The 57,671-nt window shown below is 69.4% G+C and carries 52 protein-coding genes and 2 tRNA genes (1 of these 54 running past the window's edge); 32 read left to right on the top strand and 22 right to left on the bottom strand.

Annotation, left to right across the window (positions count from 1 at the left end):
- From J2X55_RS13805 to J2X55_RS13725, 17 genes are all read left to right on the top strand, one after another.
- On the top strand, positions 1-310 hold the final stretch of the coding sequence (locus J2X55_RS13805; protein ID WP_309824251.1) for a transcription antitermination factor NusB. Its footprint begins 1,055 nt before the window's first position; only the last 310 of its 1,365 coding nucleotides appear in the window; its start codon lies off the left edge, out of view; the stop codon is at positions 308-310.
- Positions 311-435: 125 nt separating this feature from the next.
- Entirely contained in the window at positions 436-1,107 is a 672-nt protein-coding gene (gene rpe / locus J2X55_RS13800) for a ribulose-phosphate 3-epimerase (protein WP_309824088.1), read from the top strand.
- Between the two features lie 541 nt (positions 1,108-1,648).
- Positions 1,649-1,912 carry a phosphoribosyl-ATP diphosphatase gene (locus tag J2X55_RS13795; RefSeq protein WP_055837422.1) on the top strand — a complete coding sequence of 88 codons (264 nt, stop codon included), beginning with the start codon at positions 1,649-1,651 and terminating at the stop codon, positions 1,910-1,912.
- A gap of 46 nt (positions 1,913-1,958) precedes the next feature.
- A complete protein-coding gene (hisG, locus tag J2X55_RS13790) occupies positions 1,959-2,801 on the top strand; it encodes an ATP phosphoribosyltransferase (protein ID WP_115918597.1) in 843 nt (280 codons plus the stop codon).
- On the top strand, positions 2,801-3,565 hold the full coding sequence (gene hisF, locus J2X55_RS13785; protein ID WP_309824086.1) for an imidazole glycerol phosphate synthase subunit HisF: 765 nt from the start codon (positions 2,801-2,803) through the stop codon (positions 3,563-3,565). The genes hisG and hisF overlap by 1 nt, the downstream gene beginning before the upstream one ends.
- Positions 3,562-3,900 (top strand): phosphoribosyl-AMP cyclohydrolase, encoded by a 339-nt coding sequence (gene hisI, locus J2X55_RS13780; RefSeq protein ID WP_115918601.1) that lies wholly within the window; start codon positions 3,562-3,564, stop codon positions 3,898-3,900. The genes hisF and hisI overlap by 4 nt, the downstream gene beginning before the upstream one ends.
- Positions 3,900-4,487 (top strand): Trp biosynthesis-associated membrane protein, encoded by a 588-nt coding sequence (locus J2X55_RS13775; protein WP_309824085.1) that lies wholly within the window; start codon positions 3,900-3,902, stop codon positions 4,485-4,487. The genes hisI and J2X55_RS13775 overlap by 1 nt, the downstream gene beginning before the upstream one ends.
- Positions 4,488-4,592: 105 nt before the next feature.
- On the top strand, positions 4,593-4,823 hold the full coding sequence (locus J2X55_RS13770) for a DUF6704 family protein (RefSeq protein WP_115918605.1): 231 nt from the start codon (positions 4,593-4,595) through the stop codon (positions 4,821-4,823).
- Entirely contained in the window at positions 4,823-5,602 is a 780-nt protein-coding gene (gene trpC, locus J2X55_RS13765) for an indole-3-glycerol phosphate synthase TrpC (RefSeq protein WP_115918607.1), read from the top strand. Before J2X55_RS13770 ends, trpC begins: the two co-directional genes overlap by 1 nt.
- Complete coding sequence (gene trpB / locus J2X55_RS13760; RefSeq protein WP_309824084.1) at positions 5,599-6,942, top strand: tryptophan synthase subunit beta; 1,344 nt, start codon at positions 5,599-5,601, stop codon at positions 6,940-6,942. Before trpC ends, trpB begins: the two co-directional genes overlap by 4 nt.
- Complete coding sequence (gene trpA, locus J2X55_RS13755; protein ID WP_309824082.1) at positions 6,939-7,730, top strand: tryptophan synthase subunit alpha; 792 nt, start codon at positions 6,939-6,941, stop codon at positions 7,728-7,730. Before trpB ends, trpA begins: the two co-directional genes overlap by 4 nt.
- A gap of 10 nt (positions 7,731-7,740) precedes the next feature.
- Positions 7,741-8,745 carry a prolipoprotein diacylglyceryl transferase gene (gene lgt, locus J2X55_RS13750; RefSeq protein WP_115918613.1) on the top strand — a complete coding sequence of 335 codons (1,005 nt, stop codon included), beginning with the start codon at positions 7,741-7,743 and terminating at the stop codon, positions 8,743-8,745.
- Positions 8,746-8,797: 52 nt separating this feature from the next.
- Complete coding sequence (gltB, locus tag J2X55_RS13745; protein ID WP_309824079.1) at positions 8,798-13,375, top strand: glutamate synthase large subunit; 4,578 nt, start codon at positions 8,798-8,800, stop codon at positions 13,373-13,375.
- On the top strand, positions 13,368-14,834 hold the full coding sequence (locus tag J2X55_RS13740; protein WP_115918617.1) for a glutamate synthase subunit beta: 1,467 nt from the start codon (positions 13,368-13,370) through the stop codon (positions 14,832-14,834). The genes gltB and J2X55_RS13740 overlap by 8 nt, the downstream gene beginning before the upstream one ends.
- A 52-nt stretch (positions 14,835-14,886) precedes the next feature.
- Positions 14,887-16,332, top strand: a complete 1,446-nt coding sequence (gene pyk, locus J2X55_RS13735) for a pyruvate kinase (protein ID WP_115918619.1) — start codon at positions 14,887-14,889, stop codon at positions 16,330-16,332.
- Positions 16,333-16,421: 89 nt separating this feature from the next.
- Positions 16,422-16,502: transfer RNA gene (locus tag J2X55_RS13730), tRNA-Leu, on the top strand.
- Between the two features lie 70 nt (positions 16,503-16,572).
- Complete coding sequence (locus J2X55_RS13725) at positions 16,573-17,193, top strand: ANTAR domain-containing response regulator (protein ID WP_115918621.1); 621 nt, start codon at positions 16,573-16,575, stop codon at positions 17,191-17,193.
- Positions 17,194-17,326: 133 nt separating this feature from the next.
- Here the strand turns inward: J2X55_RS13725 and J2X55_RS13720 are convergent, their stop codons facing one another.
- A complete protein-coding gene (locus J2X55_RS13720) occupies positions 17,327-17,758 on the bottom strand; it encodes a hotdog fold thioesterase (RefSeq protein WP_115918961.1) in 432 nt (143 codons plus the stop codon).
- Between the two features lie 60 nt (positions 17,759-17,818).
- Between J2X55_RS13720 and polA the strand changes: the two genes are divergently transcribed.
- The 6 genes from polA to J2X55_RS13690 all read left to right on the top strand — a co-directional run bounded on the left by polA (position 17,819) and on the right by J2X55_RS13690 (position 26,401).
- Positions 17,819-20,455, top strand: a complete 2,637-nt coding sequence (gene polA / locus J2X55_RS13715; protein WP_309824073.1) for a DNA polymerase I — start codon at positions 17,819-17,821, stop codon at positions 20,453-20,455.
- 185 nt (positions 20,456-20,640) lie between these two features.
- A complete protein-coding gene (locus J2X55_RS13710) occupies positions 20,641-22,317 on the top strand; it encodes a DUF885 domain-containing protein (RefSeq protein WP_309824071.1) in 1,677 nt (558 codons plus the stop codon).
- A 98-nt stretch (positions 22,318-22,415) separates the two neighbouring features.
- Entirely contained in the window at positions 22,416-23,486 is a 1,071-nt protein-coding gene (locus J2X55_RS13705; protein ID WP_115918627.1) for an LLM class flavin-dependent oxidoreductase, read from the top strand.
- Positions 23,483-24,817 carry an MFS transporter gene (locus tag J2X55_RS13700; RefSeq protein ID WP_309824069.1) on the top strand — a complete coding sequence of 445 codons (1,335 nt, stop codon included), beginning with the start codon at positions 23,483-23,485 and terminating at the stop codon, positions 24,815-24,817. The genes J2X55_RS13705 and J2X55_RS13700 overlap by 4 nt, the downstream gene beginning before the upstream one ends.
- Before the next feature lie 209 nt (positions 24,818-25,026).
- Entirely contained in the window at positions 25,027-25,791 is a 765-nt protein-coding gene (locus J2X55_RS13695; RefSeq protein WP_309824068.1) for an SGNH/GDSL hydrolase family protein, read from the top strand.
- 103 nt (positions 25,792-25,894) lie between these two features.
- Complete coding sequence (locus tag J2X55_RS13690) at positions 25,895-26,401, top strand: hypothetical protein (protein WP_309824067.1); 507 nt, start codon at positions 25,895-25,897, stop codon at positions 26,399-26,401.
- Here the strand turns inward: J2X55_RS13690 and J2X55_RS13685 are convergent.
- A complete protein-coding gene (locus J2X55_RS13685) occupies positions 26,365-27,144 on the bottom strand; it encodes a hypothetical protein (protein WP_115918635.1) in 780 nt (259 codons plus the stop codon). The two genes, J2X55_RS13690 and J2X55_RS13685, sit on opposite strands and share 37 nt — an antisense overlap.
- A 76-nt stretch (positions 27,145-27,220) precedes the next feature.
- On the opposite strand from J2X55_RS13685, the gene J2X55_RS13680 reads away from it, so the two are divergent.
- A complete protein-coding gene (locus J2X55_RS13680; RefSeq protein WP_309824064.1) occupies positions 27,221-28,030 on the top strand; it encodes an SDR family NAD(P)-dependent oxidoreductase in 810 nt (269 codons plus the stop codon).
- 36 nt (positions 28,031-28,066) lie between these two features.
- On the opposite strand, the gene J2X55_RS13675 is transcribed toward J2X55_RS13680, so the two are convergent.
- Positions 28,067-30,349: a transglutaminase domain-containing protein gene (locus J2X55_RS13675; protein ID WP_309824062.1), complete on the bottom strand. Its 2,283-nt coding sequence runs from the start codon at positions 30,347-30,349 to the stop codon at positions 28,067-28,069.
- A 215-nt stretch (positions 30,350-30,564) separates the two neighbouring features.
- Positions 30,565-31,110, bottom strand: coding sequence for a hypothetical protein (locus tag J2X55_RS13670; RefSeq protein WP_309824060.1), 546 nt, complete (start codon positions 31,108-31,110; stop codon positions 30,565-30,567).
- A gap of 212 nt (positions 31,111-31,322) precedes the next feature.
- Between J2X55_RS13670 and J2X55_RS13665 the strand changes: the two genes are divergently transcribed.
- Positions 31,323-31,961, top strand: a complete 639-nt coding sequence (locus tag J2X55_RS13665; RefSeq protein ID WP_115918643.1) for a hypothetical protein — start codon at positions 31,323-31,325, stop codon at positions 31,959-31,961.
- A 108-nt stretch (positions 31,962-32,069) separates the two neighbouring features.
- On the opposite strand, the gene J2X55_RS13660 is transcribed toward J2X55_RS13665, so the two are convergent.
- The 5 genes from J2X55_RS13660 to J2X55_RS13640 form a co-directional block, all read right to left on the bottom strand.
- On the bottom strand, positions 32,070-33,647 hold the full coding sequence (locus tag J2X55_RS13660; RefSeq protein ID WP_115918645.1) for a hypothetical protein: 1,578 nt from the start codon (positions 33,645-33,647) through the stop codon (positions 32,070-32,072).
- Between the two features lie 476 nt (positions 33,648-34,123).
- Positions 34,124-34,660, bottom strand: coding sequence for a hypothetical protein (locus tag J2X55_RS13655; protein WP_147302419.1), 537 nt, complete (start codon positions 34,658-34,660; stop codon positions 34,124-34,126).
- Positions 34,661-34,772: 112 nt separating this feature from the next.
- On the bottom strand, positions 34,773-35,138 hold the full coding sequence (locus tag J2X55_RS13650) for an SdpI family protein (RefSeq protein ID WP_309824058.1): 366 nt from the start codon (positions 35,136-35,138) through the stop codon (positions 34,773-34,775).
- A gap of 53 nt (positions 35,139-35,191) precedes the next feature.
- The gene (locus J2X55_RS13645; protein WP_309824055.1) at positions 35,192-35,965 is read right to left on the bottom strand and encodes a dienelactone hydrolase family protein; all 774 of its coding nucleotides are present in this window, start codon (positions 35,963-35,965) and stop codon (positions 35,192-35,194) included.
- Between the two features lie 74 nt (positions 35,966-36,039).
- Positions 36,040-36,732, bottom strand: a complete 693-nt coding sequence (locus tag J2X55_RS13640; protein WP_309824053.1) for a class I SAM-dependent methyltransferase — start codon at positions 36,730-36,732, stop codon at positions 36,040-36,042.
- Between the two features lie 97 nt (positions 36,733-36,829).
- Here J2X55_RS13640 and J2X55_RS13635 point away from each other — a divergent pair, with 97 nt between their 5' ends.
- Together J2X55_RS13635 and J2X55_RS13630 are read left to right on the top strand one after the other, a co-directional pair.
- Positions 36,830-37,759: an AEC family transporter gene (locus J2X55_RS13635; protein WP_309824051.1), complete on the top strand. Its 930-nt coding sequence runs from the start codon at positions 36,830-36,832 to the stop codon at positions 37,757-37,759.
- Positions 37,760-37,831: 72 nt separating this feature from the next.
- On the top strand, positions 37,832-38,380 hold the full coding sequence (locus J2X55_RS13630) for an HdeD family acid-resistance protein (protein ID WP_115918658.1): 549 nt from the start codon (positions 37,832-37,834) through the stop codon (positions 38,378-38,380).
- 48 nt (positions 38,381-38,428) lie between these two features.
- On the opposite strand, the gene J2X55_RS13625 is transcribed toward J2X55_RS13630, so the two are convergent.
- Both J2X55_RS13625 and J2X55_RS13620 read right to left on the bottom strand, forming a co-directional pair.
- Positions 38,429-40,399, bottom strand: coding sequence for a S9 family peptidase (locus J2X55_RS13625; RefSeq protein WP_309824048.1), 1,971 nt, complete (start codon positions 40,397-40,399; stop codon positions 38,429-38,431).
- Between the two features lie 2 nt (positions 40,400-40,401).
- On the bottom strand, positions 40,402-41,166 hold the full coding sequence (locus J2X55_RS13620; RefSeq protein ID WP_115918660.1) for an SDR family oxidoreductase: 765 nt from the start codon (positions 41,164-41,166) through the stop codon (positions 40,402-40,404).
- Positions 41,167-41,355: 189 nt separating this feature from the next.
- Here J2X55_RS13620 and J2X55_RS13615 point away from each other — a divergent pair, with 189 nt between their 5' ends.
- Both J2X55_RS13615 and J2X55_RS13610 read left to right on the top strand, forming a co-directional pair.
- Positions 41,356-42,153 carry a glycerophosphodiester phosphodiesterase family protein gene (locus tag J2X55_RS13615; RefSeq protein ID WP_115918965.1) on the top strand — a complete coding sequence of 266 codons (798 nt, stop codon included), beginning with the start codon at positions 41,356-41,358 and terminating at the stop codon, positions 42,151-42,153.
- A 93-nt stretch (positions 42,154-42,246) separates the two neighbouring features.
- Complete coding sequence (locus J2X55_RS13610; RefSeq protein ID WP_115918662.1) at positions 42,247-42,618, top strand: RNA polymerase-binding protein RbpA; 372 nt, start codon at positions 42,247-42,249, stop codon at positions 42,616-42,618.
- Between the two features lie 15 nt (positions 42,619-42,633).
- Here J2X55_RS13610 and lnt read toward each other — a convergent pair whose 3' ends face one another.
- The 9 genes from lnt to J2X55_RS13565 all read right to left on the bottom strand — a co-directional run bounded on the left by lnt (position 42,634) and on the right by J2X55_RS13565 (position 52,590).
- Complete coding sequence (lnt, locus tag J2X55_RS13605; RefSeq protein WP_309824045.1) at positions 42,634-44,226, bottom strand: apolipoprotein N-acyltransferase; 1,593 nt, start codon at positions 44,224-44,226, stop codon at positions 42,634-42,636.
- Complete coding sequence (locus J2X55_RS13600) at positions 44,223-46,706, bottom strand: DEAD/DEAH box helicase (RefSeq protein ID WP_309824043.1); 2,484 nt, start codon at positions 46,704-46,706, stop codon at positions 44,223-44,225. Before J2X55_RS13600 ends, lnt begins: the two co-directional genes overlap by 4 nt.
- The gene (tatC, locus tag J2X55_RS13595; RefSeq protein WP_115918668.1) at positions 46,703-47,464 is read right to left on the bottom strand and encodes a twin-arginine translocase subunit TatC; all 762 of its coding nucleotides are present in this window, start codon (positions 47,462-47,464) and stop codon (positions 46,703-46,705) included. Before tatC ends, J2X55_RS13600 begins: the two co-directional genes overlap by 4 nt.
- Positions 47,465-47,527: 63 nt before the next feature.
- Positions 47,528-47,779: a Sec-independent protein translocase subunit TatA gene (tatA, locus tag J2X55_RS13590; RefSeq protein WP_115918670.1), complete on the bottom strand. Its 252-nt coding sequence runs from the start codon at positions 47,777-47,779 to the stop codon at positions 47,528-47,530.
- Positions 47,780-47,867: 88 nt separating this feature from the next.
- Positions 47,868-48,842, bottom strand: a complete 975-nt coding sequence (locus tag J2X55_RS13585) for a WYL domain-containing protein (RefSeq protein ID WP_309824041.1) — start codon at positions 48,840-48,842, stop codon at positions 47,868-47,870.
- Positions 48,839-49,831 (bottom strand): WYL domain-containing protein, encoded by a 993-nt coding sequence (locus J2X55_RS13580; RefSeq protein ID WP_309824039.1) that lies wholly within the window; start codon positions 49,829-49,831, stop codon positions 48,839-48,841. Before J2X55_RS13580 ends, J2X55_RS13585 begins: the two co-directional genes overlap by 4 nt.
- 87 nt (positions 49,832-49,918) lie before the next feature.
- Entirely contained in the window at positions 49,919-50,866 is a 948-nt protein-coding gene (locus J2X55_RS13575; RefSeq protein ID WP_309824036.1) for an FKBP-type peptidyl-prolyl cis-trans isomerase, read from the bottom strand.
- Between the two features lie 9 nt (positions 50,867-50,875).
- Positions 50,876-51,895 (bottom strand): tRNA (adenine-N1)-methyltransferase, encoded by a 1,020-nt coding sequence (locus J2X55_RS13570; protein WP_115918678.1) that lies wholly within the window; start codon positions 51,893-51,895, stop codon positions 50,876-50,878.
- Positions 51,892-52,590, bottom strand: a complete 699-nt coding sequence (locus J2X55_RS13565) for an HAD family phosphatase (protein ID WP_309824035.1) — start codon at positions 52,588-52,590, stop codon at positions 51,892-51,894. Before J2X55_RS13565 ends, J2X55_RS13570 begins: the two co-directional genes overlap by 4 nt.
- A gap of 128 nt (positions 52,591-52,718) precedes the next feature.
- Between J2X55_RS13565 and J2X55_RS13560 the strand changes: the two genes are divergently transcribed.
- Entirely contained in the window at positions 52,719-53,585 is an 867-nt protein-coding gene (locus J2X55_RS13560; RefSeq protein ID WP_115918682.1) for a PAC2 family protein, read from the top strand.
- Between the two features lie 131 nt (positions 53,586-53,716).
- Here J2X55_RS13560 and J2X55_RS13555 read toward each other — a convergent pair whose 3' ends face one another.
- A complete protein-coding gene (locus J2X55_RS13555; protein ID WP_115918684.1) occupies positions 53,717-54,562 on the bottom strand; it encodes an undecaprenyl-diphosphate phosphatase in 846 nt (281 codons plus the stop codon).
- A gap of 8 nt (positions 54,563-54,570) precedes the next feature.
- Positions 54,571-55,872 (bottom strand): M20/M25/M40 family metallo-hydrolase, encoded by a 1,302-nt coding sequence (locus J2X55_RS13550; protein WP_115918686.1) that lies wholly within the window; start codon positions 55,870-55,872, stop codon positions 54,571-54,573.
- A gap of 141 nt (positions 55,873-56,013) precedes the next feature.
- Here J2X55_RS13550 and J2X55_RS13545 point away from each other — a divergent pair.
- Together J2X55_RS13545 and J2X55_RS13540 are read left to right on the top strand one after the other, a co-directional pair.
- Positions 56,014-56,099 (top strand) — tRNA-Leu (locus J2X55_RS13545).
- A gap of 215 nt (positions 56,100-56,314) precedes the next feature.
- Positions 56,315-57,361, top strand: coding sequence for a 2-oxoglutarate and iron-dependent oxygenase domain-containing protein (locus tag J2X55_RS13540; protein WP_309824034.1), 1,047 nt, complete (start codon positions 56,315-56,317; stop codon positions 57,359-57,361).
- The last annotated feature ends 310 nt before the right edge of the window (positions 57,362-57,671 follow it).

The raw sequence follows: 57,671 nt of genomic DNA, 5'->3' as shown, positions 1-57,671 counted from the left end.
CGACGTCCCCGAGCTCACCGCCCTGCAGCAGGAGCTGGTTCTCGCGGCCTTCGAGGCGCTCAAGCCCGGCGGGGTCGTGGCCTACGTCACGTGCTCGCCGCACCTGGCCGAGACCTCGGGTGTCCTCGCCGAGGTCAAGCGCGCGCTGGGCGACGCCGCGGAAGAGCTCGACGCTCGCGCCGTCGTGCGCGGGATCGCGCAGGACGAGATCGATCTGCCGGATCAGGCCGACGGGTCGCTCCGCGCGCAACTGTGGCCCCACCGCCACGGCACGGACGCGATGTCGATCGCCCTGCTTCGCAAGCGCTGAGCCCGCGCACGCGCGTCCCCGCCGCTGTTCTGGCGTGAGGGGCCACATTCTGTCGCCGAGGCACGCTCTGGGCGACACCTTTCGGCCCCTCACGCGCGCGCTCGTTCCGCACGGATAATGGTCGGGTGCCTAACGACGCCCCGCGCATCAACCCGAGCATCCTCGCCGCCGACTTCGTGAACATGGAGGCCGAGCTCGCACGCATCGCGGGCGCCGATTTCGTCCACGTCGACGTGATGGACAACCACTTCGTGCCGAACCTGACGTTCGGTCCGCAGATGGTGGGCCGCATCCAGGAGACGAGCCCCGTTCCGCTCGACGTGCACCTCATGATCGAAGACCCCGACCGCTGGGCTCCCGCGTACGCCGAGCTCGGGGCGGCCTCGGTCACCTTCCACCTCGAGGCCGCGGCATCCCCGGTCTCCCTCGCCCGCCGGCTGCGGTCGATCGGGGCGCGAGCCGGTGTCGCGGTCAAGCCCGGGACGCCCGTCGAGAACCTCTTCGAGTCGCTGAACGAGTTCGATCAGATCCTCGTCATGACGGTCGAGCCGGGCTTCGGCGGTCAGTCGTTCATGCCCGAGACCATGCCCAAGCTCCGCGCCCTCGCCGACGAGGCGAAACGCCGGGGCTCGAGCGTGTGGCTGCAGGTCGACGGGGGCATCGGGGAGTCCACGATCGCGCAGGCCGCCGAGGCCGGGGCCGACACGTTCGTCGCCGGTTCCGCGGTCTTCGGTGCCGACGAGCCCGACCGTGCGATCCAATCCCTTCGCGCGTCCGCAGCCCGCCACCGCCACTGACGCCCGCGCGGCGAGCCGCGCCCGACCCGGTTCACACCGTGCCGGCCCCGGTGAATGACGCCGCGCCCGCGCCGACCATGCCGCGCCCGCGCCGACCATGCCGCGCCCCGGCCGTTGCGCCCGTCCCGCGTCGGCGGAGTCACGCATAAACGCGATCCGCACGCATAAACGCGCTCTCCTCGTGTTTCCACGCGCGAGAAGCGTTTATGCATGGCCCACCCCGCGGCATCCGGATGCCGGCAACCCGGCCGCCCCGGACACGCCCCCGCCCGCACCGAGCACGGCGCGCACCGCACCGCTCCTCACCGCACCGCGCGCATAAACGCGATCCGCGCACATAAACGCGCTCTCCCCGTGTTTCCACGCGCGAGAAGCGTTTATGCGTGAAGCGGCCCGCTCGCGGTCCCGGCTCCACGCCCACACCCCGGCCCCACACTCCAGGCCCGCACCCCGCCACCCGCGACCCTTCTCGCGTCCCCCCGCCACCCGCGACCGTACCCCGCGGACAGCCCCACCCCCGCCGACCCGATACCCTGGACGAGTGAAGACCTTCGACGACCTGTTCGCGGAACTCAGCGCCAAGGCCGTCGAGCGACCCGAGGGGTCCGGCACCGTCGCTCAGCTCGACGCCGGCGTGCACGCCATCGGCAAGAAGATCGTCGAAGAGGCCGCCGAGGTGTGGATGGCCGCCGAGTACGAGTCCGACGCGGCCGCGGCCGAAGAGATCTCGCAGTTGCTCTACCACCTGCAGACGCTCATGCTCGCGAAGGGCCTGTCGCTCGAAGACGTCTACCGACATCTCTGAGCCGCGCTCTCGACCCCCCGCTCCCTTCAACACGAAAGCCCCCGACATGCTGCGCATCGCCGTGCCGAACAAGGGGTCGCTCGCCGAGACCGCCGCCGAGATGCTCTCGGAGGCCGGGTACACCGGACGACGCGACTCGAAAGACCTCTACACCGTCGACCCCGCCAACGAGGTCGAGTTCTTCTACCTGCGCCCGCGTGACATCGCGACCTACGTCGGTTCGGGCGCGCTCGACGTCGGCATCACGGGCCGCGACCTGCTGCTCGACGCCCGCATGCCCGGAGCCCGGGAGGTCGAGTCGCTCGGCTTCGCCGGCTCCACCTTCCGCTTCGCCGGTCGCCCCGGGCGTTTCACCGACGTCCAGGACCTCGAGGGTCTCCGTGTCGCCACCGCCTACCCGGGCCTGGTGGATGCGTTCCTCGACGAGCGCGGCATCGCCGTCGACATCGTCCCGCTCGATGGAGCCGTCGAATCCGCCGTCCAGCTCGGAGTGGCGGATGCCGTGGCCGACGTCGTCTCGACCGGTACGACGCTGCGCCAGGCGGGCCTGGAGATCTTCGGGCCCGTGCTCCTCGAGAGCGACGCCGTGCTGATCTCGGGTCCGAACGAGGTCGACGGCACCGAGACGCTGCTGCGGCGCCTGCGCGGCGTCCTCGCCGCGCGCAAGTACGTGCTCGTCGACTACGACCTGCCCGCGAACCTCGTCGACCAGGCGATCGCCGTGGCCCCCGGCCTCGAATCGCCGACGATCTCGCCGCTGCGCGACCCCGAGTGGGTGGCCGTGCGCGTGATGAGCCCGCGTCGCGACGTGAACCGCGTCATGGACGAGCTCTACGCGATCGGCGCACGGGCGATCCTGGTCACCGAGATCCTCGCCGCGAGGCTCTGATGACTCTCGCGCGTCGCGTCATCCCGTGCCTCGACGTCGCGGCGGGCCGCGTCGTGAAGGGCGTGAACTTCCTCGACCTGCGCGACATGGGCGACCCGGTCGAGCTCGCGAAGCTCTACTTCGACCAGGGCGCCGACGAGGTCACCTTCCTCGATGTCACCGCCACCGTCGACGAGCGCTCGACGACGTACGACGTCGTCCGCCGCACCGCCGAGCAGGTCTTCATCCCGCTCACCGTCGGCGGGGGAGTGCGCTCGGCCGAGGACGTGGCGCGTCTTCTGGCCGTCGGCGCCGACAAGATCGGCGTGAACTCCGCCGCGATCGCCCGGCCCGACCTGATCGGCGAGATCGCCGATCGCTTCGGCGCGCAGGTGGTCGTGCTCTCGCTCGACGTGAAGCGCTCGGCATCCACCCCCTCCGGTTTCGTCGTGACCACGCACGGTGGGCGCACCGAGACGACCCTCGACGCGCTCGAGTGGGCGCGCGAGGCGGTCGAGCGCGGAGCGGGCGAGCTCTTGGTCAACTCGATCGACGCCGATGGCACGAAGCAGGGCTTCGACCTCGAACTGGTGCGCCTCATGCGTCAGGCCGCCGCGGTCCCGGTCATCGCGTCGGGAGGCGCGGGACAGCTCGAGCACTTCGCCCCCGCGATCCAGGCCGGCGCCGACGCCGTCCTCGCCGCCTCCGTGTTCCACTCCGGTCAGCTGACCGTGGGACAGGTGAAAGACGCCATGGCCGCCGAGGGAATCGAGGTGCGCCGATGAGCGTCGACCGGGTGAAGTACGACGCCGACGGCCTGGTGGCCGCGGTGATCCAGCAGTTCGACTCGCGCGAGGTGCTCATGGTCGGATGGATGGATGCCGAGGCCCTGCGCCGCACCCTCACCACCGGCCGCGTGACGTTCTGGTCGCGCTCGCGTCAGGAGTACTGGCGCAAGGGCGACACCTCGGGCCACATCCAGCTCGTGAAGGGCGCGCGCCTCGACTGCGACGGCGACACCCTGCTCATCGAGGTCGACCAGGTCGGCGCCGCGTGCCACACGGGCGATCACACGTGTTTCGACGCCGACGACCTGCAGCCGGTCGTGGGGGAGCGCTGATGCGTCGCGCCCGCTCCTCGGCGGTGCTCGCGATGCTGCTGGCCGGAGCGATCGGCGTGATCGCCTCGACCCAGACTTGGATCGACGTCACCCTCGACGACGGGGCCCAGCAGACGCTTGCCGTCCCGGGAGCCGAGGCCCTCCCGGTGCTCACTCCGCTGAGTCTGGCCGCCCTGGCGCTGGGGGCCGCCCTCTCGATCGTCGGGCCCGTCCTGCGCTACGTCTTCGGTGCGCTCGGCGTGCTGATCGCGGCTTTCGTCGGCTTCGGCACCGTGCAGATCCTCGTCGCCACCCCGGTCTCGGCGACCGCGGCGACCGTCACCGATGCCACGGGCATCTCGGGCACGGATGCCGTGGCCTCGCTCGTCTCGGACATGTCGCTGACCCCGTGGCCCTCGGTGACGCTGGTCGCGCAGATCGTCCTGCTCGCGGCATCCCTCTTCACCCTCGTCACCGCACGTCGCTGGGTCTCGGGCGCGAGCCGCAAGTACCGCACCACGACCGAGGCGGGTGCCGAGACCGGGCGTCCGCACGACGCGATCGATTCGTGGGACGACCTCTCGCGCGGCGACGACCCGACCGCCTGAGCGGATCCCTCCGACATCGAGACGTCGTCGCCGGGAGCGCACCCGTGCTTCGGTAGACTGATCCGACGCTTTCCCCCGCGCTCGCGCGCGACTGTAAGGAGCCCCATGAGCAACCCCATCGGCGATCCCGGCCACGGACACTCGCCCGCCGCCTGGACGACCGTGATCATCATGCTCGTCGCGTTCACGCTCGGCACGCTGTTCTTCTGGCTCGACATGCCCGTCCTGGTGTGGGCCTCAGTGGGTCTGCTCCTCGTCGGCGCGATCGTCGGCTGGGCCATGACCAAGGCCGGCTACGGCGCGAACGGCGCGAAGTCCAACCCGAAGGCGCACTGATGGCACTGGCCGATCTCACGGCCGGGGCGGTAGAAGACGCCGAGGAGCGCGCCCAGTCGCGGCCCCTCGCCGAGGTGGAGCGCGACGCCCTCGCGCAGGTGCCCGCGCGTGACGCGCTGGCGATGCTCGCTCCCGCCGACCGCGTGAAGATCATCGCCGAGGTCAAGCGGGCGAGCCCGTCCCGTGGCGACCTCGCGGCGATCCCCGACCCAGCACGTCAGGCGCGTCTGTACGAAGAGGGCGGCGCGTCGGCGATCTCGGTGCTCACCGAACGCCGCAAGTTCAAAGGCAGCCTGGCCGACCTCGAGGCCGTTCGGTCGGCCGTGAGCGTACCGGTGCTGCGCAAGGACTTCATCGCCACGCCGTATCAGGTGCTCGAGGCTCGTGCGTCCGGCGCCGACCTCGTGCTGTTGATCGTCGCGGCTCTCGACCAGAAGACCCTCACCGAGCTCTACGGTCTCGTCACCGACCTCGGCATGACGGCGCTCGTCGAGACGCACTCCGCCGAAGAGCTCGAGCGCGCATCCGAGCTCGGCGCGAAGCTCATCGGCGTCAACGCCCGCAACCTTTCCACCTTCGAGCTCGACCGCGATCTGTTCGGCTCTCTCGCCGACCGGTTCCCGGCCGACGCGATCAAGATCGCCGAGTCCGCGGTCCTCGCGCCCACCGACGTCGCGCACTACCGTGCTGCGGGCGCCGACATCGTGCTCGTGGGCGAAGCCCTCGTCACCGGCGACCCCGTCGCCACGCTCCGCGCGTTCCTCCAGGAGACGACATGACCACCGCTCCCACCCCGAGCCTGCGCGACCAGAAGGGGCCGTTCTTCGGCGACTTCGGCGGTCGCTACATGCCCGAGTCGCTGATCGCGGCGATCGACGAGCTCACCGAGGTCTACGAGTCGGCGATGGCCGACCCCGAATTCCACGCCGAGTTGCGCGCCCTGCTGCACGACTACGCGGGTCGCCCCTCGGTGCTCACCGAGGTGCCGCGCTTCGCGGAGCACGCGGGCGGGGCTCGCGTCTTCCTCAAGCGCGAAGACCTCAATCACACCGGCTCGCACAAGATCAACAACGTCCTCGGCCAGGCCCTGCTCACCAAGCGCCTCGGCAAGACGCGCGTGATCGCCGAGACCGGTGCGGGCCAGCACGGTGTCGCCACCGCCACGGCCGCCGCCCTGTTCGGCCTCGAGTGCGTCGTCTACATGGGCGAGGTCGACACCGAGCGACAGGCTCTGAACGTCGCGCGCATGCGCCTGCTCGGCGCCGAGGTCGTTCCCGTCACGACCGGTTCGCGCACCCTGAAGGACGCCATCAACGAGGCGTACCGCGATTGGGTGGCCTCGGTCGAGACGACCAACTACATCTTCGGCACGGCCGCGGGGCCCCATCCGTTCCCCGCGATGGTCCGTGACTTCCAGAAGATCATCGGCGAAGAGACGCGCGAGGAGTTCCTCCAGCGCCTCGGGCGCCTCCCCGACGCCGTCTTCGCGTGCGTCGGCGGCGGATCCAACGCGATCGGCATGTTCGACGCCTTCCTCGACGACGAGGGCGTCGCCCTCTACGGCGTCGAAGCGGCCGGCGACGGTGTCGACACGCCCCAGCACGCGGCATCCATCGAACGCGGCCGTCCGGGCGTCCTGCACGGTGCCCGCACGTACGTACTGCAGGACGAAGACGGCCAGACGGTCGAGTCGCACTCGATCTCGGCGGGCCTCGACTATCCCGGCGTCGGACCCGAGCACGCGTGGCTCGCCGACATCGGCCGCGCGCAGTACATCCCCGCGACCGACGACGAGGCCATGCAGGCGCTGCGCCTGTTGTCGCGCACCGAGGGCATCATCCCCGCGATCGAATCCGCTCATGCCCTCGCGGGGGCCCTGCGCGTCGGTCGTGAACTGGGACCGGATGCCGTCATCGCGATCAACCTGTCCGGTCGCGGCGACAAAGACATGGACACCGCCGCGCGGTACTTCGACCTGTACGACGCAGAGCACGCTCCCGAGACGCCCGAGGGGGCGACGCAGACCCGCGCCGCCGAGACGGTGGCATCCGCTCCCGGCTCGCCCGTCGACGTGACGCCCGCGCCCGACGCCGCCAGCGGCGCCGGAGTGGAACTGTGACCTCGCGCGTCTCCGCGGCCATCGACGCCGCCCACGCCGAGGGCCGCGGCGCGTTCGTCGGTTACCTGCCCGCAGGCTTCCCCGACGTGGCGACCAGCATCGAGGCCGCCGTCGCCCTCGCCGAGGCCGGTGCCGATGTCATCGAGCTCGGACCGCCCTACAGCGACCCGGTGATGGATGGCCTGGTCATCCAGGAGGCGACGCAGACGGCTCTCGCGAACGGGTTCCGCATGGCGGATCTGTTCACGATCATCCGCGAGGTCACCGCCCGCACCGACGTACCGATCCTCGTCATGACCTACTGGAACCTCGTCGAGCAGTACGGCGTGGACCGCTACGCCGATCAGCTCGTCGCGGCCGGCGGAGCGGGGCTCATCACGCCCGACATCACCCCCGACGCCGGCGCCGCGTGGATCGCCGCGAGCGAGCGTACCGGCCTCGACCGCGTGTTCCTGGCCGCACCCACCTCGTCGGACGAGCGGCTGCGCATGATCGTCGAAGCCTCGACGGGCTTCGTCTACACCGTGTCGACGATGGGCATCACGGGGGAGCGGGCGTCTCTCGACGCCGCCGCCCGCGGCCTCGTGGAGCGCCTGCGCTCCTTCGGAGCCCAGCACGCCTGCGTGGGTATCGGCATCTCGAACGCCGAGCAGGTCGCCGGTGTCGTCGAGTACGCCAACGGGGCGATCGTGGGCACCGCGCTGGTCAAGGCCCTCCGGGACGGCGGCGTCGAGGGCCTGTCGACCCTGGCGCGGGAGCTGTCTGCGGGCACCGCGCGGCGCGCCTAGACTCGAACCCATGACGTTCGCCCTCTCGAGCGCCGCCTCCGGCGTGCTCGCCAGCATCCCGAGCCCGACCATCTCGTACGTCGACCTCGGTCCGCTCCGCATCCACTTCTATGCCCTGTGCATCGTCGCGGGCATCATCGTCGCGGTCTTCCTGACGAACGCGCGCCTGACGCGTCGGGGCGCCGAGAAGTGGGTCGTCATCGACATCTGCCTGCTGGCGGTTCCGCTCGCGATCGTCGCAGCGCGCATCTACCACGTGGCCACGCACGCCGGGTTCTACTTCGGGCCGGGCTCGAACCCCTGGAACATCACCCAGCCGGGCTCCGTGTGGGCGATCTGGGAGGGTGGCATCGCAATCTACGGCGCCCTCATCGGTGGCGCGATCGGCGCCATCCTCGGCTGCCGTTGGACTGGCATCCGCTTCTGGACCTTCGCCGACGCACTGGCTCCGGGCCTCATCATCGCCCAGGCGATGGGCCGCTTCGGCAACTGGTTCAACCAGGAGCTCTTCGGCCAGCCCACCGATCTCCCGTGGGGTCTCGAGATCGCCGCGGGCAACCCCGCGATCCCCGTCGGACTGCCAGCGGGCACGCTTTTCCAGCCGACTTTCCTCTACGAGGTCATCTGGAACCTGCTCGGCGCCGCGGTCATCCTGTACGTCGGAAAGCGCTTCACCCTGCAGTGGGGCAAGCAGTTCGCCATCTACCTCGTCTGGTACTCCGCGGGCCGAATCGTCTGGGAATCCATTCGAATCGACCCCAGCGACATCATCCTGGGCCTGCGCACCAACGTCTGGGCGGCGATCTTCGGCGTCATCCTGGGCGTGGTCATCTTCGTCGTGCAGTCGCGCCGTCACCACGGTCTGGAGCCGTCGCCGTACGTGCCCGGACGCGAGTCGAAGGCTGCGGGGGCTGTAGACTCAGGCGACCCCTCTGACTTCGTCGACGTGAGCGAGCCGCCCGCGACGAGCGACACCGTCGGCACCAGCGCCACAAGCAGCCCCGCCACGAACTAACTCCCTGGGCCGACGTCGTCCCATTCGAAGCATCAACGTGAGGACGGTTGATATGGCTTCCAGCCTGCGTTCCGACACCGTCGGAGGCGCATTCCCCGCCCGTCAGGGAATGTACGACCCGTCGTTCGAGAAAGACGCCTGTGGCCTCGCCATGGTCGCCACTCTCCGCGGCGAAGCCGGACACGACATCATCGATCTGGCGCTGACGGCGCTGCGCAACCTCGAGCACCGCGGTGCCATCGGTTCCGACGCGGGTACCGGTGACGGCGCCGGCATCCTGACCCAGATGCCGGACGCGTTCCTGCGCGCGGTGGTCGACTTCGACCTGCCGCCGGTGGGGGAGTACGCCGCCGGAATGGTGTTCCTGCCGCTCGGCCACGACGAACGCGCCGCCATGAAGGCCGGTATCGAAGAGATCGCCCGCCACGAGAACCTCGAGGTCCTCGGCTGGCGCGAGGTGCCCGTCGAGACCGAGAACCTCGGAAAGCTCGCGTACGAGGCGCGCCCCGCGTTCGAGCAGCTCTTCGTCTCGCGCCCCGCCACGGGCGACCAGCCGGCGCTCTCGGGCATCGCGCTCGACCGCCGCGTCTACCGTCTGCGCAAGCGCGCGCGCCACGAGCTCGAGGCCTACTTCGTGTCGCTGTCGAGCCGCACGCTCGGCTACAAAGGCATGGTCACGACGCTCCAGCTCGAGCCGTTCTACCCCGACCTGCAGGACGAACGTTTCGCCTCCGAGCTCGCGGTCGTGCACTCGCGGTACTCGACCAACACCTTCCCGTCCTGGCCGCTCGCGCAGCCGCTGCGCATGCTCGCCCACAACGGCGAGATCAACACGGTCAAGGGGAACCGCAACTGGATGCGCGCGCGCCAGTCGCAGCTCGAGTCCGAGCTGATCGGCGACGTGCGCCCGCTGCTGCCCATCTGCACCGAGGGCGCCAGCGACTCGGCATCGTTCGACGAGGTCCTCGAACTGCTGACCCTGACCGGTCGCAGCCTGCCCCACGCCATCATGATGATGGTCCCCGAGGCGTACGAGAAGCAGGCGACGATCGACCCCGCCCTGCGCGCCTTCTACGACTTCCACTCCATGCAGATGGAGCCCTGGGACGGTCCCGCCGCGCTGATCTTCACCGACGGCACGCTGGTCGGAGCCACCCTCGACCGCAACGGTCTGCGTCCGGGGCGCTGGACCGAGACCACGGACGGCCTCGTCGTCATCGGCTCCGAGACCGGTGTGCTCGACTTCGCTCCCGAGCGCATCAAGCGCCGCGGTCGGCTGCAGCCGGGTCGCATGTTCCTGGTCGACACGGCCCAGCGTCGCATCGTCGAGGACGAAGAGATCAAGTCCGACCTCGCCGCCCTCCACCCGTGGGGTGAGTGGGTCGACAAGGGGCGGGTCAAGCTCAGCGAGCTGCCCGAGCGCGAGCACATCGTGCACCCCATCGCCTCGATCACGCGTCGCCAGCGCACCTTCGGCTACACCGAAGAAGAGGTGCGCATCCTGTTGACCCCGATGGGCCAGGGCGGCGCCGAGCCCCTGGGCGCGATGGGCAGCGACGCACCGGTCGCGGTGCTCAGCGACCGGCCGCGCCTGCTGTTCGACTACTTCTCTCAGCAGTTCGCGCAGGTCACCAACCCGCCGCTGGACTCGATCCGCGAAGAGGTCGTCACCTCGCTCTCCCTGGGACTCGGCCCCGAGCGCAACCTCCTGGCCTGGGGCCCCCAGCACACCCGCACGGTCACGCTCGACTTCCCCGTGATCGACAACGACGAGCTGGCCAAGATCCAGCACATCGACACGGCCCTGCCGGGTCGTTCGTCGGTGACCATCCGCGGTCTCTACCGTGTCGAGGCCGGGCACAAGGGTCTGCAGAAGCGTCTCACGCAGATGTGCACCGAGGTCGACCAGGCCATCGAGGACGGCGCCGAGTTCATCGTGCTCAGCGACCGCGACTCGAACAAGGACCTGGCGCCGATCCCGTCGCTGCTCATGCTCGCGGCCGTCCACCACCACCTCATCCACAAAGAGACGCGGATGAAGGTGGGTCTCGTGGTCGAGGCCGGCGACGTGCGCGAGGTTCACCACGTGGCGACCCTCATCGGCTACGGCGCGTCGGCGGTCAACCCGTACCTCGCGATGGAGACCGTCGAGTACCTCGTGCGCGCCGGCTTCATCACCGACGTCACGCCCGAGAAGGCCGTCAAGAACCTGATCTATGCGCTCGGCAAGGGCGTGCTGAAGATCATGTCGAAGATGGGCATCTCGACCGTGTCCTCGTACGCGGGTGCGCAGGTGTTCGAGGCGGTCGGCCTGTCGCACGACTTCATCGACGCCTACTTCACGGGCACCGAGACCAAGCTCGGCGGCGTGGGCCTCGACGTCATCGCGGCCGAGAACGCCGCGCGCCACGAGTACGCCTACCCGCAGGACGCGGCGGCCCGTGCGCACGAGCGCCTGTGGACCGGCGGCGAGTACCAGTGGCGCCGCGACGGCGCCCCGCACCTGTTCAATCCCGACACGGTGTTCCGCCTGCAGCACGCGACGCGCGAGCGCCGGTACGACATCTTCCGCGAGTACACCCAGCTGATCGACGACCAGGCCCACGAGCTCAAGACGCTGCGCGGCCTGTTCGGTCTGCGCACCGGCACGCGCCCCGCGGTGCCGATCGACGAGGTCGAGCCCGTCTCGGCGATCGTCAAGCGCTTCTCGACCGGCGCGATGAGCTACGGCTCGATCTCGAAAGAGGCGCACGAGGTGCTCGCCGTCGCGATGAACCGCATCGGCGGCAAGTCGAACACCGGCGAGGGCGGAGAAGACGTCGACCGCCTGCTCGACCCCGAGCGTCGCAGTGCGATCAAGCAGGTGGCATCCGGTCGTTTCGGTGTGACGAGCCTGTACCTGACGCAGGCCGACGACATCCAGATCAAGCTCGCGCAGGGCGCCAAGCCCGGCGAGGGTGGTCAGCTTCCGCCGACCAAGGTCTACCCGTGGGTGGCGCGCACGCGTCACGCGACAGCCGGCGTCGGGCTCATCTCGCCGCCGCCGCACCACGACATCTACTCGATCGAAGACCTCAAGCAGCTCATCTTCGACCTCAAGCGCGCCAACCCCTCGGCCCGCATCCACACCAAGCTGGTCAGCCAGTCGGGTATCGGTGCGGTCGCGGCGGGTGTCGCCAAGGCCCTGAGCGACGTCATCCTGGTCTCGGGTCAGGACGGCGGCACGGGCGCGAGCCCGATGAACTCGCTCAAGCACGCGGGGACGCCGTGGGAGCTGGGCCTGGCCGAGACGCAGCAGACGCTCATGCTCAACGGCATGCGCGACCGCGTGGTCGTGCAGGTCGACGGGCAGATGAAGACCGGCCGCGACGTCATCATCGGCGCGCTCCTGGGCGCCGAGGAGTTCGGTTTCGCCACCGCACCGCTCGTCGTCTCGGGCTGCATCATGATGCGCGTCTGCCACCTCGACACCTGCCCCGTGGGCGTCGCGACGCAGAACCCCGTCCTGCGCGAGCGCTTCACCGGCAAGGCCGAGTACATCGTCAACTTCATGGAGTTCATCGCTCAGGAAGTGCGCGAGTACCTCGCCGCCATGGGTTACCGCTCGATCGACGAGATCGTGGGTCGTTCGGAGCTGCTGGATGCCAACGAGGCGATCCAGCACTGGAAGGCCCGGGGACTCAACCTCGCGCCGATCCTCGAGGGGCCCCGCTTCGCCGAGGACGAGCCGCGTCGCCACGCGCGCAACCAGGATCACGAGCTCAACGACCACTTCGACGTGCAGCTCATCGAGCGCGCGCAGGACGTCATCGCCCACGGCGGACAGCTCACGATCGACCTGCCGATCCGCAACACCGCTCGCGCGGTGGGGACCATGCTCGGCCACCACGTCACGAAGGCGCGAGGCGAGCACGGTCTGCCGGAAAACTCGATCGACGTGCGCCTGACCGGGTCGGCCGGACAATCGTTCGGTGCGTTCATGCCCGCCGGCATCACGCTGCGCCTCGAGGGCGACTCGAACGACTACGTCGGCAAGGGCCTATCGGGCGGGACGATCGTCGTACGGCCGCCGCGCGGATCGACGTTCGAGGCCTCCGAGAACGTCATCGCCGGCAACGTCATCGGCTACGGCGCCACGCAGGGGCAGATGTTCCTGAACGGCGTCGTGGGCGAGCGGTTCCTCGTGCGCAACTCGGGCGCCACGGCGGTCGTCGAGGGCGTGGGCGACCACGCGCTCGAATACATGACCGGTGGTCTGGCCGTCATCCTCGGCGCCACCGGCCGCAACCTGGGCGCCGGCATGTCGGGCGGTCAGGCCTACGTCTACAAGCTCGACCGTGATCTGGTGAACCGCGAGGCCATGGCATCCGGTGAGCTCGAGCTCGGTTCCCTCGGATCGGGGGATGCCGAGATCCTCCGCGACCTGCTCGCCAAGCACGTCGCGGAGACCGATTCCACGCTGGCCCGTCGTCTGCTCGAGGACTTCGAGGCCGAGGTGGACAACTTCGTCCGGGTGCTGCCGCGCGACTACGCCGCTGTGCTGCAGACCCGCCAGGAGGCGGTCACCGAGGGGCTCGACCCCGACGGCGACGTCGTCTGGAAGCGCATTCTGGAGGTGACGGGTGGCTGACCCGAAGGGCTTTCTCAAGGTCACGGAGCGCGAGCTCCCCAAGCGCCGGCCGGTGCCGGTGCGCATCATGGACTGGAAAGAGGTGTACGAGCCGGGTGATTCGGCCGTCATCAAGCGCCAGGCCGGTCGCTGCATGGACTGCGGCATCCCGTTCTGCCACAAGGGCTGCCCGCTCGGCAACCTGATCCCCGAGTGGAACGACCTCACCTGGCGCGGCGAGGGCCGCGCGGCGATCGAGCGCCTGCACGCGACCAACAACTTCCCGGAGTTCACCGGTCGTCTGTGCCCCGCACCCTGCGAGAGCTCGTGCGTGCTGGGCATCAACCAGCCGGCCGTCACGATCAAGCAGGTCGAGGTCTCGATCATCGACGAGGCGTTCGGAAACGGCTGGGTCGAGCCCGAGCCGCCGGAGCGTCTGACCGGGAAGACGGTTGCCGTCGTCGGCTCCGGCCCCGCCGGCCTCGCGGCCGCCCAGCAGCTCACGCGCGCCGGTCACACGGTGGCGGTGTTCGAGCGCGACGACCGCATCGGCGGACTGCTGCGTTACGGCATCCCCGACTTCAAGATGGAGAAGCGCCACCTCGAGCTGCGCCTGCGGCAGATGCAGGCCGAGGGCACGCGCTTCCGCGCCGGTGTCGAGATCGGCAAGGACGTGTCGTGGAGCGACCTGCGCGCCCGCTACGACGCCGTCGTGGTGGCCACCGGCTCCACGGTGCCGCGCGACCTGGCCATCCCCGGCCGCGACCTCGACGGCGTCCACTACGCCATGGAGTACCTCATCGAGGGCAACAAGGCCGTCGCGGGCGACCAGGTGCCGCACCAGATCACGGCCGAGGGCAAGCACGTCGTCGTCATCGGCGGTGGTGACACCGGAGCCGACTGCATCGGCACGGCGCACCGCCAGGGCGCACTGAGCGTGACCAACCTCGCGATCGGCAAGCAGCCCCCGTCGGAGCGTCCCGCCGAACAGCCTTGGCCGATGATGCCGAACCTGTTCGAGATGGCCTCCGCGCACGAAGAGGGCGGGGAGCGCTCGTTCCTCGCCTCGACGGTGGAGTTCCTCGGCAACGCCGCGGGAGAGGTGCGCGCGCTGCGCGTCGCCGAGACGGAGTACGTCGACGGTCGGCGCGTGCCCAAGAGCGGCACCGAGCGCGAGATCCCGGCCGACCTGGTGCTCATCGCGATGGGCTTCACCGGCCCGGAGCGCGAGCACCTCGAGAGCCAGCTCGGCACGCAGTTCACGAACCGCGGCAACGTGGAGCGCGACGCGACCTACGCCACCACCACGCCGGGGGTGTTCGTCGCCGGCGATGCCGGACGCGGACAGTCCCTCATCGTGTGGGCCATCGCCGAGGGCCGCGCGGCCGCCGCCGAGGTCGACACGTTCCTCATGGGCGAGACGGTGCTGCCCGCACCGGTGCGCCCGACCGATGTCGCCATCGGCCTCCTGCCCGCCTAAGCTGGCAAGGGCCGATCGGCCACTTCCCGAAATTCACGGAGCTTGAAACCGGATGAGACGCGCCAAGATCGTCGCAACACTCGGGCCCGCCACGTCGTCGTATGAGATGGTTCGCGCCATCATCGACGCCGGTGTGGACGTCGCCCGCCTCAACCTGAGCCACGGAGATTACTCCGTGCACGATGCCAACTTCGCCAACGTGCGTAAGGCGGCAGAAGACGCCGGACGTCCGGTCGCCGCCCTCGTCGACCTGCAGGGCCCGAAGATCCGTCTCGGCAAGTTCGAGAACGGCCCCCACGACCTGCTCCCCGGCGACATCTTCAAGATCACCGTCGAAGACATCCTGGGCACCAAAGAGATCGTCGGCACCACGTTCAAGGGTCTGCCCCAGGACGTCCGGCCCGGAGACTTCCTGCTCATCGACGACGGCAAGGTCCGCGTCGAGGTCGTCGAGACCGACGGCACCGTCGTGACCACCAAGGTCGTCGTCGGCGGCCCGGTGTCGAACAACAAGGGCATCAACCTGCCCGGTGTCGCCGTGAACGTCCCCGCCCTGAGCGAGAAGGACGAGGCGGACCTCCGCTGGGGCCTCAACGCCGGCGCCGACCTCATCGCCCTCTCGTTCGTCCGGGATGCCAAGGACATCGAGCGCGTGCACGAGATCATGGCCGAAGAGGGACGCTACGTGCCCGTCATCGCCAAGATCGAGAAGCCGCAGGCGGTCGACAACCTCGAGGAGATCATCGACGCCTTCGACGGCATCATGGTCGCCCGTGGCGACCTCGGCGTCGAGCTGCCCCTCGAGGCCGTGCCGATCGTGCAGAAGCGCGCCGTCGAACTGGCGCGTCGCATGGCGAAGCCCGTCATCGTCGCGACGCAGATGCTCGAGTCGATGATCAACAGCCCGGTTCCCACCCGCGCCGAGACCAGCGACGTCGCCAACGCCGTCCTCGACGGCGCGGACGCGGTCATGCTCTCGGGCGAGACCAGCGTCGGCGACTACCCGGTCGTGGTCGTCGAGACCATGGCCCGCATCGTCGCGTCGACCGAGGAGCACGGCCTGGAGCGCATCGCGCCCCTGACCAACAAGCCCCGCACGCAGGGCGGCGCCATCACCCTCGCCGCGGTCGAGGTCGCCGACTTCGTCGAGGCCAAGTACCTCTGCGTCTTCACCGAGTCGGGCGACTCGGCGCGTCGCATGTCGCGCCTGCGCTCGACCATCCCGATGATCGCGTTCACGCCCGAGCCCGGCATCCGCCGCCGCCTGGCGCTGACCTGGGGCGTGCGCTCGACCCTCGTCGAGCACGTGTCGCACACCGACAAGATGTTCCTGCAGGTCGACGACTATCTCCTGACCCACAAGCTGGCCGAGGTGGGAGACAAGGTCGTCGTGATCTCCGGTTCCCCTCCCGGGATCGCGGGCTCGACGAACGACCTGCGCGTGCACCGCGTCGGCGACGCCGTGCACGGTGCAGCCCCGGTCTACAAAGAGGTCTGACCCTAGACGACGCGCGCCGGGTTCGCCCGGCGCGCGTCTTCGCGTCCCCACCCCGGCGTCACCCCCGGTAAGTTGGAGACGCAACACTTGCCGGTGTGGCGGAATGGCAGACGCGGGGCACTCAAAATGCTCTGTCGAAAGACGTGTGGGTTCGAGTCCCACCACCGGTACCCGAGACAGCTTCCGAGCGAGGGAGCTGCGATCCGGGGCTTCGGGCCCCTGCAGACTTAGGATGGTTCCGTGACTGATCAAGAAGCCGTTCCGGCCAACGCTCCGGCCGCCCCCCGCCGCGTCGTCGTCGCGGAAGACGAGTCGCTCATCCGCCTCGACATCGTCGAGATCCTCCGCGACAACGGCTTCGACGTCGTGGGCGAGGCCGGCGACGGCGAGACCGCCGTTCAGCTCGCCACCGAGCTGCGTCCCGATCTGGTGATCATGGACGTCAAGATGCCGCAGCTCGACGGCATCAGCGCGGCCGAGAAGCTCAGCAAGAACCACATCGCCCCCGTCGTGCTCCTCACCGCCTTCAGCCAGAAGGAGCTCGTCGAGCGCGCCAGCGAGGCCGGTGCCCTCGCGTACGTCGTGAAGCCTTTCACGCCGAACGACCTGCTCCCCGCGATCGAGATCGCGCTGGCCCGCTACGAGCAGATCATCACGCTCGAGGCCGAGGTCGCCGACATGGTCGAGCGGTTCGAGACGCGCAAGCTCGTCGACCGGGCGAAGGGCCTGCTCAACGAGAAGATGGGCCTGTCCGAGCCCGAGGCCTTCCGCTGGATCCAGAAGGCGTCGATGGACCGCCGACTCACCATGCAGGACGTCGCCAAGGCGATCATCGAGCAGCTGGCCCCCAAGAAGGCCTAGTCAGAATTCTCCGACGAATGGATGCCACTTCGGTGGCATCCATTTTTCGTGGGCGGGGGAGGGGCCGGGCAGTATGGACGGGTCCGGGCCCGTCGCCGACACCGCCCCTCGCGCGACCTCAGGGCAGTCGCGGTCAGCGCGCGGGGGCGTCCTTGATCATGTTGGTGATGCGGATTGTCGAGCAGCGGCGACCCTGTTCGTCGGACACGGCGATCTCGTGCACCGTCAGCGAGCGGCCGAGGTGGATCGGCGTGCAGACGCCGGTGACGAACCCCGAGGTGGCGGAGCGCGTGTGGGTGGCGTTGATGTCGATGCCGACGGCGAGCTTGCCCGACCCGGCATAGAGGTTGGCGGCCATCGAGCCGAGCGACTCGCCCAGGACGACGTAGGCGCCGCCGTGGAGCAGGCCGACCGGCTGGGTGTTGCCCTCGACCGGCATGGTCGCGACGCTGCGCTCGACCGAGAACTCGACCCACTCGATGCCCATCTTCTCGGCCAGGGCGCCCATTCCGCGCTCCTTCGCCCAGTCGAGGCCGGACGTCGTTTCGGGGGTCGTGGAGGTCATCATCGCCTTCGATCGGGCCGGGGCCGGGGGAGTGTCCGTGGTTCTCGTTACGCTGGAGGGGTGACGGATGCCGAAAAGCCTACTCTCCTCGTCGTCGACGGCCATTCGCTGGCGTACCGGGCGTTCTACGCCCTGCCGGTCGACAACTTCTCGACGAAGGACGGCCAGCACACCAACGGCATCTACGGGTTCCTGTCGATGTTCGTGAACCTCGTCAAGGCCGAGAAGCCCACCCATCTCGCGGTCGCGTTCGACACCTCCAGGCAGTCCTTCCGTACACGCGAGTACGCCGAGTACAAGGCGAACCGCAGTGAATCGCCGGCCGAGTTCAAGGGCCAGATACCGCTCCTGCAGGACTGCCTGCGCGCGATGGGCGTGCCGGTGCTCACGAAAGAGGATTTCGAGGCCGACGACATCCTGGCGACCCTCGCCACGCAGGGCGAAGAGCAGGGCTTCGAGGTTCTCGTCTGCTCGGGCGACCGCGACACGATCCAGCTCGTCACCGACGACGTCACGCTGCTCTATCCGAACGTGCAGGGCGTCTCGCAGCTCAAGCGCTACGACACCGCCGCGGTCATCGAGAAGTACGGCCTCCCGCCGGCGCAGTACCCCGAGATCGCGGCCCTGGTCGGCGAGACCAGCGACAACCTGCCGGGCGTGCCCAAGGTCGGCGAGAAAACCGCGGTCAAATGGCTGACGCAGTGGGGCTCGCTCGACGCCCTGCTCGAGAACGCCGACAAGATCACCGGCGTCGTGGGCGGCAACCTGCGCGAACACATCGACGGCGTGCGCCGCAATCGCAGCCTCAACCGCCTGCTGCGCGATGTCGAGCTGCCCGTCGGTCCGCACGACCTCAAGATGCACCCGCTCGACGCCCAGGCCGTACGCGACATCTTCGCGCGCCTCGAGTTCCGCACGCTCCTGCCTCGCGTCTTCGACGCCCTCGGGGGCGACGCCGGCGAGGTCGAGGAGCAGCGCCCCACCGCGACCGCCCCCACCCCCACGCGTCTCGACGCTGATGCCCTGGCGTCCTGGGCCGCCTCGGCCGAGGGGCCGGTCGGCGTGACCGTCACGCTCGAGGGCTCGCAACCCACCTCGATCGGTCTCGCCTCGGCCGATGCCGCGGTCGAGACCGAGTGGACGGATGCCGTGGGCGAGGCGCTCGCGTCGTGGCTGGCATCCGACGCTCCGAAGGTCTTCGCCGATGCCAAGCCCCAGATCAAGGCCCTCGCCCGGCGCGGTCTGGCCGTCGGCGGTCTCGCGTTCGACGTCGTGCTCGCCGGGTGGCTCGTACGCCCCAGCTTCCCCGACAAGACGCTCGGCGACCTCGTGGAGCGTGTGCTCGACGAGAAGCTCCCCGTCGCCGACCCCACCCAACTCGTCCCCGAGACCGAGGGCGCGACCCCCGGCCAGCTCTCGTGGTTCGCCCGCCGGGTGGCCGAGGCCCAGCGGGCCGAGCTCCCCGGTCGTGTCGCAGAAGTGCTCGACGACATCGAGTTGCCCACGCTCACGGCCCTGGCCAACATGGAGCTCGCCGGCGTGGCCGTCTCGCACGAGAAGCTGTCGAGCTTCTCGAACGAGCTCGCAGCGCGCGCCGACGCCCTCGCGCGCGACGCGTACGCGGCCATCGGCCACGAGGTGAACCTCGGCTCGCCGAAGCAGTTGCAAGAGGTGCTCTTCGACGAGCTGCAGCTCCCGAAGACCCGCAAGACCAAGAGCGGGTACACCACGGATGCCGCAGCCCTGGCCGACCTGCAAGAGAGCGCCGACCACCCCTTCCTCGACCTGCTGCTGCGCCACCGGGAAGCCACGAAGCTGAAGCAGATCATCGACGCCCTCGACACCGCGACCGGGGCCGATGGCCGCATCCACACCACGTACGTGCAGACCGGCAGCCAGACCGGACGCCTGTCGAGCACCGACCCGAACCTGCAGAACATCCCGATCCGCACCGAAGAGAGCCGCCGCATCCGCGCGGCCTTCGAGGTCGGCGAGGGCTACGAGACGCTGCTCACGGCCGACTACTCGCAGATCGAGATGCGCATCATGGCGCACCTCTCGGGCGACCCCGGGCTCATCGAGGCGTTCAACTCCGGTGAAGACCTGCACCGATTTGTCGGCGCACGTGTCTTCGGTGTGGAGCCGGCCGACGTCACCCCCGCCATGCGCACCAAGGTGAAGGCGATGTCGTACGGCCTCGTCTACGGTCTGTCGGCGTTCGGCCTGTCGAAGCAGCTGCGCATCGAGCAGTCCGAGGCCAAGAAGCTCATGCTCGAGTATTTCGCCCGATTCGGCGCGGTGCGCGACTACCTGCGCGGCTCGGTCGAGCAGGCCCGGCAAGACGGCTACACCGAGACGATCTTCGGGCGCCGTCGTCCGTTCCCCGACCTGACGAGCATGAACCGCGTCCTGCGCGAGAACGCCGAGCGCGCGGCACTGAACGCTCCCATCCAGGGCAGCGCGGCCGACATCATGAAGGTCGCCCTGTACCGCATCCGCGACGAGCTCGCGTCCGCAGGGCTGCGCTCGCGCGTGCTGCTGCAGATCCACGACGAGCTCGTCGTCGAGGTGGCGGCGGGGGAGTGGGATGCCGTGGAGCAGATCGTCCGCGCCCGTATGGCGGATGCCGCCGACCTCTCCGTGCCCCTCGACGTGCAGATCGGCCGTGGCGGCGACTGGGACGAAGCGGGACACTAGTCGCCCCTCGCCGCTGCGGTTGCTTCCCGACGGCGTCGTGACACGACCGGAGGAAGTCCCGGGAGGGGAGGACCGCCGTCGCCTCAGGGCTCCTCCGCTCCCGAAATGCCCTCCCGTCCGCGAACGACGGGCCCTGGGTCGCCTGCGGGCGTGCGCGCCGGTCGCTGCTTCCCTAGGCTCGGAGGATGACTGACGCACAACGCACCCCCACGCCGATCGACACGATCGCGGACGCGTGGGTCGACACACTGGCCGAGCGGGAGCCGACGCTCGCGACCTACATCGGGCGTTTCGAGCACAATGGACGCTTCGGTGACTACAGCCCCGAGGGCGCCGAGGGCCTGATCGCCGATGCTCGCGCCGCCAAGGCGGCCCTCGACGGCGCGGATGCGGTCGACGCGATCGACACCGTCACGAAGATGGACCTGGGCCGCGAACTCGACCTGATGATCGATCGGCACGAGGCAAAGACGCACCTACGCGACCTGAACGTCATCGCCTCTCCCGCGCAGGACATCCGATCGACCTTCGACCTCATGCCGACGGCGACCTCGGACGACTGGTCGACCATCTCCGCACGGCTGAAGGACCTTCCCCGCGCCATCGACGGCTACATCTCGACCCTTCGTCAGGGCATCAGCGAGGGCGTCGTGCCCGCTCGTCGACAGGTGACCGAGGTGATCACGCAGATCGGCCGCTACACCTCCGACACCGGGTTCTTCGCCGAGTTCGTGGGCGACGCCGCTCCCGAAGAGGGCCAGCTGCCGGCATCCCTCGCTCGAGACCTCTCGACGAATGCCAACGCCGCGCGCGTCGCATACGACGCGCTGGCGTCGTTCCTCTCGTCGGAACTGGCTCCCGCCGCGGGCGAGTCCGATGCGGTCGGGCGTGAGCTGTATGCGCTGCACTCCCGGCACTTCCTGGGCGCCGAGATCGACCTCGACGAGACGTACGAGTGGGGCGTCGAGGAGCTCTCCCGGATGGTCGCCGAGCAGGAGGCCATCGCGAACGAGATCCTGCCGGGTGCGAGCGTCGAAGAAGCGGTGGCGTTCCTTGAGAAGGACGAGTCCCGCAAGCTCCGCGGCACGAAGGCCCTGCAGGAGTGGATGCAGCGCACGAGCGACAAGGCCGTCGAGGAGCTGGCCCGCACGCACTTCGACATCGCGGAGCCCATCCGCACGCTCGAGTGCATGATCGCCCCGACCAACGAGGGCGGCATCTACTACACGGGCCCGACCGACGACTTCTCGCGACCGGGACGCATGTGGTGGTCGGTGCCCGAGGGCGTCGACACCTTCGACACCTGGCGCGAGCTGACGACCGTGTACCACGAGGGCGTTCCGGGTCACCACCTGCAGATCGCCCAGGCCGTCTACAACCGCGCGGAGCTCAACTCGTGGCGACGCCTCCTGGCCGGCACCAGCGGTCACGCCGAGGGGTGGGCGCTGTACGCCGAGCGCCTCATGGAACAGCTCGGCTATCTCGACGACCCCGCCGACCGCCTGGGCATGCTCGACGGCCAGCGAATGCGCGCCGCGCGCGTGGTGCTCGACATCGGCGTGCACCTGCAGAAGCCGCGTCTGGACGGCGCCGGCGTCTGGGACCACGACTACGCCCTCGCGTTCATGCTGAAGAACGTCAACATGAGCGAGGAGTTCGTCCGCTTCGAGGTGAACCGCTACCTCGGCTGGCCCGGACAGGCGCCGTCGTACAAGGTCGGTCAGCGCATCTGGGAGCAGGTGCGCGATGAGGAGCAGGAGCGCCGCGGCGCCGACTTCTCGATGAAGCAGTTCCACACGCGCGCGCTCGACATCGGCGGCGTCGGTCTCGACACGCTGCGCGCAGCCCTGGCATCCGCCTGATCTCCCCGAGGGGCGTCCGCTGAACGGGCGCCCCTCGGCGATGCGGGGAATACTCCGCCGTCGCGTAAAGTTCATTCATCCGAATGCAAGGAGACCCCATGGACGCCCGTTCCCTCGAGCTCGGCCTCGACACCTTCGGAGACATCTCGCGCGCCCCCGACGGGTCGCTGCTGTCCGACGCGCAGACCATCCGCAACGTCGTCGACCAGGCGGTCCTCGCCGACGAGGTCGGCCTGTCGTTCTTCGGCGTGGGCGAGCACCACCGCAAGGATTTCGCGGTCACCAGCCCCGAGATCGTCCTGGCCGCCGCCGCCGCGCGGACGAAGAACATCCATCTCGGCACCGCGGTGACCGTCCTCTCGAGCGACGACCCGGTGCGCGTGTACGAGCGTTTCGCCACCCTGGATGCCATCTCGAACGGCCGCGCCGAGGTCATCCTCGGGCGGGGCTCGTTCATCGAGTCCTTCCCCCTCTTCGGCTACGACCTCGCCGACTACGAGCAGCTGTTCGAAGAGAAGCTCGAGCTGTTCTCGCACCTGCTGACCGAGAAGCCCGTCACCTGGTCGGGTCGCACTCGCCCCGCGCTTCAGGATGCCGACGTGTATCCGAAGACCGAGACGGGGCTGACCGCGTGGGTCGGCGTCGGCGGCTCACCGGAGTCGGTCGTGCGCACCGCCCGCTACGGGTACGGTCTGGTGCTCGCGATCATTGGCGGCTCGGCGGCCCGATTCCGCCCCTACGCCGACCTGTACCGACGTTCGCTGGCCGAGCTCGGCAAGCCGCAGATGCCGATCTCGGTGCACTCTCCCGGCCACGTCGCCGAGACCGACGAGCAGGCGTGGGACGAGGCTTTCGAGGGCGTCGCCGAACTCAACAACACCATCGGCCGCGAGCGGGGCTGGCCCGAGTACAACCGCATGCGCTTCCAGCACGACGTCGGACCCGAGGGGTCGATGTACGTCGGGTCGCCCGAGACCGTCGCGCGCAAGATCGCCGCGACCGTCCGCGCGCTCGGCAACTCCCGCTTCCAGATGAAGATCGCGAGCGGGTCGATCTCGCACGACCGGCTCCTGTCGAGCATCGAGCTGTACGGCACGAAGGTGCGTCCCCTCGTCGAGGAGATGCTCGCCGAGACCCCGGCGTCGGTCGACGCTCCCGGCATCCGGTGACCACGACGACCGACACCATCCGGGTGTCCGAACGCCTCGACGCGCTGCCGTTCACCCGTCGTCACGGCCGGATCCTGGGCGGGTCGGGTCTGGGCTGGGCCCTGGATGCCATGGACGTGGGGCTCATCTCGTTCGTCATCGCGGCCCTCAGCGTGCAGTGGCAACTGGCGCCGACGCAGGCGTCGTGGATCGCGTCGGCGGGCTTCGCCGGCATGGCGATCGGCGCGAGCGTCGGCGGACTGTTGGCCGACCGGTTCGGTCGGCGTCACGTCTTCGCCCTGACTCTGCTGGTGTACGGCGTGGCCACCGGGGCGAGTGCGCTGGTGGGCGGTCTGGCAGCGCTCCTCGTGCTCCGCTTCGTCGTCGGTCTCGGCCTCGGGGCCGAACTTCCGGTGGCTTCGACCTACGTCAGCGAGTTCGCACCCGCCCGCATGCGGGGTCGGCTCATCGTCTTCCTCGAGGCGTTCTGGGCCGTCGGGTGGACCGCCGCCGCCCTCATCGGCTATCTCGTCGTGCCCTCGTCCGCCGATGGCTGGCGCTGGGCATTCGCGCTCGGCGCGATCCCTGCGGTGTACGCGCTCATCGTGCGGTGGGGCCTGCCCGAGTCGCCGCGCTGGCTGGCTTCTCGCGGACGCCATGCCGAGGCGATCGTCATCGTGCGGGATCTCGAGGCCGCGGCCGGTCGTATCGCTCTCGAGGCGTGGACCGAGGGAGTCCCGGCATCCGCTCCCGCCCCCCGTCCACGCGTGAGGGCCCTCTGGTCCCCGGCTCTGCGGGCGCGCACGGCGGCCCTGTGGGTGCTGTGGTTCTGCGTGAACTTCTCGTACTACGGGGCGTTCATCTGGATCCCGACCATCCTCGTCGCCCAGGGGTACGACCTCGTGCGTTCGTTCGGCTTCACCCTCGTCATCACGCTGGCGCAGCTGCCCGGCTACGCCGTCGCCGCCTGGCTCATCGAAGTCTGGGGGCGGCGCGCGACGCTGGCGGCCTTCCTCGCCGGTTCCGCGGTGGCCGCGGTGCTCTTCGGTACGGCAACCGGTGAAGTAGCGGTGATCGCCGCGGGTATGGCGCTGTCGTTCTTCAACCTCGGCGCGTGGGGAGCTCTGTACGCCGCGACGCCCGAGACGTACCCGACGCCGCTGCGAGCGACCGGATCCGGCTGGGCCGCGGGGGTCGGACGCGTCGCGTCGATCCTTGCCCCTCTCGCCGTGCCGCCTCTGCTCGGCGTCGGGGGAGCACCGCTGCTGTTCGTCGTGTTCGCTGCGTTCTTCGCCGTGGCCGTGGTCGCGGCGCTTTTCCTGCGCGAGCAGCGCGGGCGGGCACTGGCGTAACGCCTCCCGTGGCGCCTCAGGCGTCTGCGCCGGGATCCGTCGTTCGGGGCGGGAGAGTTTCGCCCCGAACGAGGGAATGCCTCCCGACCCCGCGATGTCGGTGCCCTCGGACCACTTCTGACAGCTGCGCGCGGGCCGCCCCGCGCCGCGAGCCGAACCCGGGACTCACCGCGACCGGCTCCCACCGCGCTCCGGCGTAGGCTCGAGCCATGGCATCCGTCCGCTACGTCGCGATCGGCGACTCGTTCACCGAAGGCGTCGGCGACGAATTGCCCGACGGAACCGTCCGGGGGTGGGCCGACCTGGCCGCGCAGGGATGGGCGGATGCCGCGGGCGAGCCGATCCAGTATGCGAATCTCGCGATCCGCGGCAAGCTGATCGAGCCGATCGTCGCGCAGCAGCTCGAGCCGGCGCTGGCCTTGAAGCCGACGCACCTGTCGTTCAACGGCGGCGGCAACGACATGCTGCGTCCGCGGACGGGCATCGACCGCATCGTCGACCTCTTCGACCACGTCGTGCGTCGCTGCGATGAAGAGGGGGTCAAGCTCATCGTTCTGTCGGGCGCCAACCCGACGGCGGGGCTTCCTCTCGGCAAGGTCATCGAGGCCCGCGGTGATCGCCTCTCGCTCGCCGTCGAGAAGCGCCTCGAAACCCGGCCCGACGTGATCACGGCCTACAACTGGTTCGACCGCGACCTCGCGCGGGGGCAATTCTGGTCGGTCGACCGTCTGCACATGAACTCCCGGGGCCACCACCGGGTCGCGGCCCGCGTGATCGAGTCGGTCGGCCTCACCCCGCCCGCGGAGTGGTGGAACCTCCGCGAGATCCCCGGAGCCCAGCGGCTGAAGGGCACCGCCTATTACCGCGAGCACGTCGCCCCGTGGGTGCGCCGGCGCCTCACCGGCACCTCGTCCGGCGATAACCGTCAGGCGAAGTTCGGCGGCGGGTGGGTGGAGCTCACGCCGCGCGACTGAGCGACGTCGTCCTCGGATCGCCGGGGTCTCGGCATCCGCTCATCTCTCCGCGCATGCCCTCGTCGAGATGTGCCCCCTGCGAGACTGTGCGCGGGGGGAACCTATGAAGAGAACCGCTTTTGCGTTCATCGTCGCTGTCGCGACCGTCGCCACCGCCACGAGCTGCGCGGCGCATACCGCAGGCGCATCGGGGCCGACGCCGACCGAGAGCATCACTGCGTCGTACGCGTGCCCCACGATGGAGGGCGTACAGCTGCCGCCGGAGTGCGCTCCCTACGATCCGGATGCGGCGATGGCGGCGAACGAGCGGTATCGCGACCGGATGAGCATCGACGACGACGCAGGCGCGGCCGCCGAGGATGTCTCGGCCCATATTGTCGCCGTGCTGCGGACGGCAGCCCAGGAGAAACAGTTGTCGGCCGAGGAGGTCGCCACGCTGCTCGACGAGGGGGGAGCACTGTCGCCGCAGGTGCGCGCCGAGGCGAACAGCGTGCTTTTCGCGGCGGCCGGGCCGAAGGGCGGCTGCCTGTTCGGTGAGGTGTCCGGCACCTCCGTCTCGGTCGAGATCGGCGGCTACATCCTCGACGGTGGGTGCCTGCCGGCGCAGTGAGCCGCTCGTGCGTCAGCCGCGGGGGAGGCGACAGGTCCTTCGCCGGCTGTGGCGGAGAAAGGGAAGCGTGTCGACGAGGGGGTATCCGCCGAGCTCGGCCGTCGCTCACCACCGGCCTGGAGTCCGCAGGACTCGTGCATTGGCGCGACGATTACGGGGAGATCGAAAGACGGACCGCCCGCGGGGACCGCTTCGACACGGTAGCTATCGCCGTCTACATCAACCCGATAGTCCCCGGCGGCGAAGGGGTGCTCGCCGCCGCGCCGAGAGCCCCTGTCCACCTCGGTGGCCAGCAGACCGTTCGTCCGCAGGACATTCACCGTCGTATGCTGCCACGGCGTGCTCTCGCGGACGACGTATCCCGTCGCACACCCGTTCGCGATGAGCGGCACCACCGAGCTCTCCGAGAACAGGGCCACCAGAATCCCCGCGGGGATGATCGCGCAGAAGGCGAGGAAGCGTAGCGGGAGAAAGAGCACCAACCACCACCGCGGTGCCGGTATCGCGCAGACGAGCACGAAGAAGGCGACGACGGACGCCATCCACGCTGCGACGACGATCTTGCCCGTATCCCATGACCCCACGAGCAACTCGGTCTCGCCGTCGCCCTGCCGGGAGAGAGCCCCCACGCCGGTGATGATCGCGATGGCTGACGCCAGCAGCGTGGCAGCGACGAGGATGACGAGCCCTCGCCACGGGCGGGCGGATTGCTGTCGAACCGGTGAGGCGGGGACGTCGGTCACCCGACCCACCCTGGCAGCATCCCCTGGGCAACCTCCGCACACCGCACGCATGGGATCCGAGGCGCATGATGAAACCATGACTCTCGCACTCGTCACCGGAACCACCAGCGGCATCGGCCTGCACACCGCCATCCAGCTCGCGCAGCAGGGGGTGGCGGTCATCGCCACGGTCCGCGACACCGCGCGTGCCGATGCCCTGCGTTCCGCGGCATCCGAGGCGGACGTCGAGCTCGACATCCGGGCGTTGGATGTGACGGATGCCGCGGCCTCACGCGCCCTGATCGACGCTGCCGGACCCGTGGACATCCTCGTCAACAACGCCGGACGCGGCGCCGTCGGCACGCTCGAGCAAGTGAGCGACGACCAGCTGCAGGAGCAGCTCGAGACCAACTACCTCTCCGTCGCGCGTCTCACCCGTCTCGTGCTTCCCGGGATGCGCGAGCGGGGCAGCGGCCGCATCGTCACCGTGACGAGCGTCGGGGGAGCGGTCGGACAACCGTTCTCGGACGCCTACTGCGCCGCGAAGTTCGCCGTCGAGGGGCTGATGCAGTCGCTCGCCCCCGTCGTCGCGCCGTTCGGGGTCGACGTCTCGATCGTCGAACCGGCTGCCGTCGCCTCGTCGTTCGTCGACTCGGTGCACCGCGCGGCCCCCGGCCCGTACGCGGAGTTGCAGCAGGCGTACCTCGATCGCGCGGCCACGTCATTCGCGTCGGCGCAGTCGGCGGCAGATGCCGCGAAGACCGTCGTCGAGGCCGCCACCACGTCGGCGCCGCGCTTCCGCTGGCAGACCTCGGACGCTGCGACCCAGTTCGTAGGTCTCTCGCTGGGCGACCTGGACGGTTCGCGCGTGCTGGGCGTGACGGCGGAGTGGGTGCGGCGCGACTGACGAAGCGCCCTTCTACCGGGCACCGCACCCCTCGACTCAGGGCGTGGCGTAGTCGGCCAAGCGCTGGTCCGCCATCCAGTCCTTGCCTTCCTCGCGGGCCGCGGAGCCCGAGAACTGCGAATCGGAGATGAGCAAGTACTTCTTCTGGTCGGCCCCGTCGTTCCAGGTCGGATCCACCGCGAGCCACTGACCGTCGACCTGCACCTTGTTCCACGCGTGTCCGCCACCGGAGAAGACGTTGCCCGTCACGACCACGGTCGGCACGCCCGCGGCGTCCATCAGGGCTTTGTACGCCGCGGCGTAACTCGCGCACACCCCCGTCGCGGAGTTCTCGTCGAGCAATACTCCGCTGGCATCCCACGCGTGCGGGAATCCCGACGGGAAGCCGACCCCTCCCTCGCCCGCTTCGAGAGCTGCTTTGTCGTAGACAGCCTTGTCGGCGAGCCATCCATTCAACGCTGCAGCCTTCTCGGCGGCGCCCATACCGGGCGTGGTCACCGATCCCACAGCCTGGTCGACCGACGCCTTGACGGCGGCCTGCAGACGCGCCGTCTGCTCGGCGTCGTTCGCGTACGAAACGTAGACGACATCATCGATCAGCGAGTATCCGCGGTAGCCGAGGACGTAGGGGTTCTGATACACGGCCTCTCCTATCGCGTCGTCGAGCGCCGGCATCCCGGGCCGCTCCTCCCATCCTGCGATGCTGATCGCCTCTTGGTGGTCGATGAGGTTCGCCGCGAGGTAGTCGGCGAAGCTGTTGGTCGCCGAAATCGGGTACGCCACCTCCGGGGCCTCGGTGGAGGGAGTGTACTGACCGAGGTCCGCCTGAATCGGCGCGGACACCATCGTGACCGTGGGCAGGCCCGTCGGCGGCAGTTCCGCAGCAACACGCTCCGTGAAGGCCGCCACCTGGGCCTGCGCCTGGCCGAGATCAGTGGTGTTCAGGTAGAGGGTTCGAGCGAGACCCGTGCCGATACCGCTCAGCTGCATGTAGATGTGGTCATCCTCGACCTTCAGGCTCTCGGGGATGATCCTCGCCGCCGTCTGCCGTGTCGCCCCGTCGAGAGACGTGAAGAAGAAGCGCGTGGGGATCTCTTCCAGCGAGTCGACTCGCTGCCCGTTCGGGAACTGCTGAGCGTTCGTGTAGGCGTCGACGGTGCGCGGCAACGCCGCCGCGACGCTCATGGCATCGGTTGTACGAGCCGCGGAGAATCGCGTCCCGTCGGTGGCGAGCACGCCGTACTCATACTGGCTGGCGTCGTTGTTCAGAGCATCCACGGCTCCGGTCTCGGTGTTGGCAGCGAGCGCGGCGGCGCTGGTCCGATACATCTCGAGCCCGTCGTTCTGTTCGAGCTCCGCCTCGACCTCCTCGCCGGAGAAGGGATTGACCACCGGAGGGGACCAGCCGGTGTCCTCGGTTGCGCCGATGACCTTCGTGTAGCGGTCGGCTCCCTCCCACCACGTCGTCACGATGACGTACTCGGTGGCCCCCGGGACGGCGTCCCACGACATCTGCAACGTGCCGTTGTCGTTCGTGGCGTAGTTCACCTGCGGAGCAGCGAGAGAGGTTTTCACGCGGAACGGATGGACGATGGGCTTTTCGAGGGGCTGTCCACTCTTGTCGAGCTTCTGCACCAGGTAGAAGGTGTCTTGGATTCCCCAGATGGAGGTGTTGTTGATCTCGAACTCGCGACGGGGTTGTTTCCCGAACACACCGAGGTTCGGGTCGTATTCATAGGTGCCGATCGACCGCGGGGAGATGTCGATGTCCGCGCCCGGATCAGGCTGATACGCCCGCAGCTCGCCGTGTCGTGTGAGCGCGGCATCCGTGAACACATCGAAAGCGAACGACGTGTCGCGCTCGTCGCCATTCGCCCGCGCGAGCGACTTGAGATCGTAATCGGCCGGGAAGGAGAATTCGTGGTCGATCTCGAGATTGTTCTGCATCGGAGCATAGGCGTAAGCCCAGCCGTCTTGCGTCGTGATCTGCGGCCCCCACACCTGCGGCGCACCCCACACGAAGAAGGCGGCCGCCGCGACGGCGACGGCGGTCGAGCCGCCGACGATGCCCAGCACCAGGCCCCGACGTCGTTTCTTCGCGCCCGGGGCGGGCGTCGCGCGGCCCCCGGTCGCATCGGAGACGTTCCCGTCAGCGGGCAGGTCACGAAAACCGCCGGCCGGTCCGGTCGCCGCGGCAGAAGGATCCAGGGGATGGACGTGCTCGGTCCAGGCTCCGGCGCGCCAATACCGAAGCTGCACCGCGGGGGAACCGGGGTCGGGGTACCAACCGTCGGGGGGCGTCGTACCGGCGTTGTTCATCGTGTCCCGTTTCTCGCGAACGTCCAGGCGTGACGAGGCTATCGGAACGTCCCGCGCACGTCGGAGACCTCGACGGCCGGGCACTGGTCCTCCCGGACGGAACGGCCGGGGGAGAGCGAGATGATCTCCGCTGACGGCCGGAAGGCGACCCCGACGGGCACGACCCCGCTCCACGGCGTGCGCGAAGTCGCCGTCGACGTCGACGAGAGGGACGCCTAGGACGCCGTCGCGGTGGGTTCCCACCCGCACACGGCATCCGTCAACTCCGCCACCGTCGACCGGCTGTCGAGATGGAGCACCGGCTTGCCGATCGCCGCGAGCCACCTGTCGTGCTCGACACGGTTACGGCCGTCGAAGGTGGGGTCGTCGTATCCCTCCGCCCACGTCTTGAAGACGCGCCACGCGTCGTCGTCGTGAGGCCGGCCCGCGCGACGGACGATCTCGCGCTCTTCCAGCCGGCGCAGGCGTTCCGCCGGGTTCAACGTGACGAAGACGATCGCGTCGCACTCGGCGACGACCGACTCACCCCACCCGAGCATCGACCCTGACAACACCCACGCGGGGCGGGACACGAACATCTCGCGCATCAACGCCACCCTCTGCGCCTCGTCCCTTTTGTGGAGGAACGGGGGAGTGGTCGGCATCCAGAAGTAGTCGTCCGCGTCGGCATGCGGCACCGCCCATCGTGCGGCCAGCGCGTGACCGAGGGTTGTCGTTCCGCTGCCGCTCGCACCCAGGATGTGCACGCGTGAAGGACGCATCTCGTCGATCTCCGTCAGGGCCGGGGGCTGTCGACGTGGCCGCCTTCGGCACGCAAGAAATGGCCGGTGTTCGCGGGGACCGGAAGGCTGCGGGGGGCGTCGTGCGGGGCGGCAATCACTCATCGAATTTTAATGAACACGCCGTGCGGATGGCGACGAGCCTGCCGTAGTGTTATCGATCGATAACAACACTTGCTGCCCTGAGGACTGCGATGACGCTCGACCCGACTCCCTTCCGCCATCACCCGATCGGCCGGGTAACGGCCGGACTCACCACCTGTGTGATCGCGACGGCCCTCCTCGCCGGGTGCGCGACCGCCGTGGACGACACCGGGGACAGCCTCGCCCCGGATCACACCGCGTCGACCGATGACACGGGCACCTCCGACGACGCAGCGACGGCCTCGACCAGACCCTTCCCGCACATCACGAGCTGCGAGCAGGTGACCGGCGTGATCCCGTCCTTCGTGAGCGGGATGACGCTTGTCGGCGAAAGCATCGCCGATGATGGGGTCCTCTGCCAGTGGTCGGCACCTGACGACGGACCCTTCGCCAGCGTGACCGCGAGCGCCGCTGACGACATCCCGACCCGCGATGCGCTGGCGATGCAGGGCAAGATGCTCCACCTCACCGCGACCCCCATTGACGACCCCCGCCTCGACGGCGTCGGTGGTCTCGGCATCCGGTGGACCACGGACGGCGCCGCCGACAGCCCGGGATACTCGAACGTGTACGTCCCCGGCGTGTCAATCGAGCTGCACGATGGTCGACACGATGATTCGGGCAGCGAATCCTACGCGCCTGCCGACGACACCACAGTGACCGTCGCGCTGGCCGTTCTCGGCCTCTGACACCGTTCGCCCACATCCAGCATCGAGCACAGCAACGCCGCAGGGCGTCTCAGCCGGCTTCGCTCACCTGCCGAAGCCCGTGGGCGCTTGCCTCCGGTGCAGCTTGCCCTATAGGACGAGACCGCTGTAGTCAGAACGCCAGGGCCCGTACTGATAATCGACGGAGTAGCTCAGCTGCCCATCCCAGACACAGGAGCCGTCCGAGGCTTTCCGTGTCATGTACGGACAGATCACGGGCGACCAGACGACCCCTGCGTCCGATTGCTTGCCCGAACTGGAGATCGTCCAGAAATACAGTCCGCTGGTGGATTGATCCGTCGTTCGAGCAACGCGTTGCGCACCACCGACGGAGAGTTCCGTAATGAAATGGCCATCGAGCACCAGGTTGTAGCGGAGTACGCCCTCGTCGTCGTCGATGTCGTACTGGAGCATGGCGCCGTTCGAGAGACGAACCAGGAGGCTGGGGATGAAGTAATAAGGGTTGGCAGTCGCCATTGCCGGCCCCGTAGCCACTTGGGTGGCCTTCACTCCACTCGGAAGGCGGGGCGGAGAAAGGAGCATCGGATCTGTTGGTTGGCTCCACCCGTCGACGTTTATGGCACCCCACGCCCATATGGCCCCGTTGGTGTCGAGAGCGACGGAAAACGTGCCGCCGGATGAGACCTGCTCGATGCGGCCGGCAGCCGAGGGCATGGCTACCCGGTAGGGCGTAAGCCGGTCTTGATACCTGTGATCACCCACTTGGCTATCGCTGCCGTCACCCCACGACCAGACACTGCCGTCCGTTCCCTCCGCGATGACATGTGCGCCCATCGATGACAGGTAGAGGACGCGCAAGTCCGGGATGACATGCGGCCGTGTCGTATTTTCGGTGCTGCCGTCGCCGAGTTGTCCGTTGCTGTTGATACCCCAGTCCCAAACCGCACCATTCTGATCGATCACGAACATCGTCTGGGTGTCTCCGAGTATCTGCCCAAGGGACGTGATGCGGACGCCGTCCGGGAACGTCACGAGCTGGGGGAGAACCTGATTGTCGGTGTTGCCGATACCGAGATTGCCGACGTTGTATCCCCACGTCCAGACCGTCCCGTCGTCCAGGAGCGCGGCAGACCACATGTTGCCGGCCGCTATCTGTATGGCAGTGCGCCCCGTCGGGAGAATCGTCTTCTGGGGGGTGTCGGTCGACGTCGTCGTTCCGTCACCGAAAGCACCCTTCCCGTTGTATCCCCACGCCCAGACGTATCCATTCTCATCGATCGCCAACGTGTGTTTCATCCCCGCCGAAACCCGTGAGTAGCGCAGGTGTCGCCCACTCGGATTCGGATCGGTGAAAGAGGTGTCCGACCCGGTGTAGAGGTCCTTCGCGGGGTAGGAGCCCACGTGACGGGTAACCCGGTAGGTGATTCCCGACGTGACGTTGTTCGCGGTCGCCCAGGTCTGTGACGTCGCGCTGTCCCACGAGAGCGTGTTGCCGGTGGACGCACTCCAGCTGTTGCGGAAGTTCTGGGGCGCGCCGAGCGTCGCCGACCCGAGAGAATTTCCTGACCTTGACTCGGAGTCGGTAAACCAGGCTCCCGTGTGCGAGGCGGGGGCGATGGCACCAGCCGCGGCCACAACGATCAGCGTCGCAGCGAGAAGCCTGCCCGTCGTGAAAAGACCGGATCGCCGGATGGTTGGTCGTCGCATGCACGCTCCTTGAGTCGTCCGCCGAGCGCAAGCCCGGCCTCGTGGGCACGTCAGCGTCGCCGCATCGTTCGTGAAACGGCGCGCCTGAAGCCCGGCCCGCGGTACATATCGGGTTGAATCGGGCCGGAGTGGACTATATCGGAAATTAGGGTATTGCGCGGCGGCGTTGCTCAACAGTCATCAGCGGAGGAGCACGCCAGCAGCACTGGCGCAGGAAGAGCAATGTCGCAGGGGTAGCCGAGCGCACCATGGAGCGACGACATCCGCGGCGCGTCCCCGTTGCCGCGGGAGACAATAAGGGCCGCGGGCGGCGAGCTCAGCTCGAGATCTCCGCGCGGAACCCCCCGATACGGGGAGTGCTCGATATCGCCCGCCCCTCATCAACCTGACATAATGTGCATTATCGGCTTCGATGCACGCGCGCCCATCAGAGGCCTGGCGCGCAGGTTCGAGGGCCTGAGACACGCCCATCAGGATCAGCAGGCGGCGACGTTCCCGATGCTGGCGATGGCCGCAGCGGCCGACAAGATCACGGCCCATGCGGTCAGCCTGCGCATCGCCTTGCGGGGCGCGCTGATCGTTGCTGCGGCCAAGACATTCGCGCCGGCTAGTGCAAACGAAGGGGCGAGTGTGACGATGGCGCCGGTAATCAGTTCATACCAACGCGATGAACCTCCACTGAGGCCGAACATTAGAGCTGCCGCGATGACCATTGCGTAGAGCCAGAAGGCAACCGCCGAGCAGGCGATAGCAAACCCTGCCATCCACGGCGATCCTCCGAACCGAGTGAGTGAAGCTGGTACAGCGCCGGCGCAGGTCGCAGCCACGACCACCCCGCCGCATACGGCGAGCAGTGTGAGCGGACTGACGACGCTGCAGGACGTCGCGTACTGCCACAGCACGACACCTGCAATCCACAACGCGAAGACTGCGCCGACGGACCACGCGATACCGGCGAGGTTGACCGTCAGCGTCAGAACCATGCTGCGGCGAGATGCGCCTGTTCTGGCCATCAGTGTCGTCCTCCGAGCTGAGCGCGAGGGCTTCGTCGGCGGCATCACTGCCGTGTCCATGACACGGAAGCGGGGTGACCGAGATCACACGGCGCGCACCTCTGGCTCACCGTTATCCGTCCGCAACAACGGCACGTGCGGCGCGTACGCCGACGACGGCGCCCCACAACACCAGCACGACATCGAGAACAGCGCTCACGAGCACCGCAGCGACGAACACCCCAGACGGGACGGGCAACAGCACGACGAGGGCCGCCGCGATGCTCAGTGCTCCGGCAACCACGGTGGGCGTCTTGGCGCGCTGGTGAGCGGCGAGCCAGGCTTCATCGGAGGCCATCGTGCTCGCTGTACGTATGCCTGCCACCGAATTACGCGTCAACCGACCGGAGGCCGCTGCCCATCCCTGCCAGATCAACAGCACTCCCCCCGCGGCCATGACCACGGCGACGATCATCTGCCCCAGAAATTCCCCGCCCACCGTTCGAGCCTAACCGCCGCCTGGGGGACGAGCGAGGAACCGACAAGAACCCCTCAGCCGAAAACCTCGGCCAGAAACGTCTTCATCGCCGCCCAGCTCCGCCGCTCCGCGACCGCCTGAAACTGCGCTCCGTGCTCGGGCGCGTCGGCATCCGGAAGCGTGAACGCGTGCATGGCGTTGGCGTACGAGACCACCTGCCAGTCCACCGACGGCGCGGTACGGAGATCGTCCTCGAACGCGAGTAGGGCGTCGTCGGGAGTGACGGGGTCGGCGGCCCCGTGCAGAACGAGCAGCTTCGCGGTGATCCGTTCCACCTCCCCCGCGGGTCCGGTCAGCAAGCCGCCGTGGAAACTCACCACGGCATCGACCGCGGCGCCCGTGCGCGCGAGCTCGAGCACGGCGGAGCCGCCGAAGCCGTAGCCGATCGCCGCGGTGTGCTGCGCGTCGACCGATGGCTGCGCGAGCATGTACTCGTACGCTTCGGTCAGCCGCTTCCGCCAGAGCGGCCGGTCCTGGTAGAACCCTCCGGCAACGCCCGCGGCCTCATCCGGTGACGGGCGTACGTCGGCGCCGTACACATCCGCGGCGAACGCCGCGTAGCCGACCCGGGCGAGCATGTCGCAGCGCATCCGGACGTAGTCCGTGACTCCCAGCCAGTCGTGCACGACGAGGACTCCCGGATATCGCCCCTCCCCTGCCGGTCGAGCGAGGTACCCGCGGTAGTCGACCCCGTCAGCGCGGTAGTCGACATCGCCGGAGTCGATTCCGGATGCCGGAACGGCTTCGCGGTCGAGGATCTCGGTGAGGGCGGCGGAATACGTGGTCATCGGGGCTCCCGGGGGTGAGTGTTCGTCTCGTGGGAGATTAGACCCTCGGTCACGGCAGCAGCCGGGCCGTGCCCTCAGCGCCGACAGACGAAGAACAACCGCCGCGCGTCGTCGTCGACCGGCACGCCTCGCCCGCCGCTCACCTCGACCCGCGTAAACCCGGCATCGGCGAGCATCGCCCGCACCTCGGTCAGAGCCACGGCGTACTCCGCGATCGTGTCCTCCACGATCGTCCCGGCGCGTTCGATCCGAACGTGCCAGTCGAAACGATCCTCGCCGACGTCAAGGATCCGCATCGACACCGTCGTCCCGTCGGCTCCGGTGGTGTGCTCCTCACCGGCATCCGTCCGCAGACGACCGAGAGTGTTCATGTCGAAGAGGAACACCCCGTCGTCCGCCAGGTGCGCCGCGGCCGTGGCGAAGACCGAGGGCCAATCGCTGCCTGGCAGGTGATTGATCGTGTCGTAGACGCACGCGACCACGTCGAACGTGCGCCCCAACGACAGCGAGCGGATGTCCGCGGCGAGCAGCTCGGCATCCAGGCCCTTCGCCCGGGCGATCTCGAGCATCTCGGGCGAGACGTCGACGCCCACCTTCGCCCACTCCGCGGGCAGCAGCTCGAGGACGGCGCCGGTACCGCAGCCGAGCTCGAGCAGCGAACCCGGCACGATTCCCGCCTCCCCCACACGCCGCTCGATCCATCCGGCGAAGGACTCGGCCGCGCCACCCTGGACGACGTCGTAGAAGGGGGCGAAGTCGGAGTACATGCGCCTCATCCCACCATGACGTCACGGGCCGGGCCAAGACCCCCGCTACGCTCGAACCGATGACTCCCCCCGGCACCCCCGCGCGAGACCCCGGCGCATGAGCGGCGTGTTCACCGGGTTCGCCGTCGTCGGCCTCGCCGTCGTGGTCGGCTACGTCATCGCCCGCATCGATCTGCTCGGACCGCACGCGCGGCACGTCCTGAGCCGTCTGACGTTCTTCGTCCTCTCGCCCTTCCTGCTGTTCACGGTGCTCGCGAAGGCCGACGTCGCGACGCTGTTCTCGGCACTGCTTCCCGTGTCGATGATCACCGCTGCGGTCATCATCGGCGTCTACGCCCTCGTGTCGGCCCTGATCCTTCGCCGCCGCGTCGGCGAGACGGTGATCGGCGCGCTGTCGGCGGGCCAGGTGAACAGCAACAACATCGGCATCCCGATCTCGCTGTACATGCTCGGGAACGCGGCGTACTCGGCCCCGGTGATCCTGTTCCAGTTGCTGATCCTCATGCCGATCGCCCTGTCGATCCTGGATGCCGCGACCTCGGGGTCCCGAAACGTCGGGCGCATCCTGCTGCAGACGGCGAAGAATCCCATGCTCATCGGTTCGGCTCTGGGGGTGCTCGTGGCCCTTCTCGACGTCGACCTTCCGCCCATCGTCTTCGACCCGCTGCACCTCATCGCGGGAGCCTGCGTGCCCGTGCTGCTGATGTCGTACGGAATGTCGCTGTACGGCCAGCGCGTCTTGACCGAGCCGGGTCGCCGCGTCGACGTCGTGATCGCCTCGGCGCTCAAACTCGTCGCCATGCCGGCGCTGGCGTGGCTCGTCGCGACCCTTTTCGCTCTGCCCTCGGACCAGGTGTTCATCGTCGTCGTGCTCGCCGCTCTGCCGACGGCGCAGAACGTCTTCAACTTCGCGCAACGCTACGGAGTCGGCGAGATCCTGTCGCGCGACGTCGTGTTCATCTCGACCCTCGGCTGCCTGCCGGTGCTGTTCACGGTCGCGCTGTTGCTCGAGCACTCCCCCGCGTAGCCCCCGTCGCGCCCGCCACACCCCGGGTCTAGGGTGAGAGGTGTTCTCAGCTTTCACTCAGAAAGGCTCGCCATGTCGCCCACCACGACCAGTCCTGCCGTCGGGGCCGTGCGCACCGCGCTCGGCGTCAGCGGAGTCCTCTCGCTCGTCATCGGTCTGCTGATCCTCATCTGGCCCGGCCGCACCGCCGAGGTCGCTGTCGGCATCATCTCGGTCTACGTGATCATCGCGGGCCTCGTGAACATCGGCATCGGACTGTTCTGGCGCTCGGGCTGGGCACGCATCGGTTATCTCGTGCTCGGCGTGCTCTTCATCGTCGCGGGCATCTTCTCGTTCGCGAATCTCTCGGCCACGACCGCGTGGTTCGGGGTGTTCATCGGCACGCTGGTCGGCATCCTGTGGATCATCGAGGGCGTCGTCTCGCTCACCACGGCGAGTCACCGGTCCAAGGCGCGGGCCTGGACGATCTTCTTCGCGATCGTGAGCATCGTCGCGGGCGTCGTGCTGCTGTTCTCGCCGCTGCTGGGCGCGGTGACGCTGTTCCTGCTGATCGGCATCTCGCTGGTGATCCTCGGCGTGTTCCAGATCGTGCGCGCGATCCAGTTCGGCAAGGCGGTCTGACCTCGATCGAGAAGGGCCCGGATGCCATGGCATCCGGGCCCTTCGTCGTCACCGCACCGGCAGGTAGCGGCTCCACCAGTCCACGACCGCCTCGAAGCGTTGCACGCGGTGCTGCGGGCGACCGGCGCGCGTGAGCTCGTGGTCTTCGCCGGGGAAGACGAGCATCTCGGCCTCGACGCCGTTGCGCTTGAGAGCGGCGTAGTAGCGCGTGGCCTGCTCGAGCGGGCAACGGTAGTCGAGCTCGGAGTGCAGCACGAGGGTGGGGGTCTCGACCTGATCGACCACGGCCATCGGGCTCTGGGCGGCCACCAGAAGCGGGTCGGTGCCGACGTACTCGTCGCCGAAGAAGGAGCCTATGTCGCTCGAGCCCGGGAAGGCCGTGGGGTCGAGGAATCCGCGCTCGACGATCGCGCCGGCGAAGCGGTGGTCGTGCGCGATCACCCAGGCCGTCATATACCCGCCGTACGAGCCGCCCATCACGCCGACGCGCTGTGCGTCGAGCCGCGGGTCGGCCGCGACGACCCCGTCGAAGAAGTCCATGACGTCGTTGTAGTCGAGCGTGCCCATGCGGCGGCGGATCGACCGTCCGTGCGCGCGTCCGTAACCGGCGCTCCCCCGCGGGTTGCTGTAGACGACCGCGTACCCGGCGTCGACGAGCACCTGTGTCTCGTCGAACAGATGCACGCCGTACGAGGCATACGGGCCCCCGTGGATCTGCAGGATCACCGGGAACGGGCCCTCGCCCTCGGGCACGGCCACCCAGCCGTGCACGGGGTACCCGTCGCGGCCGGCGATCTCGTGCTCGACCGGGACGACGATGCCCGCCTCCCGTGCCGCGGCACCGAACGTCGTGAGCGCGCGCACCTCCGGCCCGTCGACCACGACGAGCTCGCCGAAGGACTCGGGAGAGGCGACGGATGCCACGACCCGGCCCCGCGCGACCACGTGTCCCGAGATCTCGAGGTCGCCGCCCAGCACCTCGTCCACCCGCCCGTCACGCGTGACGCGCAGCAGTCGCAGCCGGCCGCGCGTGCGGTCCTGCACGAGCACGTCGTCGCCGTCGAACGACAGGTGGCTGCCGACCTCGCCGAGGTCGATCGACTCGGGGTCGGTGAGGAGGCGGGGGCCGTCGGCGTCGAGCACGAAGAGCGCGACACCGGGAGCGACGAAGTCGTTGCCCTCGTCGCCCACGTCGTTCGCGAGCACGAACACGGCCCCGTCGGGGGCGACATCGACCGTCGCGACGGAGAGGTTCTCGGTGGTGCCGAGCACCTCGCGTTGCTCGCCGCTGTCGACGGAGATCGCGACGACCCGGTCGCGCAGGTCGCGGCGCGCGGTCTCGATCACGTCGGGAACGCTCAGCACCTCGGCGCCGTCGGTCGTCCAGACCACGCCGTTCCAGTTCGTGTCGCCGTGCGTGAGCTGCGCGGCGGGCTCGGGCACGACGCGCTTCTCGGGGGCGTCAAGCCCGGGGGCGGGCTCGTAGAACGGCTCCGCGTCGGTGGCGGGGGCATCCACGACGAACACCTGCGCGGGCCGGTCGAGGTAGCCGAGACCGTTCGCGTGCCAGCGGATGCCGGTGATCCGGCGCGGCGGTTCTGCCGCGGCATCCCGGCCGTCGACGGTGCCGTACCGCCCGGGTTCGGGAACGCGCGCGGTGAAGGCGAGACGCGAGCCGTCGGGCGACCATGCGAGGTCCGTCACTCCCCCGGGCTGGTCGGTGACCTGCACGGGCTCGCCGCCGTGCGCGGCGACGACGAACGCCTGGGCACGGCCCTTGGCGTCGGAGCGGAGGAACGCGACGGTGCTGTCGTCGGGCGAGAGGCGGGGAGAGCGGTCCGCCACCCCACGAGTGATGCGACGCGGGGATCCGGCGGGCAGGTCGACCCGCCACAGCTGGCCGACGGCCCGGTCGGCGTCGAGGTCGGGGCGCGAGGTCGCGAAGACGGCGAACGCGCCCGAAGCGGCGATCGCGGGCCGACCGACCCCGATCAGTGTCTGGATGTCGGTCGGCCGCATGATCACTCGCCTCCGAACGAACCCGTGTCTCCGACGAGGCGGGTGTTGTCGGCCGGAACGGGGTCGACGGCCGCGCGGGCGACCTCGGCGGCGAACTCCGAGACGTTGTAGAGCTTGCCCGCCTCTTCGCGGCGAGACGAGATCGCGCCGGGGTTGGCGCGCTCGAGCAGGGTCGCCGTGATGGTGCCCTCGATCATGTCGCCCGACACGACGGTGAAGCCGATACCGCGCTCTTCGAGAGCGGGGATCTTCTCGCGCAGGGCGTCCTCGCCGGCGCGCTTGGACAGGGCGACCGGCACGTACTCGGGCATGGTCGGGGTGGTGCGGATGAAGTGCGCCTGGTGGCTGGTGACGAAGACCACGCGCGCGTCGTCTTTCATCAGCGGCAGCGCCGTCTCGAGCACATTGACCTGCGCATCGCGGTTCAGCACGAGCGCGTAGTCCTCGGCCATGCCCGACTCCATGCCGCCCGAGGCGTTCAGGACGAGGATGTCGAGGCCGCCGAAGGTGCGCTCGACCTCGTCGAACATCGCCTTCACCGATTCGGGATCGGTGAGATCCGCTCCGACGACGAGGGCCTCGACGTCGAGTTCGCGCAGCTGCGTCGCGAGCTTCTCGGCGCGGGGCGCCTTGTTGCGGAAGTTGATGACGACGTTCGCACCGGCCTCGGCGAAGTAGCGGACGGTGTCGGCGCCGATGCCGCGCGACGAGCCGGTGACGAGGGCGGTCTTGCCGCTCAGCGAGCCGGACGGGAGGGTCTGGGACACGGGAGTTCTCCTGACGATTCGGGATCAGCCCCCAGCCTATCGATCGGGATGCCGCGAGCCGTTGGGGCCGCCCTCTGCGAGCCCGGGTGAAACGGGCCCGGGCGTCGGTCCCGGATGCTACGTTCGGGCGAGGAGGCATGACGTGGACGATCTTTCCGCCAGCGAGACGTGGGCACGGATCTCGGCCTCATGACCCGGCATCCCTACCTCTCCCGCTCGTCGCCGCGCGTGCTCGCCCACCGCGGATTGGTGACCCCGGATGCCGCGGCCCAGGGCGTCGTCGAGAACTCGTTCGCCGCGGTGGCCGAGGCGCACGCCGCCGGGGCCGAGTACGTCGAATCGGACTGCCACCTGACGGCCGACGGCGAGGTCGTGCTGTTCCACGACGACGACCTGCAGCGGGTCGCGGGAGATCCGCGCGCGATCGCCGACGTGCGTCTGCACGAGATCGAGGAGCTCATGGCGGAACGCGGGGGTCTCGTCACTCTCGCCCAGGCCTTGGAGGCGTTCCCCGAGGTGCGCTTCAACCTCGACGTGAAGGCCGCGGCCGCGGCAGAACACATGGGGCGGCTCGTCGCCCCGCACGCCGAGCGCGTGCTGCTCACCAGCTTCTCCGACGAACGACGCCGGGCCGCGCTCTCCGCCGCGCGCGACGCGGGGGCCGCGACGAGGCCGGCCACCTCCCCCGGGTCCGCCACGATCGCGCGACTCCTGGCGGCCCGTACCCTGCACCGGACGCGACGCGTCCGCGCCCTCCTCGAGGAGGTGGACGCCCTGCAGATCCCCGAGCGCCAGGGGCCCGTCCGGGTCGTCTCGCGCGGGCTGATCCGCGACGCGCACGCGGCCGGGGTCGAGGTGCACGTGTGGACGGTGAACGATGAAGACGACATGTCTCGGCTGCTCGACCTGGGCGTGGACGGCCTCGTCACCGACCGCGCCGACGCCGCCCTCGCGTTGGTGAACGATCGGGGAACGACGCCTGTCTGAGCATCCACTGTGAAACTCGTCAGGACCCGCGCAGTTCGAATAAAGCGCACAGGTGCGAGCGTTATACATGGGGACCGACGAGAGGACCACAAAATGGCAGACCGCAGTCTCCGCGGCATCCGACTCGGCGCCCAAAGCCTCCAGAGCGAAGACGGCGTCGTGTTCCACGACCGTGCACAACACACCTACTCCTGCAGCACCTGCGGACGCGACACCGTCCTGACCTTCGCTGCCGACGCCGAGGTTCCCGACTCTTGGGAGTGCCGCACCTGCGGTGCCGAGGCACTCCTGCGCATCGGCGAGGGTACGGCCACCGTCGACCACAGCGCCGACAAGGCCGCCCGCACGCACTGGGACATGCTTCTGGAGCGTCGGACGATCCCCGAGCTCGAAGAACTCCTCGAAGAGCGCCTTGCGTTCGTGCGCGCTCGTCGCGGCGCGGGTAACGAGAAGCTCAGCGCCTGACGCCGACCCGCTGACTCAGACGCCGGCCTCTTCGGAGGTCGGCGTCTTTTTCGTGCCCCGCGAACGGATCGCGAGCGCGAGTCCGGCCGCCAGCAGCCCCACCAGGCTCCCCCACCCGAGGACGATCTTCGCCGCCGGCCCGATCACGACGGCCGGGGTCAGCCCGGTGCGCAGGGGTACGTCGGTGAGCATGTGCCCCGCGGTATCGGGGGGCAGGGAGTCGAGCGTCGACCCGTCGGGGGCGATGACCTGACTGGTTCCCACCGTCGACAGGTTCACCACCGCGCGTCCGGTCTCGATTGCGCGCATCTGCGCGAAGGCCAGCTGCTGCAGGTTCTCGTCGGTGCCGCGGAAATCGGCGTTGTTCGTCTGGAACATATAGACCTCGGCGCCCTCGCTCGCACCGTCCCACACGACGTCGTCGTAGATGACGTCGAAGCAGATGGCGAGTCCGACGCCGACGCCGTCGAGGTCGATCAGCGGCGGGGCCGTTCCGGGCGTGTATTCGCGCCCGATGAGCCCGATGAGGTCGGGGGCGAAGGGTTCCCAGAACGAGCGATCGGGAACGTACTCGCCGAAGGGCACCGGATGCCGCTTGTCGTACGTCGACCCCTCCTGCCCCGAGGGTGTCCATAGCAAGGACGAGTTGAACAGTTCCGAGCCGCGTTCGGTGACCGCCGACACCAGCAGGGGCGCATCCACGCGCCGCGAGAGCTCCGCGAGCGTCGCCGCCGTCGCCGGGTTCGAGGTGGGGTCGGAGTCGACGCCCCCCTCGGGCCACAGCAACACATCCATCTTCTGCCCGAACAGGGGAGCGGATGCCGCGAGCTGGGCGTTCAGCACGGCGTTGCGCGAGCGCTGGTCGAAGTAGCCCGCCGGGCCATTCCCCTGCACCGCACCGACGCGCATCGAGCCCGCGTCGGTGGTGGGGAAGGCGGGAAGGGCCACCAGCAACACGAGCACCGCCGCCGCGGGGACCGCGCCGACCGCACGACGCATGCGCCCGCCGCGGACGAACTCGATCGCCGTCGCGCAGAACAGCACCGCGAGGAACGACAGCCCCGACATGCCCACCCACGAGGCGACCTCGGCGAACGGGCCGTTCACCTGCGAGACGCCGATCCGTCCCCACGGGAAGCCGCCGTACGGCCAGGAGCCCACGATCTGCTCACGCAGGGTCCACAGGGCCGCCACGAGCGTCGGGAGCAGCAAGAGGCGCCCGACACGGCCCGGCGCGACGCGCGGCAGCCAGCGGTAGGCCAGCGCGATCGGGGCCGCGAGGACGGCCGTCAGCAGCGCCTCGAGCACGAAGAGAGCCGCCCACGGGATCGGCCCGAGGTAGCGGGCGGTGAAGAGCAGGTTGACCGAGAAGAACGCCACCCCGAAGAGGAAGCCGATCAGCACGGCCGACCAGAACCGGCGGCCGACCAGGGTCACGAGCGCGAGGGCGACGGCGGGGAACGCCATCGGCCACCACGCGAGCGCGGGGAACGCGGTGACGAGGAGCAGCCCCGACACGACGGCCAGGGGCGCGGCGAACGCGAGGCGAAGCGGAGGCGCGGGGGTCGAGGTCGTCGTCGCGTCGACGGTGACGGTCGCGCGACTCATGCCGAGGTGTAGGCCACGATGCCGCGTCGTACCGCGTCGAGCGCGGTGCGGGCGGTCTTGGCGAGCTTGGGCTCGGCCACGAGCGAGATCTGGTCGAGCAGGTCGATGGTCTGCTTCGCCCAGCGGACGAAGTCGCCCGCGGCCATGTCGGCGAGCGTCAGAACGCTGTCGAGCGGCAGACCTTTGGCCCACGCGTGCATGGCCGGAGCCAGGCCCGGGGCGGGCGATTCCGAGCCGGGCAGACGGTGATCGCGCTCGAGGTCGTCGAGCTCTTGCCACAGCGTCTGCGTGGCGTCCAAGGCCCCGCGGAAAGCGCCGCGCGGCAGTCCCCGCTCCCCCGGCCCCGCCTCGTCCCGACGCGGTTCGTACACGAGGCAGCACGCGAGCGCGGCCAGCGAGGGGGCGTCGAGCCCCTCCCACAGGCCCTGCCGCAGCGACTCGGCCACCAGCAGGTCGCGCTCACCGTAGATGCGACGCATCGTACGGCCGGCGGGGGTGAGCACGGTCGCGCCGTCGTCCTCGATCGCTACGTACTCGAGGGCCGCGAGCACCTCGACCACGCGGTCGAAGACACGCGCGACGGTCCCCGTGCGCTGGTCGATCTGATGACGGGTCTTGTCGGTGGTGCGCTTGAGCTTCCAGTAGCGCTCCGCCCAGCGCGCGTGTGCCTCGCGATCGGGGCACGAGTGGCAGGGATGCCGCTGCATGCGCTTTCGCAGTGACTGGATCTGCTGCTGACGCTCGTCGCGCAGACGGCGGGGCGCCGTGGCATCCCGTCGATTGATCTTCTCAAGATCGCTGAGCTCGCGGCGGATCGTCGAGTACTCACGGAAGTCGCCGCGGTCGCACGTCATGGCCTTCTCGTAGCCCTCGAGAGACTCCTCGGCCTCCTTCACCTGGCGGGCCAGGCCGACGACCGAGCGGTCGGCCTGGAACTGGGCGAACGAGGACTCGAGGATCTCGCGGGCGCGGGCCCGGCCGAACTGGTCGATGAGGTTGACGGCCATGTTGTACGTCGGCCGGAAGCTCGAGTTCAGCGGATACGTGCGCCGCGAGGCGAGCGCGGCCACCGACTGCGGGTCGAGCCCCTCGGTGAACTGCACCACCGCGTGGCCTTCGACGTCGATGCCCCGGCGTCCGGCGCGGCCCGTGAGCTGCGTGTACTCCCCCGAGGTGATGGCGACGCGGGCCTCGCCGTTGAACTTCTCGAGCTTCTCGAGGACGACGGTGCGCGCGGGCATGTTGATGCCGAGGGCGAGGGTCTCGGTCGCGAAGACGACCTTGACGAGCTTGCGACGGAAGAGCTCCTCGACGACCTCTTTGAACGCGGGGAGCAGGCCCGCGTGGTGCGACGCCATGCCGCGCTCGAGGTTGTCACGCCACTCCCAGAAGTGCAGGACGGCGAGGTCTTCGTCTTTGAGCGTGAAGGTCAGCTCGTCGACGATCTGGCGGATCTCGACGCGTTCCTCGGCCGAGGTGAGTCGCACGTTCGCCCGGCGCAGCTGCTGCACCGCGGCATCGCATCCGGCGCGGCTGAAGATGAAGAAGATCGCGGGGAGCAGGTGGTTGCGCTGCAGCAGTTCGACGACCTCGGGGCGGTCGATGCGCTCGATGCGCGGTCCCTGCTGCGCGCGCAGAGGCTTGTGTCCACCGCGACGCTGATGGGCGTGGCGTGGGCCGCCCGCGTGACGCTGGGAGCGGTACTCCTGGGCCCTCCGGTTGTTCTCGTACCCGCCGGCGTTCCCGCCGCGGATGCGCAGCAGCTCCTGATTCACCTGGGCGGTCGCGACTCCGGCGCGATCGTCGAACAGCGGAAGCAGGTCGCCCCGCACGAGCACGTGCTGCTCGAGCGGCACCGGCCGGGTCTCCGACACGATCACCTCGGTGTCGCCGCGCACGGTGTCGAGCCAGTCGCCGAACTCCTCGGCGTTCGACACCGTCGCCGACAGCGACACGAGCTTCACCGACGGCGGGAGGTGGATGATCACTTCTTCCCACACCGCTCCGCGGAAACGGTCGGCGAGGTAGTGCACCTCGTCCATCACCACGAAGCGCAGGCCGCGGAGGGCCGGCGAATCGGCGTACAGCATGTTGCGCAGCACCTCGGTCGTCATCACGACGATGCGCGCGGACGCATTGATGTTGGTGTCGCCGGTGAGCAGGCCCACCTCGTCGTCGCCGTAGACCTCTTGCAGTTCGTGGAACTTCTGGTTCGACAGCGCCTTGATCGGGGTCGTGTAGAACGCCTTGTCACCGGGCTCGAGCATCGCCAGGTGGATCGCGAACTCGCCGACGATCGTCTTGCCCGCGCCGGTGGGGGCGGCCACCAGCACGCTGCGGCCGTCCTCGAGGGCGTGGCATCCGGCGATCTGGAAGTCGTCGAGCTCGAACCGCTGCATCTCGGCGAAGTCCGCCGTGTGCGGGTGCGAGGATCGGGCGGCGGCCCGAGCGAAACGCTCGGCCGGGCTGGGCGAACTCACGCGATGGGCCCCGACGGCATCTCGGCCGCGGCGAGCCGACGGGCTTTGCGCCGGTCGAACAGCATCGACACCCCGGCCGCCGCGAAGAAGAGCACGGTCAGGATGCCGGCCAGCATCAGCATGCTGATGATGTCGGCTGCGGGGGTGGCCAGCGCCGAGAACAGCGTCGCGATGAGGATGGCGACGCGCCACCCCTTGAGGATCGCCTTGCCGCTCATGATGCCCGCCACGTTCAGCGCGACGAGGAACACCGGCAGCACGAAGGCGACACCCACGACGATCATCAGCTTGAAGACGAAGTCGTAGTAGTCGGTGGCGTTGTAGAAGTTGACGCCGCCCTCGGGGGTGAAGCCCCACATGAGCTCGATCACGTGCGGCACGATCAGCAGGCCGACCCAGCAGCCCACGAAGAAGAGCGGGACCGCGGATGCCACGAACCCGACCGTGTAACGGATCTCTTTGCGCGTGAGCCCGGGCATGATGAACGCCCAGATCTGCCACAACCACACCGGCGCCGACAGGAAGATTCCGATCGAGAACGCGATGCGCATGCGCAGGTCGAACGCCGACGTCACCGAGGTGAAGTTCAGCGCCGAGAAATCGTCGCCCCGCCGCTCCGCGATGACGCGGATGGGCTCGGTGATGAGGTGGATGATCGGGTCGGTGATGATGAAGGCCACCACCATGCCGACCACGAGCGCGAGCGCCGCGATCATGAGCCGCTTGCGCAGCTCGACCAGGTGCGCCCCGATGGACATGCGCTTGTCGCGCCGTGGCCCTTCGGGCACGTCGATCCGCGGCGGTCCTGCCGTCGCCACGGGTTAGACGGTGGGGTCGGTCGACCTGCGCGGCTCGGGAGCGACGGACGGCGTGGTGCCGATGTCGGTGGCGCGCGGGGCTTCGGATGCGGCAGCGACCTCGTCGTCGCGCTTCATCTCCTTCATCTCACTCTTGAAGACACGTGCCGACTGGCCCATGCTCTTGGCGAGAGCGGGGAGCTTGGCGGCACCGAACAGAAGAAGGATGACAGCGAGAACGATCAGCAGGTGCCATCCGGTCAAACCCTGGAACATGAGGACTCCTCGTCTCGTTCGGGCGGTGCTTCAGTCTAACCCGGGCGCTGGTGCCGTGCTCCGACGCGCGGGAACCCTGCGGGATCGGTCAGGAACCGTGCGCGTACTGCGCGAGGCCCGCGGCCGCCCACGCGGCGGCCGCTCGCCGCGCTCCGGCGGGTTCCAGCAGCTCGACCTCTCCCCCGCGGCGCGCCGCCAGCCGCTTGAGACTCTGCTCGTCCGCCAGGCGGAGCGATGCCACGGCCCGGCCGCCCTCGACCTCCTCGATCTCGGCACGCTCGAGGTAGTCGGACAGCAGGGGCGCCACCGCTCGAGGGAAGCGGAAGCGCGCGACGACCTCGTCGTCGGACGGCGCGAACAACTCGGGCACCGGGTCGGCACCGTGCACGGCCGGGATGTCGGTGACGACCGCGTCGCCGACCCGATCGAGGTGGAAGGTGCGCACGGCCTGGCGCAGGTGGTCCCAGCCCTGCAGGTACCACTGCCCGTTCGCGATGTGCACCTTGATCGGGTCGACCGTGCGGGTGATCGGGTCGGCACCGGGAGCGCGATAGGTGAAGGTCACCGCGACCCGCGAGCGGAGGGCCTCGTCGACCACGTCGCGGACGCCGTCGACGGGACCGGGGGCGACGATGACCGCCGCCGGGGCGGCCGCCGCCCCGCGCGCCAGCTTCGACAGCAGCCCCGAGACGAGCTCGTTGTCACCGAAGCCCGGCAGACTCCTCGCGAGTTGGAGGCCGGCCAGAAGAGCCGCCGCCTCGCGGGCGGTCAGACGCGGGGATCGCTCCAGACCCACGGTGTTCGTGATCGCGATCACGTCGTCGCGGTCCAGCAGATCCCAGTCGATGTCGAAGAGGTCGTGCGGAAGCTGCCAGTACCCTTGCTCGCCGGGCAGGCCGATCACGGTCAGTCGCTCGACCATCGCGCGCATCTGAGCGGGCGCGACCTCGAACTCGGCGGCGGCCTCGGCCACCGAGACCTCGCCCTTGCCCAGCAGGTACGGCACGAGCTGCAGCAGGAGCGCGGCGCGGTCGAGCGCCGCGACGGGACGGTCGGCGCTCACGCGGCGCCCCCGTGCAGGGCCACCGTCGCCTCGAGCCGGCGGATGACCTCGGCGCGCAGGTCCTCCGGCTCGACGACGCGCACCTCGGGACCGTACGAGGCGAGCTCGTCGGCGAAGACGTGCAGGTCGACGTAGGGGACGTAGATTCCCTGGGGGGCCCGCTCGGCGCGGCGGTCGAGCCGCAGCGCCGCCTCGGTACCGGGGTGCACCTCCAGCAGAGCGCGCTGTCGCGCGGCGACCGCACGCAGGCCGTCGAGCGCGCGCTCCCCCGCCCCCTCGCGCCGTTCGGCGGGGAAGGTCTTGCGCGTCGCCGTCACCTCGCCGACGATCCGCGACAGGAGGAAGGTGCGGTCCGCGTCGACATTCAGGTCGTAGCCGTACACGTGCCAGCGCGCCTCGTACTCGACGAGCGCGAGGGGCTGTACGCGTCGCTCGCGCGGGCGCGACTCCCCGGGCCTCAGGTAGGTGAAGGTCACGACACGGCACTGCTCGATCGCGCGCTGCAGGGCCGCGAACGAGGCGTCGCGCACGCGGATGCGCGGGGCGTAGCCGATGATCGGCTCGTCGACGGCGATGCCGAGGGCACGGATCTTGCGCAGACCGCTGCGCGCGTCGGCCGACAACGACTCGCTCCCCCAGACGCCGCCCGCGATGTTCAGCAGGGCGACCTCGGCGGGACTGAAGGTGATGTCTTCGGGGAGGGCGTACTCGGCGGTCGGCACGCGGTATCGCGCCTCGCGGAGATCGTCGGGGTCGGCGCGATTACCGATCGTCTCGATGGGCACACCGAGGCCGCGCAGACTCTCTTTGTCGCGCTCGAACATCTTCTCGAGCGCATCCTTCGACGCCCCCGCCTCGAGCTGCTCACGGTATCCGGCCACAGACGAGAGGATCGTGTCCTTCGTCAGCCCCTGCTCGGTCGCCATGAGGGCGACGACGAGGTTCACCAGACGCTCCTCGGGAGCGCTGCGGGACACGGTGGCGGGCACCCGCCCATCCTAGGCGCGCGGCGCCCGGCCGGTGCGGAGCGGTGCGTTCCCCGACCGCGACAGAGCGCCCCGATCAGCGGATGCCGCTCAGCTGACGGTCCCGAGGATGTCGACGACGTAGACGAGAGCCGCGTTGGCGGGCGCCTTGAGGATCTGCTGGTCCTGGGCGGTCTGGTCGGCGGGTACGACGACGAGCACCTGCGACCCGACGGTCTGTCCCTCGAGCGCCGAGGCGAGCGCCGGCGGCAGCTGCGAGACGGTCGCCTGTCCGGGCGCGCCGTTCTTCCACGTGGAGGCGAAGGTGGTCGTCGCGCCCCACGCGACGCCCTGGATGTGGATGACGACCGACGAGTCGGCCGTGAGCACATCGCCGTCGCCCTTCTTGATCGTCTGCGACCGCTCCTGGGTGGGAGCGTCACCCGCGGGCGTGACCACGCCGGGGGTGCCGTCGGCGGCGCGGACGACCGAGGGCATGCCCGAGTCGGCGTTGTACTGGTCGGCGCCGTCGGCCGCGGGCAGGAAGACCTTGCGCACGTCGAAGACGAAGACGGCCCCGTCGCCCTCGTTCACGCCGAGAGCCTGCGCACCCTGGACACCGAGGTCGGAGCCGGGGATGGCGACGGCGACGCGCGAGCCCTCGGCCACGCAGTGCAGCAGCGGGGCGATGGCAGGGATCGCCTGCGTCAGGCGCGGCAGGGGCGTCGCCGACTTCACGTCGGAGGCGTAGGTCGTCGCGACGAGCTGCGAGCCGGTGGCGGCGTCGAACACCGACACATCGACGAGTGCGAGCTGGTCGTCGCTCGTGATGCGCTGGCCGTCGCCCTCGATGAGCGTCTGCGTGCCGGCCGCCTCGGGGACGAACGGCGCGCGCACCGACACGGTGGGCGCGGTGCCGAAGTCTCCGCTCGCGTCGACCACCGAGGCGATCGCTCTGTCGGTGGGCGTGGAGCACGACGAGGCGGCGGATGCCGAGCACCCGACGAGGCCGAATCCGGCCAGGGCGGTCACGGCCACGAGAGCGGGAAGTCTACGCACCGGAACAGTTTAGGCGGTCGAACCGGGCTCGTCCGACGAGACCCCCGCGACGGACTGGCGGACCCCCTCGGCGGACTTCTGGGCCTCGCGGACGCGCTTGCGCAGATTCTTGTCGGTGATCTGACGGTCGCCCACGGCGCCGGGCGTCCACAGCTCCACGTCTTCGTCGCCGTAGCTCGACTTCGACGCCCGACGCTTGACCTCGGGGGGAACGGCACCGGGGGCCAGTCGGCGCGCGGTGATGAGGAAGCCCGTGTGCGCCACCATGCGGTGATCGGGGCGGACGGCGAGGCCCTCGACGTGCCACCCGCGGACCATGGTCTCGCTGGCATCCGGCTCGGTGAACAGTCCCGTCGCGCGGATGTACTCGGCCACGCGGCTGAGCTGCGTGGCGGTGGCGATGTAGCAGAGCACCACTCCGCCCGGGGTCAGGGCGTCGGCTGCGGCGTCGATGCACTCCCAGGGAGCCAGCATGTCGAGCACGATGCGGTCGACCGATGCGGGGGCCACGGCATCCGGCAGGCTCTCGACCAGATCGCCGACGACGACCTCCCATGTCGCGGGCAGCTCGCCGTGGAACGTCTCGACGTTGGCGCGCGCGACCTCGGCGAACTCCTCGCGGCGCTCGAACGAGAGCAGCCGGCCCGCCGGGCCGATCGCGCGCAGCAGCCACAGCGACAGCGCTCCCGAGCCGACGCCGGCTTCGACGACGGTGGCGCCGGGGAAGATGTCGGCCTGCGCGAGGATCTGCGCGGCGTCCTTCGGGTAGACGATCGCGGCGCCGCGCGGCATCGACATGACGAAGTCGCGCAGCAGGGGGCGGACCGCGAGGTAGTCGTGGCCGGAGCTGTTCGTCACCACGCTGCCGTCAGGCTGGCCGACGAGGAGCTCGTGCTTCAGCACGCCGTTGTGCGTGTGCAGCTCGCCCGCCTCGCGCAGGGTGATCGTATGCATGCGCCCCTTGGGGCCGGTCAGCTGCACCCGGTCGCCGACCCGGAAGGGGCCGCTCAGGTGGGGGGTCTCGCTCATCGGGTGACTCGTGTCTCTTCGGGGTGGGTCGGGGCGTGCGCGGCGTGGAGCGCCCGCAGGTCGGAGGTCGTACGGCCCTCGAGGCTCGACCACAGCGCGTGCGCGCCGACGCCCTCGAGCGGCACCATGAGGGGCACTCCCAACGAGACGGCGCCGCTGGCGATGGCCGAGCGCAGTCCGTTCGGGGAATCCTCGATCGCGACGGTCTCGCGGATGTCGACGCCCAGCGCAGCGGCGGCCTGCAGGTACGGGTCGGGGTGCGGCTTGGGGCGCTCGACGTCGTCGCCGGCGACCACGAGGTCGAAGGCCGGGAAGTCGATCAGGTCGACCACCGAGAGCGCCATCCGACGCATCGACATCGTCACCAGCGCCGTCTTCACGCCCTCGGCGCGCAGGTCGGCGAGCAGTTCGCGAGCCCCGGGGCGGAACGGCACACCGGTGACTGCGAGCTGTCTCAGCACCTCGTCGGTGAGGTACGCGATGATCTCGTCGACCCCCCACGGCACTCCCGCGTTCTGCAGCAGCCGCGCGGAGTCCTCGAGCGCGAGGCCGACCATGCCGAGCGCCTGCTCGTGCGACCACGTGCCGCCGAACCGCTCGACGAGCGGGGTCTCCGCGGCCATCCAGTACGGCTCGGTGTCGACGAGCGTGCCGTCCATGTCCCAGAGGACGGCGGCGGGAGCGGGGGAAGTCATCGCTCCATCCTATGGAGGGCACGGCTCCCATCCGTCCGGCCCGGAGGCACCGCGCGGGGCGGGACCGGCTCGCCTCGTGCGGGTGCGCCTATCCTGGAAGCCAGCCCCGACGGGGCAGAGGAGGTTGCGTGAACGCACTGGGTCGCCGGATCATCGTCGCCGCGTTCGACGGGTGGAACGATGCCGGAGAAGCCGCGTCGGCGGCCGCCGCGCTGCTGCGGGCCGACGTGGAGTACGAGGTCGTCCACACGGTCGACCCCGAGCTGTACTTCGACTACCAGTACACGCGCCCCCAGGTCGGACTGGATGCCGAGGGACGCCGCACCCTGAGCTGGCCCGAGGCCACGCTGCTGCGGCCCGTCGAGCGCTCCGACGACGCCGAGATCTGGCTGCTCGTGGGCGTCGAGCCCGCGCGCGCCTGGCAGGCTTTCGCCGCCGAGTTCATCGACGTCGCGCTGCGCGAGGACGTGTCGGGTTTCGTCGCCCTCGGTTCGATGATGTCCGACGTGCCGCACACGCGACCCATCTCCGTGTTCGCCGGCAGCGACAACGAGGCCGTGCGCCAGTCGCTGGGACTCGAGCGGAGCCTGTACGAGGGGCCCGTCGGCATCCTGAGCGCCATCGGTCATGTGTCCGAGACCGTGGGCATCCCGACCGCGAGCCTGTGGGCGAGCGTGCCGCACTACGTCGCCGGGCACACGCCCTCACCCAAGGCCACCCTCGCCCTGCTCGAGAAGCTCGAGTCGATCACGGGCATCGCCGTACCGCGCGGCGACCTCGAGAACGAGTCGCGCCTGTGGGAGGCCTCGATCGATGCCGCCGCGGCCGACGACGAAGAGATGAGCGAGTACATCCGCCAGCTCGAGCAGACCCGCGACACGTGGGATTCTCCGGAGGCCTCGGGCGACGCGATCGCCCAGGAGTTCGAGCGGTACCTGCGCCGCGGGGGCGACGGCCCGACCAAGCCCGGCCGCGACGACCCTCCGCGGCGCTGAGCACGACACCGGGCCCTGCCCCGGTGCGCGCGGTGGCCTGAGGTGCCCATCGCCGGACCAGGCATCGACTCCGTCCGGATGCCGCGAAGGCGCCGCCCGCGAATGGGACGGCGCCTTCGTGGCATCCGGACTCAGCCGGTGATGGCGGAGTACGCCGGCAGTACGCCGAGTGTCAGCAGGATCATGATCAGAACGCCGAGAGCGACACGGTAGATCACGAACGGCAGGAAGCTGCCCTTCTTCAAGTACTGCATGAGGAAGGCGATCACGACGTAGCCGACGACGAACGCGATGAGAGTCGCCAGCGCGGTCTCGCCGAGGTTGTACGGGCCGGTGCCCTCGTCGAAGCTCTTGTACAGCTCGAAGAAACCGCTGGCGAAGACCGCAGGAACGGCGAGCAGGAACGAGTACTCCGCCGCGGCGGTGCGCGTGTAGCCGAGCGCGCGGCCGAGGGTCGTGGTCGCCCCCGAACGCGAGACGCCCGGGACGAGGGCGAGCGCCTGCGCGAAACCGAAGGCGACGCCGTGCGGGTAGGTCAGGTCGTCGAGCTCGCGGCGCCGCTTGCCGTAGTGGTCGGCGAGGCCGAGCAGGATGCCGAAGACGATGAGCACCACGGCGGTGATCCACAGGCTCCGGAAGTTGTCGCGGATGAGGCTCTGCAGCAGCACGCCCAGCAGAGCGATCGGCAGCGTGCCGATGATGACGAGCCAGCCCATGCGGGCGTCGGGATCGGTACGGGGCACCTTGCCGGTGAGCGAGCCGAACCAGCGCGAGATGACCCGCACGATCTTCTTGCGGAAGTAGATGAGCACCGCGAGTTCGGTGCCGATCTGGGTGATCGCGGTGAACGTCGCGCCGGGGTCGGTCTTCGACGGGAGGAACTCCCCCACGATGCGCAGGTGTGCGCTGGACGAGATGGGGAGGAACTCGGTGAGGCCCTGGACGAGCCCGAGGACGATGACCTCGAAGATATGCATGCGGTCCTTCAGTACGTGCGGATGAGGTCGGCGAGAACCCGCTGACCGAACTGGAGCGCGTCGACGGGGACGCGCTCGTCGACACCGTGGAACATCCCGGTGAAGTCGAGATCGGCGGGCAGGCGGAGCGGCGCGAAGCCGTACCCGGCGATGCCGAGGCCGGCGAGGGCCTTGTTGTCGGTGCCGCCGCCCATGAGGTACGGCACCACCGGCACGCCGGGATCGTGCCGCCCGAGCTGCGCGATCATCGCGTCGACGAGGTCGCCCGAGAAGGGCACCTCGAGACCGATGTCCTGGTGGACGATCTCGATCTCGACGTCGGGTCCGACGATGCGGCGGATGTCGGCCAGGGCCGCTTCTTCGGTTCCGGGGAGCACGCGCACGTCGATGAGCGCCTCGGCGCGGTCGGGGATGACATTGTGCTTGTACCCGGCGGTGAGCCCGGTCGGATTCGTCGTCGTCCGAAGCGTGGAGCGGATGAAGCTGGATGCCGCGCCCGTGCGCAGCGCGAGAGCATCGGGGTCGCCCGCGTCGTCACCGGTGATCTCGGCGAGCCCCGCGAGGAGCTTCGAGGTGGTCTCGGTGAGACGGATCGGCCACTCGGTGCGCCCGAGGGTGGCGACGGCCTCGGCGAGCTTCGTCACGGCGTTGTCGGGGTGCAGTCCGCTGCCGTGGCCCGCGCGACCGCGCGCGACGAGCTTGATCCAGACGAGGGCTTTCTCGCCCACCTGCAGCAGGTACGCGCGGCGATCGCCCACGGCGATGGAGTACCCGCCGACCTCGCTGATGGCCTCGGTCGCGCCGGCGAACCACTCGGGACGGTTCTTCACCACGAGCGCCGAGCCCTCGACGCCGCCGTTCTCCTCGTCGGCGAAGAACGTCACGATGATGTCGCGCTCGGGCTGCTCCCCCGCCCGCAGCACGTCGGCCACGGCGGTGAGGATCATGGCGTTCATGTCCTTCATGTCGACGGCTCCGCGGCCCCAGAGCACGCCGTCGCGGATCTCGCCCGCGAAGGGGTCGACGCTCCAGTCGGCGGCGACGGCCGGTACGACGTCGAGGTGGCCGTGCAGGATGAGCGCGGGCTTGTCGGAGTTGCGGCCGGGGATGCGGGCACAGACGTTCGTGCGCCGCTCGACGGGCTCGTAGTACTCGACCTCGAGACCCAGGGCTTCGAGGTACGCGCCGACGTACTCGGCCGCCTCGCGCTCGCCCTCGGCACGGCCTCCGCCGTAGTTCGAGGTGTCGAACCGGATGAGATCGCGCGCGACGCGGGCGACTTCGGGGACGTCGGTTTCGGGCTCGGGCATGCGCACTACGGTACCGGGGGCGAGCGCGCTCCCCCGCCCCGTGTCGCCCCGAGACGCGCCCGGGCGGCGACACCGATTCGAGGCGGGGCCGGGGGCGTGGTAATGTCGTTCTTCGTTGCGAAAGCAGCAAAACACCCAGATGCGCGGGTGGCGGAATAGGTAGACGCGCTAGCTTGAGGTGCTAGTGCCCTTTAACGGGCGTGGGGGTTCAAGTCCCCCCTCGCGCACAGAACGACGAAGGCCCCGGAGAGATCCGGGGCCTTTTTCGTCGCCGGACGGGGCGATCGCGAACCCGCTCGGGTGCGCCCGGCGCCCGAGCCGAGCCGCACGACCTCGGGGGCGCCGGACAGTTCCCTCGCGCTTATGCCGGATACCTCAGCCCCGCGCCCACCGTGACTCCGCAGTAACACCCGCGTGACATCGACCTCATAGCCTGCGGGGCATGCCCGCTTTCACCGTCCCGACGATCGACATCTCCGCCTGGGTCGGCCCCGGCTCCCCCGACGCGCGAGCGGCGGTGGTCGCCGCCGTCGACCACGCGTGCCGCACCGTGGGCTTCATGCAGGTGGTGGGTCATGGCATCCCGGATGCCGTGATCTCGGAGCTGACCGAGGGACTCGACGAGTTCTTCGCCCTGCCGTTGCCCGCGAAGAAGGCGTACGTGCGACCCGCCGCCGAGAACCGCGGCTACAGCCCACCCAAGAGCGAGTCGCTCAGCTACAGCCTGGGGGTCGACCCGGTGACGCGCATGAACGACTTCTTCGAGGCGTTCAACGTGGGGACCTCCGCCGCCGAATACCCCGGCAGCACCGCGACCGAAGCGGATTACGCCGAGAACACCTGGCCCGCCGAGACGCACGTCTTCGGGCCCGCGGTGCGCGCGTACTACGACGAAGCCCGCCGGGTCGCGCACACCCTCACCCGGATCTTCGCGTCCGCCCTGCGCGTGCCCGACGACTTCTTCGACGGTGTCACCGACCACTCGATCGACGTGCTGCGGATGAACAACTACGCCCTGCCGCCCGGCGAGATCGAACTCGGCGCGGAGCTCACGGGCATGGGCGAGCACACCGACTTCGGGCTGGTGACGGTGCTGTGGGCCGACCAGGTCGCGGGCCTGCAAGTCTTGGGGCAGGACGGCTCGTGGAACGACGTCTCGCCCGCCCGCGGCGCGTTGCTCGTCAACCTCGGAGACGTCGCCGCCCGCCTCACCAACGACCGATGGATGTCGACACTGCACCGGGTGAAGCCGCCCGTCGTGAACGGGACGATCGAGCGCCGACGGTCGGCCGCCTTCTTCCACGACGGCAACGCCGACGCGGTCATCGCTCCCCTGCCGCACTTCGTCTCGGACGAGGCCCCGGCGCTGTACGACCCGGTGACGGTGCGCGAGCACATCACGGCGAAGCTCGCGGGGTCGCGCGCGGGGCGCAAGAACATCAGCGCGGAGCGCGAAGCGGCACGGGTCGTGGCGGCGAGTCGGGGCTGACCGGACGCTGGCGACGGGCCCGGGCTCGCAGGCGCACGCATGAACGCGGTCCGCGACCATAAACGCGCCCTCCCCGCGTTTCTGCGCGTCAATCGCGTTTACGCGCGCGCACAGCCGACGAGGCGCCAACGCTGAGCCTGCCGCTCGCAACGGCAGCCGGGCTCGCACACGCACACATAAACGCGATCCGCGACCATAAACGCGCCCTCCCCGCATTTCTGCGCGTCAATCGCGTTTACGCGCGCGCACAGCCGACGAGGCGCCAACGCTGAGCCTGCCGCTCGCAACGGCAGCCGGGCTCGCACACGCA

This window comes from Microbacterium sp. 1154 (assembly GCF_031455375.1).
Lineage (GTDB): Bacteria > Actinomycetota > Actinomycetes > Actinomycetales > Microbacteriaceae > Microbacterium.
Note: the sequence above shows the minus strand (reverse complement) of the source record. Positions and strands in the feature narration are given on the sequence as shown.

Bases quoted from the DNA above. Each gene is read 5' to 3' on its own strand.
- hisG (WP_115918597.1), top strand. From the start codon at position 1,959: ATGCTGCGCATCGCCGTGCCGAACAAGGGGTCGCTCGCCGAGACCGCC.
- hisF (WP_309824086.1), top strand. From the start codon at position 2,801: ATGACTCTCGCGCGTCGCGTCATCCCGTGCCTCGACGTCGCGGCGGGC.
- hisI (WP_115918601.1), top strand. From the start codon at position 3,562: ATGAGCGTCGACCGGGTGAAGTACGACGCCGACGGCCTGGTGGCCGCG.
- J2X55_RS13775 (WP_309824085.1), top strand. From the start codon at position 3,900: ATGCGTCGCGCCCGCTCCTCGGCGGTGCTCGCGATGCTGCTGGCCGGA.
- J2X55_RS13770 (WP_115918605.1), top strand. From the start codon at position 4,593: ATGAGCAACCCCATCGGCGATCCCGGCCACGGACACTCGCCCGCCGCC.
- trpC (WP_115918607.1), top strand. From the start codon at position 4,823: ATGGCACTGGCCGATCTCACGGCCGGGGCGGTAGAAGACGCCGAGGAG.
- trpB (WP_309824084.1), top strand. From the start codon at position 5,599: ATGACCACCGCTCCCACCCCGAGCCTGCGCGACCAGAAGGGGCCGTTC.
- lgt (WP_115918613.1), top strand. From the start codon at position 7,741: ATGACGTTCGCCCTCTCGAGCGCCGCCTCCGGCGTGCTCGCCAGCATC.
- gltB (WP_309824079.1), top strand. From the start codon at position 8,798: ATGGCTTCCAGCCTGCGTTCCGACACCGTCGGAGGCGCATTCCCCGCC.
- pyk (WP_115918619.1), top strand. From the start codon at position 14,887: ATGAGACGCGCCAAGATCGTCGCAACACTCGGGCCCGCCACGTCGTCG.
- J2X55_RS13720 (WP_115918961.1), bottom strand. From the start codon at position 17,758: ATGACCTCCACGACCCCCGAAACGACGTCCGGCCTCGACTGGGCGAAG.
- J2X55_RS13710 (WP_309824071.1), top strand. From the start codon at position 20,641: ATGACTGACGCACAACGCACCCCCACGCCGATCGACACGATCGCGGAC.
- J2X55_RS13705 (WP_115918627.1), top strand. From the start codon at position 22,416: ATGGACGCCCGTTCCCTCGAGCTCGGCCTCGACACCTTCGGAGACATC.
- J2X55_RS13695 (WP_309824068.1), top strand. From the start codon at position 25,027: ATGGCATCCGTCCGCTACGTCGCGATCGGCGACTCGTTCACCGAAGGC.
- J2X55_RS13690 (WP_309824067.1), top strand. From the start codon at position 25,895: ATGAAGAGAACCGCTTTTGCGTTCATCGTCGCTGTCGCGACCGTCGCC.
- J2X55_RS13680 (WP_309824064.1), top strand. From the start codon at position 27,221: ATGACTCTCGCACTCGTCACCGGAACCACCAGCGGCATCGGCCTGCAC.
- J2X55_RS13675 (WP_309824062.1), bottom strand. From the start codon at position 30,349: ATGAACAACGCCGGTACGACGCCCCCCGACGGTTGGTACCCCGACCCC.
- J2X55_RS13670 (WP_309824060.1), bottom strand. From the start codon at position 31,110: ATGCGTCCTTCACGCGTGCACATCCTGGGTGCGAGCGGCAGCGGAACG.
- J2X55_RS13665 (WP_115918643.1), top strand. From the start codon at position 31,323: ATGACGCTCGACCCGACTCCCTTCCGCCATCACCCGATCGGCCGGGTA.
- J2X55_RS13660 (WP_115918645.1), bottom strand. From the start codon at position 33,647: ATGCGACGACCAACCATCCGGCGATCCGGTCTTTTCACGACGGGCAGG.
- J2X55_RS13655 (WP_147302419.1), bottom strand. From the start codon at position 34,660: ATGGCCAGAACAGGCGCATCTCGCCGCAGCATGGTTCTGACGCTGACG.
- J2X55_RS13645 (WP_309824055.1), bottom strand. From the start codon at position 35,965: ATGACCACGTATTCCGCCGCCCTCACCGAGATCCTCGACCGCGAAGCC.
- J2X55_RS13640 (WP_309824053.1), bottom strand. From the start codon at position 36,732: ATGTACTCCGACTTCGCCCCCTTCTACGACGTCGTCCAGGGTGGCGCG.
- J2X55_RS13635 (WP_309824051.1), top strand. From the start codon at position 36,830: ATGAGCGGCGTGTTCACCGGGTTCGCCGTCGTCGGCCTCGCCGTCGTG.
- J2X55_RS13630 (WP_115918658.1), top strand. From the start codon at position 37,832: ATGTCGCCCACCACGACCAGTCCTGCCGTCGGGGCCGTGCGCACCGCG.
- J2X55_RS13625 (WP_309824048.1), bottom strand. From the start codon at position 40,399: ATGCGGCCGACCGACATCCAGACACTGATCGGGGTCGGTCGGCCCGCG.
- J2X55_RS13615 (WP_115918965.1), top strand. From the start codon at position 41,356: ATGACCCGGCATCCCTACCTCTCCCGCTCGTCGCCGCGCGTGCTCGCC.
- J2X55_RS13610 (WP_115918662.1), top strand. From the start codon at position 42,247: ATGGCAGACCGCAGTCTCCGCGGCATCCGACTCGGCGCCCAAAGCCTC.
- lnt (WP_309824045.1), bottom strand. From the start codon at position 44,226: ATGAGTCGCGCGACCGTCACCGTCGACGCGACGACGACCTCGACCCCC.
- tatC (WP_115918668.1), bottom strand. From the start codon at position 47,464: ATGTCCATCGGGGCGCACCTGGTCGAGCTGCGCAAGCGGCTCATGATC.
- tatA (WP_115918670.1), bottom strand. From the start codon at position 47,779: ATGTTCCAGGGTTTGACCGGATGGCACCTGCTGATCGTTCTCGCTGTC.
- J2X55_RS13570 (WP_115918678.1), bottom strand. From the start codon at position 51,895: ATGAGCGAGACCCCCCACCTGAGCGGCCCCTTCCGGGTCGGCGACCGG.
- J2X55_RS13565 (WP_309824035.1), bottom strand. From the start codon at position 52,590: ATGACTTCCCCCGCTCCCGCCGCCGTCCTCTGGGACATGGACGGCACG.
- J2X55_RS13555 (WP_115918684.1), bottom strand. From the start codon at position 54,562: ATGCATATCTTCGAGGTCATCGTCCTCGGGCTCGTCCAGGGCCTCACC.
- J2X55_RS13550 (WP_115918686.1), bottom strand. From the start codon at position 55,872: ATGCCCGAGCCCGAAACCGACGTCCCCGAAGTCGCCCGCGTCGCGCGC.
- J2X55_RS13540 (WP_309824034.1), top strand. From the start codon at position 56,315: ATGCCCGCTTTCACCGTCCCGACGATCGACATCTCCGCCTGGGTCGGC.